Source organism: Lutibacter sp. (assembly GCF_033723435.1).
GTDB lineage: Bacteria > Bacteroidota > Bacteroidia > Flavobacteriales > Flavobacteriaceae > Lutibacter.
The window spans coordinates 1-57,671 of the sequence record NZ_JAWVXC010000004.1 but is presented as its reverse complement, the minus strand read 5'-3'; the positions used below and the strand labels follow the sequence as shown (position 1 = coordinate 57,671).

Annotated in this window: 52 protein-coding genes and 1 tRNA gene (1 of these 53 running past the window's edge); 34 read left to right on the top strand and 19 right to left on the bottom strand. The window is 29.9% G+C overall.

Annotated elements, in window-relative coordinates; translation table 11 throughout:
* Positions 1-534: the 3' portion of a 23S rRNA (adenine(2503)-C(2))-methyltransferase RlmN gene (rlmN, locus tag R3342_RS07520; protein WP_318939411.1), read on the top strand. 504 nt of this gene lie to the left of the window's left edge; 534 of the gene's 1,038 nt are visible here — the last part of the coding sequence; the start codon falls outside the window, past its left edge; its stop codon occupies positions 532-534.
* Between the two features lie 36 nt (positions 535-570).
* Entirely contained in the window at positions 571-1,548 is a 978-nt protein-coding gene (locus R3342_RS07515) for a polyprenyl synthetase family protein (protein ID WP_318939410.1), read from the top strand.
* 1 nt (position 1,549) lies between these two features.
* Here the strand turns inward: R3342_RS07515 and R3342_RS07510 are convergent, their stop codons facing one another.
* On the bottom strand, positions 1,550-3,070 hold the full coding sequence (locus R3342_RS07510) for a GH3 auxin-responsive promoter family protein (RefSeq protein WP_318939409.1): 1,521 nt from the start codon (positions 3,068-3,070) through the stop codon (positions 1,550-1,552).
* A 46-nt stretch (positions 3,071-3,116) separates the two neighbouring features.
* Between R3342_RS07510 and R3342_RS07505 the strand changes: the two genes are divergently transcribed.
* Positions 3,117-3,911, top strand: a complete 795-nt coding sequence (locus R3342_RS07505) for a DUF2797 domain-containing protein (protein WP_318939408.1) — start codon at positions 3,117-3,119, stop codon at positions 3,909-3,911.
* A 72-nt stretch (positions 3,912-3,983) separates the two neighbouring features.
* Positions 3,984-4,859 carry an ACP S-malonyltransferase gene (gene fabD, locus R3342_RS07500; protein WP_318939407.1) on the top strand — a complete coding sequence of 292 codons (876 nt, stop codon included), beginning with the start codon at positions 3,984-3,986 and terminating at the stop codon, positions 4,857-4,859.
* A 4-nt stretch (positions 4,860-4,863) separates the two neighbouring features.
* Here fabD and galE read toward each other — a convergent pair whose 3' ends face one another.
* From galE to R3342_RS07460, 8 genes are all read right to left on the bottom strand, one after another.
* Complete coding sequence (galE, locus tag R3342_RS07495) at positions 4,864-5,871, bottom strand: UDP-glucose 4-epimerase GalE (protein WP_318939406.1); 1,008 nt, start codon at positions 5,869-5,871, stop codon at positions 4,864-4,866.
* Positions 5,864-7,000, bottom strand: coding sequence for a DegT/DnrJ/EryC1/StrS family aminotransferase (locus R3342_RS07490; RefSeq protein ID WP_318939405.1), 1,137 nt, complete (start codon positions 6,998-7,000; stop codon positions 5,864-5,866). Before R3342_RS07490 ends, galE begins: the two co-directional genes overlap by 8 nt.
* A gap of 76 nt (positions 7,001-7,076) precedes the next feature.
* The gene (gene cysM / locus R3342_RS07485; RefSeq protein WP_318939404.1) at positions 7,077-7,964 is read right to left on the bottom strand and encodes a cysteine synthase CysM; all 888 of its coding nucleotides are present in this window, start codon (positions 7,962-7,964) and stop codon (positions 7,077-7,079) included.
* A complete protein-coding gene (gene epsC, locus R3342_RS07480; RefSeq protein WP_318939403.1) occupies positions 7,961-8,755 on the bottom strand; it encodes a serine O-acetyltransferase EpsC in 795 nt (264 codons plus the stop codon). The genes cysM and epsC overlap by 4 nt, the downstream gene beginning before the upstream one ends.
* A 171-nt stretch (positions 8,756-8,926) precedes the next feature.
* The gene (gene leuB, locus R3342_RS07475; protein WP_318939402.1) at positions 8,927-10,042 is read right to left on the bottom strand and encodes a 3-isopropylmalate dehydrogenase; all 1,116 of its coding nucleotides are present in this window, start codon (positions 10,040-10,042) and stop codon (positions 8,927-8,929) included.
* Positions 10,039-10,632, bottom strand: a complete 594-nt coding sequence (gene leuD, locus R3342_RS07470) for a 3-isopropylmalate dehydratase small subunit (RefSeq protein WP_318939401.1) — start codon at positions 10,630-10,632, stop codon at positions 10,039-10,041. Before leuD ends, leuB begins: the two co-directional genes overlap by 4 nt.
* Position 10,633: 1 nt before the next feature.
* The gene (leuC, locus tag R3342_RS07465; protein WP_318939400.1) at positions 10,634-12,013 is read right to left on the bottom strand and encodes a 3-isopropylmalate dehydratase large subunit; all 1,380 of its coding nucleotides are present in this window, start codon (positions 12,011-12,013) and stop codon (positions 10,634-10,636) included.
* A gap of 14 nt (positions 12,014-12,027) precedes the next feature.
* Complete coding sequence (locus R3342_RS07460) at positions 12,028-13,203, bottom strand: 2-isopropylmalate synthase (RefSeq protein WP_318939399.1); 1,176 nt, start codon at positions 13,201-13,203, stop codon at positions 12,028-12,030.
* Between the two features lie 150 nt (positions 13,204-13,353).
* On the opposite strand from R3342_RS07460, the gene R3342_RS07455 reads away from it, so the two are divergent.
* From R3342_RS07455 to argH, 15 genes are all read left to right on the top strand, one after another.
* Complete coding sequence (locus tag R3342_RS07455; protein WP_318939398.1) at positions 13,354-14,898, top strand: hypothetical protein; 1,545 nt, start codon at positions 13,354-13,356, stop codon at positions 14,896-14,898.
* A gap of 496 nt (positions 14,899-15,394) precedes the next feature.
* Complete coding sequence (gene ilvD, locus R3342_RS07450; RefSeq protein ID WP_318939397.1) at positions 15,395-17,077, top strand: dihydroxy-acid dehydratase; 1,683 nt, start codon at positions 15,395-15,397, stop codon at positions 17,075-17,077.
* A 3-nt stretch (positions 17,078-17,080) separates the two neighbouring features.
* Positions 17,081-18,814 (top strand): biosynthetic-type acetolactate synthase large subunit, encoded by a 1,734-nt coding sequence (gene ilvB / locus R3342_RS07445; protein WP_318939396.1) that lies wholly within the window; start codon positions 17,081-17,083, stop codon positions 18,812-18,814.
* A 2-nt stretch (positions 18,815-18,816) separates the two neighbouring features.
* Positions 18,817-19,335: an acetolactate synthase small subunit gene (gene ilvN / locus R3342_RS07440; protein ID WP_318939395.1), complete on the top strand. Its 519-nt coding sequence runs from the start codon at positions 18,817-18,819 to the stop codon at positions 19,333-19,335.
* 15 nt (positions 19,336-19,350) lie between these two features.
* Positions 19,351-20,826 carry a ketol-acid reductoisomerase gene (gene ilvC / locus R3342_RS07435; protein ID WP_318939394.1) on the top strand — a complete coding sequence of 492 codons (1,476 nt, stop codon included), beginning with the start codon at positions 19,351-19,353 and terminating at the stop codon, positions 20,824-20,826.
* Between the two features lie 13 nt (positions 20,827-20,839).
* The gene (gene ilvA / locus R3342_RS07430; RefSeq protein ID WP_318939393.1) at positions 20,840-22,102 is read left to right on the top strand and encodes a threonine ammonia-lyase IlvA; all 1,263 of its coding nucleotides are present in this window, start codon (positions 20,840-20,842) and stop codon (positions 22,100-22,102) included.
* Positions 22,103-22,512: 410 nt separating this feature from the next.
* Positions 22,513-23,130, top strand: coding sequence for a GNAT family N-acetyltransferase (locus R3342_RS07425; protein WP_318939392.1), 618 nt, complete (start codon positions 22,513-22,515; stop codon positions 23,128-23,130).
* 1 nt (position 23,131) lies between these two features.
* Positions 23,132-24,319 (top strand): argininosuccinate synthase, encoded by a 1,188-nt coding sequence (locus R3342_RS07420; RefSeq protein ID WP_318939391.1) that lies wholly within the window; start codon positions 23,132-23,134, stop codon positions 24,317-24,319.
* Complete coding sequence (argC, locus tag R3342_RS07415; protein ID WP_318939390.1) at positions 24,316-25,293, top strand: N-acetyl-gamma-glutamyl-phosphate reductase; 978 nt, start codon at positions 24,316-24,318, stop codon at positions 25,291-25,293. Before R3342_RS07420 ends, argC begins: the two co-directional genes overlap by 4 nt.
* 10 nt (positions 25,294-25,303) lie before the next feature.
* Positions 25,304-26,095 (top strand): pyrroline-5-carboxylate reductase, encoded by a 792-nt coding sequence (gene proC / locus R3342_RS07410; protein WP_318939389.1) that lies wholly within the window; start codon positions 25,304-25,306, stop codon positions 26,093-26,095.
* Between the two features lie 10 nt (positions 26,096-26,105).
* Complete coding sequence (locus tag R3342_RS07405) at positions 26,106-27,236, top strand: aspartate aminotransferase family protein (RefSeq protein WP_318939388.1); 1,131 nt, start codon at positions 26,106-26,108, stop codon at positions 27,234-27,236.
* Complete coding sequence (locus R3342_RS07400) at positions 27,229-28,179, top strand: N-acetylornithine carbamoyltransferase (protein WP_318939387.1); 951 nt, start codon at positions 27,229-27,231, stop codon at positions 28,177-28,179. The genes R3342_RS07405 and R3342_RS07400 overlap by 8 nt, the downstream gene beginning before the upstream one ends.
* Positions 28,172-28,957, top strand: coding sequence for an acetylglutamate kinase (argB, locus tag R3342_RS07395; RefSeq protein ID WP_318939386.1), 786 nt, complete (start codon positions 28,172-28,174; stop codon positions 28,955-28,957). The genes R3342_RS07400 and argB overlap by 8 nt, the downstream gene beginning before the upstream one ends.
* A complete protein-coding gene (locus R3342_RS07390; RefSeq protein WP_318939385.1) occupies positions 28,957-30,015 on the top strand; it encodes a M20 family metallo-hydrolase in 1,059 nt (352 codons plus the stop codon). Before argB ends, R3342_RS07390 begins: the two co-directional genes overlap by 1 nt.
* A 2-nt stretch (positions 30,016-30,017) precedes the next feature.
* Complete coding sequence (gene argH, locus R3342_RS07385; RefSeq protein WP_318939384.1) at positions 30,018-31,298, top strand: argininosuccinate lyase; 1,281 nt, start codon at positions 30,018-30,020, stop codon at positions 31,296-31,298.
* 77 nt (positions 31,299-31,375) lie between these two features.
* Here the strand turns inward: argH and R3342_RS07380 are convergent, their stop codons facing one another.
* The 7 genes from R3342_RS07380 to R3342_RS07350 form a co-directional block, all read right to left on the bottom strand.
* Positions 31,376-32,875: a DUF3570 domain-containing protein gene (locus R3342_RS07380; RefSeq protein WP_318939383.1), complete on the bottom strand. Its 1,500-nt coding sequence runs from the start codon at positions 32,873-32,875 to the stop codon at positions 31,376-31,378.
* Positions 32,876-32,907: 32 nt separating this feature from the next.
* Positions 32,908-33,126 (bottom strand): DUF4266 domain-containing protein, encoded by a 219-nt coding sequence (locus tag R3342_RS07375; protein WP_318939382.1) that lies wholly within the window; start codon positions 33,124-33,126, stop codon positions 32,908-32,910.
* Positions 33,123-34,106, bottom strand: a complete 984-nt coding sequence (locus R3342_RS07370; RefSeq protein ID WP_318939381.1) for an FAD:protein FMN transferase — start codon at positions 34,104-34,106, stop codon at positions 33,123-33,125. The genes R3342_RS07375 and R3342_RS07370 overlap by 4 nt, the downstream gene beginning before the upstream one ends.
* A 5-nt stretch (positions 34,107-34,111) precedes the next feature.
* Complete coding sequence (locus R3342_RS07365; RefSeq protein WP_318939380.1) at positions 34,112-34,543, bottom strand: thioredoxin family protein; 432 nt, start codon at positions 34,541-34,543, stop codon at positions 34,112-34,114.
* 230 nt (positions 34,544-34,773) lie between these two features.
* Complete coding sequence (locus tag R3342_RS07360; RefSeq protein ID WP_318939379.1) at positions 34,774-35,460, bottom strand: RNA pseudouridine synthase; 687 nt, start codon at positions 35,458-35,460, stop codon at positions 34,774-34,776.
* Positions 35,461-35,462: 2 nt separating this feature from the next.
* Entirely contained in the window at positions 35,463-36,074 is a 612-nt protein-coding gene (yihA, locus tag R3342_RS07355; RefSeq protein ID WP_318939378.1) for a ribosome biogenesis GTP-binding protein YihA/YsxC, read from the bottom strand.
* A gap of 3 nt (positions 36,075-36,077) precedes the next feature.
* Positions 36,078-36,842: an alpha/beta hydrolase gene (locus tag R3342_RS07350; protein WP_318939377.1), complete on the bottom strand. Its 765-nt coding sequence runs from the start codon at positions 36,840-36,842 to the stop codon at positions 36,078-36,080.
* A gap of 209 nt (positions 36,843-37,051) precedes the next feature.
* Here R3342_RS07350 and R3342_RS07345 point away from each other — a divergent pair, with 209 nt between their 5' ends.
* From R3342_RS07345 to R3342_RS07275, 15 genes are all read left to right on the top strand, one after another.
* Positions 37,052-37,525, top strand: coding sequence for a division/cell wall cluster transcriptional repressor MraZ (locus R3342_RS07345; RefSeq protein ID WP_318939376.1), 474 nt, complete (start codon positions 37,052-37,054; stop codon positions 37,523-37,525).
* Complete coding sequence (gene rsmH, locus R3342_RS07340) at positions 37,512-38,408, top strand: 16S rRNA (cytosine(1402)-N(4))-methyltransferase RsmH (protein WP_318939375.1); 897 nt, start codon at positions 37,512-37,514, stop codon at positions 38,406-38,408. Before R3342_RS07345 ends, rsmH begins: the two co-directional genes overlap by 14 nt.
* Entirely contained in the window at positions 38,409-38,741 is a 333-nt protein-coding gene (locus R3342_RS07335) for an FtsL-like putative cell division protein (protein WP_318939374.1), read from the top strand.
* A 2-nt stretch (positions 38,742-38,743) separates the two neighbouring features.
* On the top strand, positions 38,744-40,741 hold the full coding sequence (locus tag R3342_RS07330) for a penicillin-binding protein (protein ID WP_318939373.1): 1,998 nt from the start codon (positions 38,744-38,746) through the stop codon (positions 40,739-40,741).
* Positions 40,742-42,205, top strand: a complete 1,464-nt coding sequence (locus R3342_RS07325) for a UDP-N-acetylmuramoyl-L-alanyl-D-glutamate--2,6-diaminopimelate ligase (protein ID WP_318939372.1) — start codon at positions 40,742-40,744, stop codon at positions 42,203-42,205. It begins immediately after the preceding gene.
* A gap of 2 nt (positions 42,206-42,207) precedes the next feature.
* A complete protein-coding gene (gene mraY, locus R3342_RS07320; RefSeq protein WP_318939371.1) occupies positions 42,208-43,434 on the top strand; it encodes a phospho-N-acetylmuramoyl-pentapeptide-transferase in 1,227 nt (408 codons plus the stop codon).
* Positions 43,435-44,769 carry a UDP-N-acetylmuramoyl-L-alanine--D-glutamate ligase gene (murD, locus tag R3342_RS07315; RefSeq protein WP_318939370.1) on the top strand — a complete coding sequence of 445 codons (1,335 nt, stop codon included), beginning with the start codon at positions 43,435-43,437 and terminating at the stop codon, positions 44,767-44,769. It abuts the gene before it with no gap.
* A 3-nt stretch (positions 44,770-44,772) separates the two neighbouring features.
* Positions 44,773-45,963 (top strand): FtsW/RodA/SpoVE family cell cycle protein, encoded by a 1,191-nt coding sequence (locus R3342_RS07310; RefSeq protein ID WP_318939369.1) that lies wholly within the window; start codon positions 44,773-44,775, stop codon positions 45,961-45,963.
* Positions 45,947-47,044 (top strand): undecaprenyldiphospho-muramoylpentapeptide beta-N-acetylglucosaminyltransferase, encoded by a 1,098-nt coding sequence (gene murG / locus R3342_RS07305; RefSeq protein ID WP_318939368.1) that lies wholly within the window; start codon positions 45,947-45,949, stop codon positions 47,042-47,044. Before R3342_RS07310 ends, murG begins: the two co-directional genes overlap by 17 nt.
* On the top strand, positions 47,041-48,387 hold the full coding sequence (gene murC, locus R3342_RS07300) for a UDP-N-acetylmuramate--L-alanine ligase (protein WP_318939367.1): 1,347 nt from the start codon (positions 47,041-47,043) through the stop codon (positions 48,385-48,387). Before murG ends, murC begins: the two co-directional genes overlap by 4 nt.
* A complete protein-coding gene (locus R3342_RS07295) occupies positions 48,377-49,099 on the top strand; it encodes a cell division protein FtsQ (protein ID WP_318939366.1) in 723 nt (240 codons plus the stop codon). The genes murC and R3342_RS07295 overlap by 11 nt, the downstream gene beginning before the upstream one ends.
* 3 nt (positions 49,100-49,102) lie before the next feature.
* Positions 49,103-50,425 carry a cell division protein FtsA gene (gene ftsA, locus R3342_RS07290; RefSeq protein ID WP_318939365.1) on the top strand — a complete coding sequence of 441 codons (1,323 nt, stop codon included), beginning with the start codon at positions 49,103-49,105 and terminating at the stop codon, positions 50,423-50,425.
* A 36-nt stretch (positions 50,426-50,461) separates the two neighbouring features.
* A complete protein-coding gene (gene ftsZ, locus R3342_RS07285; protein WP_318939364.1) occupies positions 50,462-52,366 on the top strand; it encodes a cell division protein FtsZ in 1,905 nt (634 codons plus the stop codon).
* A 123-nt stretch (positions 52,367-52,489) separates the two neighbouring features.
* Positions 52,490-52,939 (top strand): GatB/YqeY domain-containing protein, encoded by a 450-nt coding sequence (locus R3342_RS07280; RefSeq protein ID WP_318939363.1) that lies wholly within the window; start codon positions 52,490-52,492, stop codon positions 52,937-52,939.
* A gap of 6 nt (positions 52,940-52,945) precedes the next feature.
* Positions 52,946-53,019 (top strand) — tRNA-Arg (locus R3342_RS07275).
* Positions 53,020-53,378: 359 nt separating this feature from the next.
* On the opposite strand, the gene R3342_RS07270 is transcribed toward R3342_RS07275, so the two are convergent.
* The 3 genes from R3342_RS07270 to R3342_RS07260 form a co-directional block, all read right to left on the bottom strand.
* The gene (locus R3342_RS07270; RefSeq protein ID WP_318939362.1) at positions 53,379-56,204 is read right to left on the bottom strand and encodes an MSEP-CTERM sorting domain-containing protein; all 2,826 of its coding nucleotides are present in this window, start codon (positions 56,202-56,204) and stop codon (positions 53,379-53,381) included.
* Positions 56,188-56,721: an exosortase K gene (xrtK, locus tag R3342_RS07265; RefSeq protein ID WP_318939361.1), complete on the bottom strand. Its 534-nt coding sequence runs from the start codon at positions 56,719-56,721 to the stop codon at positions 56,188-56,190. The genes R3342_RS07270 and xrtK overlap by 17 nt, the downstream gene beginning before the upstream one ends.
* 150 nt (positions 56,722-56,871) lie before the next feature.
* On the bottom strand, positions 56,872-57,438 hold the full coding sequence (locus R3342_RS07260) for a hypothetical protein (protein WP_318939360.1): 567 nt from the start codon (positions 57,436-57,438) through the stop codon (positions 56,872-56,874).
* Positions 57,439-57,671 lie beyond the last annotated feature (233 nt).

Here is a 57,671-nt window from a genome sequence, read left to right as displayed (position 1 = left end):
AACTACAACAATGTGCTAAAAGCTATTGAAAAAATTACTTCACCAGAAGGATTAGGGATGTCGCCAACTAGAATTACAGTTTCCACTTCTGGAGTTCCAAAAATGATTAGAAAATTAGCCGATGACGAAGTTAAATTTAATTTAGCTGTTTCATTGCATTCTGCAATTGATGAAATTCGTTCTAAAATAATGCCTTTTAATACAACATTCCCTTTAAAAGATTTAAAAGAAGCTTTAGAATACTGGTACGCAAAAACAAATAGAAGAATTACTTATGAATACGTTGTTTGGGATGGAATAAACGATAACAAAGAATCTATTAATGCTTTGGTTAAATTCTGTAAATACGTTCCTTGTAAAGTGAATTTAATAGAATACAACCCAATTGATGACGGAGAATTTCAACAAGCTAAACCCGAAGCTATTAATAATTATATTAGTAATTTAGAAATGAATGATATAATTGTTAATGTAAGAAGAAGCAGAGGAAAAGATATTGATGCAGCTTGTGGCCAATTAGCAAATAAAAGTTAATAGAAGTATCTTTTTTTTAGTATTTTTGGAAACCTAATGAAGCCAATCGAACAAATAAAACAACCCATTTTAACTGAAATGGAACTCTTTGAAAGTAAATTCAGAGAGGCTATGGCTACTAAGGTTCCATTACTTAACAGAATTGCACATTATATAGTTAGGAGAAAAGGAAAACAAATGCGACCAATGTTTGTGTTTTTAATAGCAAAAATGGTTTCAAATGGTAAATTTAATGAACGAACTTACAGAGGAGCTTCTATTATTGAATTAATTCATACAGCTACATTAGTACACGATGATGTGGTTGATGATAGCAATAGACGGAGAGGATTTTTTTCCATAAATGCATTGTGGAAAAATAAGATTGCGGTATTAGTTGGGGATTTTCTATTGTCAAAAGGGTTATTACTTTCTATAGATAATGATGATTTTGATATTTTAAAATTAATATCCGTAGCCGTTAGAGAAATGAGCGAAGGAGAATTATTGCAAATTGAAAAAGCCAGAAAATTAGATATAACTGAAGAAGTTTATTTTGAAATTATTCGTCAAAAAACAGCTACTTTAATTGCAGCTTGTTGTGGAATAGGTGCCGCATCTGTTGGAAGTCCAACCGAAGAGGTTGAAAATATGCGAAAGTTTGGAGAACAAATAGGTATTGCTTTTCAAATTAAAGATGATTTATTTGATTATACTAATGATAAAATAGGTAAACCTACCGGAATTGATATTAAGGAACAAAAAATGACACTTCCATTAATCTATGCCTTAAATAATTGCGAACCAAAAGAGCAAAAATGGTTAATCAATTCAGTTAAAAATCATAATAAGAATAAAAAAAGAGTAAAAGAAGTTATTGCATTTGTGAAAGAAAAAGGAGGAATTGAATATACTACTTCAAAAATGAAAGAATATCAGCATAATGCTTTAGAAATACTTAATTTTTATCCAGATTCACCATATAAAGACTCTTTAATAACTATGGTAAATTACGTTATTGAACGTAAAAAATAGATTAGTTTACATAAGACATTTCTAAAAGTTCTTCTATAAAATCTCGAGTATTTGATAATCTAGGAACTTTATGTTGTCCACCTAATTTTCCGCGTTTTTTTAACCAGCTATAGAATAATCCAGGTTTTGCCACATTTATTTTTGGCATTGCTAAAGTTAGATTATGATATCGTTTTGCTTCGTAATCAGAATTTACAGATTTTAATGCGTTATCTAATAATTCCGTAAAATATTCTATGTTTTCAGGCTGTTTTTTAAACTCAATCATCCATTCATGACCTCCTTTAGAATCTATGTTCATAAAAATAGGAGCAACCGTATAATCTAAAACTAAAGCACCTGTTAATAAACAAGCATGTTGCATCGCTTTTTCTACATTTTCAACCATTAATTCTTCACCAAAAACATTAATAAAATGTTTAGTTCTACCAGTAACTCTAATTCTGTATGGACTTAAGGAAGTAAATTCAACAGTATCTCCAATTAAATAACGCCATAAACCACCATTTGTGGTAATTACCATTGCATAATTTTTGTGTAATTCCACTTTTGAAAGCGGAATTGCAATTGAATTTTCACCATCAAATTTATCCATTGGGATGAATTCATAGAAAATTCCGTAATCTAACATTAGTAATAAATCTAAAGAATTATTAACATCTTGTATGGCAAAAAATCCTTCTGATGCATTATAAATTTCGTAATACTTGAAATCCTTTTTAGGAATAAGTTGTTTAAATTGTTCTCGATATGGATTAAAATTTACACCTCCATGAAAATATACTTCTAAATTTGGCCAAACTTCTAAAATGTTATTTTTTCCTGTTTTTTCTAGTACTTTATTTAACAGCATTAACATCCATGAAGGCACACCAACTAAACTTGTAATATCTTCATTAATAGTTTCATCAATAATTGCTTTAATTTTACTTTCCCATTCACTCATTAAAGCAGTCTCTTGTTTTGGAGCGCTACTATAATCTGCCCAAAAAGGCAAATTTTCAATAATTATTGCAGATAAATCACCAAAATAAGAGTTGTTATCTTGATAAACAGCGCTACTCCCTCCTAATCGCAATCCTTTACCCGTAAATAACTGTGCATCTTCGTTATTATTAAAATACAAGCAAAGCATATCTTTACCGGCATTAAAATGGCAATCTTCAAGCGCTTCAGAACTTACAGGAATAAACTTACTTTTTGAGTTGGTGGTTCCGCTAGATTTTGCAAACCATCGTATTTGTGTTGGCCAAAAAATATTTTGTTCTCCTTTTCTTGATCGTTCAATAAGTGGTTCAATAGATTCATATTGTTGAATTGGAACTTTTTTAGCAAAATCTTTATAAAACTTTATAGATGCAAAATCGTATTTTTTTCCAATTTCTGTATCTTGAGCAAATTCGATTAAATTATATAATAACTCCTTTTGAACATCATTAGGATATTTTAAAAATAATTCCATTTGATGTTTGCGCTTTTTTAAAAACCAAGAAATTATCGAATTAACAATTGGGTATGCCATTTTTTTATTAAGTATCTTTATCACGTTAAATTTAATAAAAACTTTTATGCAATATCCATTGGTCTTAAAAAAAATGATAACTGAATTATCAGAAAAAGTTCAATATTATGAAATCACTGAAAATCACGTTCTAAATATAAATCAATTATTAGATCGTGAAGTTGAAATTAATTTTGAAGGATATCAATGTTTGTGCTGCGGAGAAGAAAAAAAAATATTTAGACAAGGATTTTGTTACGATTGTTTTTATAAAAGCGCACAAGTTGGAGATTGGATTATGAATCCAGAGTTAAGCACCGCACATTTAAATATTGAAGATAGAGATTTAGCTTACGAGAAAGAAGTGCAGTTGCAACCTCATATTGTGTATTTAGCACTATCTAGCAATGTAAAAGTTGGAGTAACCAGAAAAACACAAGTGCCAACAAGATGGATTGATCAAGGTGCTTCAAAAGCAATTGAAATTGTAGAGGTTCCAAATAGATATTTAGCAGGAATAACAGAAGTAGCACTAAAAAATCATGTTGCAGATAAAACTATCTGGCAAAAAATGTTAAAAAACGAAATAGTAGATGCAGATTTATTTGCAGAAAGAGAAAAGTTAAAAAATTATATTCCTGAGGAAGTTAAGCCGTATTTTTTAGATAATGGTCATATTACAGAAATTGATTATCCAGTTTTACAATATCCTACTAAAATAAAATCTTTAAATATTGAAAAAAAAGGCATTTACAAAGGAAAATTGAAAGGAATTAAAGGACAATATTTAATTTTTGAGGATGGTACAGTGTTTAATGTTAGAAATAATGAAGGGTATAAAATTATATTAACCGTTAATTAATTTTATTTTCATCAGATTTACTGTCATAAATTATTTCTATTTTTGCGTTTAAATTAAGATTAAATAAATTACATGAAAGCATATATATTTCCAGGTCAAGGAGCTCAATTTTCAGGAATGGGATTAGATTTATTCGAAAATTCTCCACTAGCACAACAACTTTTTGAGCAAGCTAATAAAATTTTAGGATTTACAATTACGGACATCATGTTTGAAGGTACTGCGGAAGAATTAAAACAAACTAAAGTAACCCAACCTGCAATATTTTTACATTCTGTAATTTTAGCAAAAACATTAGGGTCTGATTTTAAACCAGAAATGGTTGCAGGCCATTCGCTTGGTGAATTTTCGGCTTTAGTAGCAAATGGAGTTTTATCTTATGAAGATGGACTTAGTTTAGTATCAAAAAGGGCTATGGCAATGCAAAAAGCTTGTGAAGTTCAAGAATCTACAATGGCGGCAGTTTTAGGATTAGACGATATTGTTGTAGAAGAAGTTTGTAAAAGTGTTGAAGGAGTTGTAGTTGCTGCAAATTATAATTGTCCTGGACAATTAGTTATTTCTGGAGAAATAAACGCTATAGATAAAGCTTGTGAATTATTAATTCAAAAAGGCGCAAGACGAGCATTAAAGTTACCTGTAGGAGGTGCTTTTCATTCTCCATTAATGGAGCCAGCAAGGGAAGAATTAGCTTCTGCAATTGAAAACACAACATTTAATAATCCAATTTGTCCTATTTATCAAAATGTAGTAGCAAAAGCAGTTACAAATCCTGTTGAAATTAAAGAGAATTTAATAGCTCAATTAACAGCACCTGTACGTTGGACTCAAACTATTCAACAAATGATAGCTGATGGAGGAACTGAATTTATTGAAGTTGGTCCTGGTAAAGTTTTACAAGGTTTAATGCGAAAAATTGATAGAAACGTTGCTGCAAGCGGAGTATAACAAATTATAAAGTTTTTTGCCATTTCCAGGCAGATAGTAAGGCATCTTCTAACGTTAATTTTGCTTTCCATCCTAATTCATTATTAGCAATGGTAGTATCTGCGTATGCAGCAGTTATATCACCTTCTCTTCTGTCTGTAAATTTGTAATTTAATTTTTGACCAGTAACTTTTTCAAAAGATTGAATAACTTCTAAAACAGAATTTCCTTTTCCAGTACCAATATTAAATACTTCAAAAGATTTCTTTTGATTGTTTTTTAATAATCTTTGCATAGCAATAATATGTGCTTTTGCTAAATCAACTACATGAATATAATCTCTAATTGCTGTACCGTCTGGAGTTGGGTAATCACTACCAAAAACAGATAATTCATTTCTTAATCCAGCAGCTGTTTGTGTTACAAAAGGAATTAAATTTTGAGGAACTCCAATTGGTAATTCCCCAATTTTAGCACTCTCGTGCGCTCCAATAGGATTAAAGTAACGTAATGCTATAGCTTTTAGTTCAGAAATTTTGGTGGTATCTTTTATAATTTCTTCTCCAATTTGTTTGGTGTTTCCGTAAGGAGATTCCGCAGGTTTTATAGGCGCATTTTCTGTAATAGGCAATTCATCAGCTTGCCCATAAACTGTACATGAGGAACTAAAAATGAAGTTATTCACGTTTTTAGCGTTCATTTGTTGCAATAAATAAATTAAAGAACCAATATTGTTTTCGTAATATCTTAATGGTTTTTCAACACTTTCACCTACTGCTTTTGAAGCTGCAAAATGAATAACTCCATCTATAGTATTTTCATTAAAAAAATTAGTAACGGCTGTTTTATCTTTTAAATCTATTTTAAAAAAAGATGGCTTTACGTTGGTTATAGCTGTAATTTTATCAAGAACATCTAAGGTAGAATTAGATAGATCATCAATAATAACTACTTCAAATCCTTCATTTTGTAATTCAACAACAGTATGGGAGCCAATAAAACCTAATCCACCAGTTACTAATATTTTATGCATTCTTTTCGATGAAATTTAAAACAGTTTTAATAATAAAATCTTGTTGTTCATGGTCTAATTCTGTATGCATTGGCAAAGATATAACCGTATTTACTAGTTCATTTGTGTTTTTAAAATCCGCTTCATTATAACGTTCATCAGCATAAGCTTTTTGTAAGTGTAAAGGAACAGGATAATAAATTGCATTTGGTATTCCAGCATCCATTAAATGTTGGTTCAATGCGTTTCTGTCTACATTTTTAACTTGTAAGGTATATTGATGAAAAACATGTGTTGTAAAACTACTTGTAATAGGTGTTACAATATTATCGTTTTTGGAAAAACCTTCGGAATAATATGCTGCAGCTTTTCTTCTAGATTCACAATAATCATTTAAATGAGGAAGTTTAATTCTTAATATTGCTGCTTGTAAACTGTCTAATCTAGAATTTACACCAACTACATCATGGTAATAACGTTTGTACATTCCGTGGTTTACCATTCCTCTAATAATGTGAGCTAAATCATCATCATTTGTAAAAATAGCGCCACCATCACCATAACATCCTAAATTTTTTGAAGGGAAAAATGAGGTTGTTCCAACAGTTCCAATAGTTCCTGCTTTTTTAACAGTTCCGTCATTAAAAGTATATTCAGCTCCAATAGCTTGAGCTGTATCTTCAATTACAAATAAATTATGTTGTTTAGCTATTTCTAAAATAGCTTCCATGTTGGCACATTGCCCAAATAAATGAACAGGAACAATTGCTTTTGTTTTTGGAGTAATAGCTTTTTTTAAAGCTTCAATATTCATATTAAATGAATCTTTATCTACATCAACTAAAACAGGAGTTAAATGTAAAAGTCCTATAACTTCTACTGTAGCTGCAAAAGTAAAATCGGCAGTAATTACTTCGTCACCAGGTTTTAGCCCAAGTCCCATCATTGCAATTTGCAATGCGTCTGTACCATTAGCACAAGGAATTACGTGTTTTACTTGTAAGTATTCTTCTAATTCTTTTTGAAAATTTTGAACCTCAGGTCCATTAATATATGCGGTAGATTTAATTACTTCTAATATTTTAGTATCTATCTCATTTTGAATATGATTGTATTGACCTTTTAGGTCTACCATTTGAATTTTTCTCATGATTTTATATAACTAATTTTTAATAAACAAAAGTACGATAAAAGCAATTGTTGTACAATTAATTAAAAACAAATAGTTAATCAAATAGGTCAGAAGAAAGGTACCTATCGCCTCTATCAGGAATAATGACAACAATTACGCCTTTGTTTAGATTTTTAGCTAATTTAATTGCGGATGAAACAGCGCCACCACCACTCATGCCAGAGAAAACTCCTTCTAATTTTGCTAGTTTTTTAGTAGTTAAACGAGCTTCTTGTTCGCTAACTTCAATTATTAAATCTACTTTTTTAGGGTTAAAAATTTTCGGAAGGAATTCTTTAGACCATTTTCTAATCCCCGGAATTCTGGAATTATCGGTGGGTTGCGCTCCAATAATTTGAATATTTGCGTTTTTTTCTTTTAAATAGGTAGATGTTCCCATAATAGTTCCGGTAGTTCCCATTGCAGAAACAAAATGAGTAATTTCTCCATTTGTATTTTCCCAAATTTCAGGTCCAGTGGTTTTATAGTGAGCTTTCCAATTATCCTCATTTGCAAATTGATTAAGCATAAAATACCCTTTTTCTTTTGCTTGTTTTTCTGCGTAATCTCTTGAGCCTTCAATACCTTTTTCAGCAGAAGTCAGGGTTACTTTTGCACCGTAAGCTTTCATAGTTTGAACTCGTTCTTTTGTAGAATTTTTTGGCATTACCAACTCCATTTGCATACCAAATTGTTGTGCAATCATAGCTAGTGCAATTCCAGTATTTCCACTAGTTGCTTCAATTAGGTAATCACCTTTTTTAATTTCGTTTCGTTGTAAAGCACTGTAAATCATATTAAAAGCTGCTCTATCTTTTACGCTTCCAGCAGGATTATTTCCTTCCAATTTTAATAATAATTTTACTTTTTTATTATTTAGAATAGTAGAAGTTTCAATTAAAGGAGTTTTCCCTATGAAATTAAATAATGTAGCGCTTTTCATGAATCAATTTTTGATTTTAATTTTATTTCAGGCGTGTGATAAACCATAGAATTTTTAGGTATAGAAGAAGTTATAAAAACGTTACCTCCAATGGTGCTGTTTTCTCCAATAATAGTTTCCCCTCCTAAAATAGTAGCATTTGCATAAATGGTAACATGATTTTCAACCGTTGGATGTCTTTTTTGATTTTTCATTTCTTTAGAAACTTGGAGTGCGCCTAAAGTTACTCCTTGATAAATTTTTACATGATCTTTTATAGAACAAGTTTCTCCAATAACAATTCCAGTAGCATGGTCTATAAAAAAAGAATTTCCAATAGTTGCGCCAGGATGAATATCAGTACCAGTTTTTGAGTGTGCATATTCACTCATTAATCTAGGGATAATAGGTACATTTAGCAAGTATAATTCATGGCTAAACCGATAAATAGCAATTGCAAAAAAACCGGGATAAGCTAAATAAACTTCTTCAACGCTGTTTGCAGCAGGATCATGGGCATATATTTCTTGTGCATCTACATTTAAGTTTTTTAAAATAGATGGTAGTTTTAGCAAGAAACGATTCCAAATATTTTCCTTTGAATTGGATTTTGTAAAGTTTGCGATTTCATAAATTTCGTTAAAATCGTTTTCTAATTGGGTAATATTGTTTTCAACACAAGCCTTAGCATCAAATAAAGTATAAAATAAATTAGTAGTAAATTTTTCAGTTTTATTTTTTAAAGAAAAATTTAAATGAGGTCTTATTTTATTATTGATTATTTTATCAATAATATATTTTTTTGTTTCCATGTTTTATAATTGTCGGTTATATTTTATAAAAATTACCGTAGCTTTAATTTATAGATTGTAAGAAGTTTAAAGCATCTTCAAAATTTGGATATTTTTTATGAGGTAAAATTACAAAAAATCACCTACACTATTTTTATAGTATAGGTGATAATAACAAATAGATTAATTCAGTTAGATAATAGTAGATTGTCCTAAATCAATATTATTTTTATTATAAAAAGTATTGTCTTCATCTAAAATAAAATCTCTAATAAAACTTCCAACATTTGCTGTTGAAAAATGATTTTCTAGATTTAAATCGGGTGTAGAAATATTAAGTTCTATGGATTTGTCAACAGCTGCTTTTATATCTTCAGCTTCATCGTTTAAATTAAAGTGTTCTAAAAGCATAGCAGCGGATAAAATTGCAGCAACTGGATTAGCGATGTTTTTACCTTTTGCTTGAGGATAAGAACCATGAATTGGTTCAAATAAAGCTGTTTTATCTCCAACAGAAGCAGAAGCCAACAACCCTATAGATCCAGCAATAACACTAGCTTCATCTGATAAAATATCGCCAAACATATTTTCAGTTAAAATAACATCAAATTGTGAAGGATTTAAAATGAGTTGCATAGCTGCATTATCCACAAATAAATATTCTAATTTTACATTGCTGTAGTTTTTAGATAACTCAGTAACTCTTTTTCTCCATAATCTTGAAGATTCTAAAACATTTGCTTTATCTACTAAAGTTAGTTTTTTTCTTCTTTTTTGGGCTGCTTTAAATGCTAAATGAGCAATTCTATCAATTTCATCAATTGAATATGAGCAAACATCAGTAGCCATTTTACCGTCATCACTTAATTTTTTGTCGCCAAAATAAATACCTCCAGTTAGTTCTCTATAAATTACAAAATCAGTTCCTTTTATAACTTCTTCTTTTAAATTAGATTGATGTATTAATCCATTAAAAGTAGTTAAAGGACGGATGTTTGCAAATAAACCAAGCTTTTTTCTAAGCGCTAATAATCCTTGTTCAGGACGAATTTTTGCATTTGGATCTTCATCGTATTTAGGATCGCCAATAGCTCCAAACAAAATTGCATCGGCATTTAAACAAATATCAATGGTTTCTTCAGGAAGAGGATTTCCTGTTTTGTCTATTGCTATTGCTCCAACATCAGCTTTAAGATACTTGAATGTGTGATTATATTTTTCAGCAATTGTATCTAAAATTTTTATGGCTTGTTGGGTAACTTCAGGCCCAATACCATCTCCAGGAAGTACGGCTATATTTAATTTCATGGCACTAATCGGGTTTTTTCAAATTCTTCAATCTTGTTTTTTATGCTTACTAAATAATCGATATCATCAAAACCATTTAATAAACAATGTTTTTTATAGGAATTTATCTCAAAATTTTCAAATTGACCTGTTTTTTTTAACAAAACAGTTTGTTCCTTTAGATTAATTAAAATTAGTGAATTTGGATTACTTAGCGTTGCTTTTAGTAAAATTTGTAAAAAATTTTCTGAAATTTGAATTGGAAGTATACCATTATTAAGCGCATTTCCTTTAAAGATATCTGCAAAAAAACTAGAAATCACTACTTTAAAACCATAATCTGCAATAGCCCAAGCTGCATGTTCACGACTAGAACCGCAACCAAAATTAGTGCCTGCAATTAATATTTTACCGCTATAATTACTGTTGTTTAAAATAAAATTTTCTTTCGGTACATTATTTTGATCAAATCTCCAGTCTCTAAATAAATTTTCACCGAAACCTTTTTTAGAAGTAGCTTTTAAAAAACGTGCAGGAATAATTTGATCGGTGTCAATATTTTCAATAGGTAAAGGTATTGCTGTTGATATAAGTTTTGTAAATTTTTCCATGTTAAATTAATTTTGAGATATCCACAACTTTTCCAGCTATTGCAACACTTGCCGCAATTAATGGGCTTGCTAATAATGTTTTTGAACCTGGACCTTGTCGTCCTTCAAAATTTCTATTTGAAGTGGATACACAATATTCTCCACTAGGAATTTTATCGTCATTCATTGCCAAGCATGCTGAGCATCCAGGTTGTCTAAGTTCAAATCCGGCATTTTCAAAAATAACATCTAAACCTTCATCTTTTAATTGTTTTACAACCATTTGCGAACCAGGAACAAGTAATGCAGTTACATTATTTGCTTTTTGTTTGCCTTTTATAAAACTAGCTGCTACTCTAAAATCTTCAATTCTTGAATTGGTACAGCTTCCTATGAAAACATAATTTATAGGAGTGTTTAAAATAGATTGACCTTCATCAAAATCCATATATTTTAATGAATTTTTAAAGGAAGCATCATTACTTTTTGGAATATTTTCAGAAATTTTTATACCCATTCCTGGATTAGTTCCGAAAGTTATCATTGGTGAAATATCTTCTGCATTAAAAGAAAATTCTGCATCAAAAACAGCATTTTTATCTGTTTTTAAACTTTCCCAATAAGATATTTTCTCTTCTAAATCTTTTCCTTTTGGAGCAAATTTCCTTCCTTTAATATATTCATAAGTAGTTTTATCAGGAGCAATTAATCCTCCTCGGGCTCCCATTTCAATACTCATATTACAAACGGTCATTCTTCCTTCCATACTCATATTTTCAAACACATCTCCAGCATATTCTACAAAATAACCAGTACCAACATTAGTGCCTAATTTTGCAATTATATATAAAATAACATCTTTAGGAAGTACACTTTTTTGTAATTTTCCATGAATAGAAATACGCATGGTTTTAGGTTTTTCAGCAAGAATACATTGACTAGCAAATACTTGAGCAACTTGACTAGTACCAATGCCAAAAGCAATAGTACCAAATGCTCCATGAGTTGATGTATGGCTATCACCACAAACTATAGTCATTCCAGGTTGTGTAATTCCTAATTCAGGAGCTATTACATGAACAATTCCATTGTTTTGGTGACCTAAACCATAAAGTTCAACATTGTTTTCTTTACAATTTACCGTTAATTGTTCTAATTGATTTTTAGATAAAAGATCTTTAACAGGTAAATGTTGGTTTTTTGTTGGTGTATTATGATCTGCTGTAGCTATAATTTGTTTTGGTCTAAAAAGAGGTAAGTTTCTGCTTTTTAACTCTGTAAAAGCTTGAGGGCTTGTAACTTCATGTATTAAATGCTTATCAATATAAAGTATTTGGGGTCCATTTTTAATGGAGGTTACCACATGAGAATCCCAAACTTTATCAAAAAGGGTTTTGGACATTTTAATTAGTAAATTTAAAAATTAACACTCCTTTTAAAGGTGTCTTTTGATGAAATTAATTGATGTAAATCCTGATCATTAACTTCTTTTTGATTGTCGGCATATTTTAAAAATTCAGGATATAAAACATCTAATTGAACTTTAGTTAAATTATATCCTACATTTTTAGCCCGATAAGCCAAAGCTGCTCTTCCACTTCTTGCAGTTAATACAATTGATGAGGTGTTAACGCCAACATCTTCAGGATTGATAATTTCATAAGTTTCTCTATTTTTAATAACTCCATCTTGATGAATTCCTGAGCTGTGAGCAAACGCATTTTCACCAACAATTGCTTTGTTAGGCTGAACAAACATACCCATGCTTTGTTGCACCAATTGACTTGTATGATTTAATAATTTGGTGTTTATATTGGTATCTAAATTTAAATGAGCGTGTTGTTTTAAAATCATTACCACTTCTTCTAAAGCTGTGTTTCCAGCACGTTCACCAATACCGTTAATTGTACATTCAATTTGACGAGCTCCATTTTGTATTCCTGCAATAGCGTTTGCAGTTGCCAAACCTAAATCATTATGACAATGGCAAGAAAGGGTTACGTTTTCAATTCCTTTTACATTTTCTTTTAAATATTTTATCTTTTTACCATACTCATCCGGAAGGCAATATCCTGTGGTATCAGGAATATTTAAAACGGTTGCACCAGCTTTTATAACTTCTTCGCAAACTTTGGCTAAAAAATCATTATCTGTTCTACCAGCATCTTCTGCATAGAATTCTACATCATCTACAAAAGTTTTTGCATAACTAACAGCTTCAATAGCTTTTTCAATTACTTTTTCTCTTGTAGAATTAAATTTGTGGATAATATGGCAATCTGAAGTTCCAATACCAGTATGGATTCTTGGTCTTTTAGCATGTTTTAATGCTTTTGCAGCAACTTCAATATCATTTTTATTAGCTCTTGTTAAAGCGCAAACCGTTGCATTTTCAACTAACTTTGAAATTGCAACTACCGATTCAAAGTCTCCCGGACTCGAAACTGGAAATCCAGCTTCTATTACATCTACACCAAGTAAATCTAGTTGTTTAGCAATACGTAATTTTTGTTCTGTATTAAGTTTACAACCAGGTACTTGCTCTCCATCTCTTAAAGTAGTGTCAAATATTTGAACGCTGTTTTTGCTCATTTGTAGTTTTTTTTTATCACTTTTGAAAATCAAAAATAGTTGTAAAGATTTTTTATTTGGTACAAATAGAAATCAATAATACTACGTTCAATTTTAAAATTGAATTTATAATTACTTTATAATTAGATAGATATAATTAAAATTACTACAATGGCTATAGAAAAAAATGATACTCTTTTTTTATTAGTTAAGTCTCTTTCAAAATCTGAAAAAAGGCAATTTAAAGTTTATGCAGGAAGATTAGGTGGTAATGCAAAAGCTAATTTTATGTTGCTTTTTAATTTATTAGACAAGTTGGATGAATATAATGAACCTCTAATTTTAAAAAAAACAACGATAAAAAAACAGCAAATATCTAATGCGAAAGCACATTTGTATAAACAGATTTTAATAAGCCTTAGATTAAATCCTGTACATCAAAATATTAGAGCTCATATTAGAGAACAATTTGATTTTGCTGCCATTTTATATAGCAAAGGATTATATAAGCAAAGTTTGAAAATATTAGAAAAGGCAAAAGAAATAGCTATTTTAAATAGTGAAAATAATTTAGCTTTTGAAATTGTAGAATTTGAAAAAGTAATTGAATCTCAATATATTACGCGTAGTTTAAGTAATAGAGCTGAAGAACTTTCTAAACAAGCTAAAAAATTAAACATTAAAAATGCCAGAAGTAGTAAATTATCAAATTTGTCATTACAATTATATAGTTTATTGTTAAAGCAAGGCTATGTAAAAAATAACGATGATGTTTTATTTGTTACTAATTATTTTAAAAAACGCCTTCCTTCGTATGAAATTTCAGAACTAAGTTTTAAAGAAAAACTTTTTTTGTATAAAGCTTATTTGTGGTATCATTTAATTTTACAAGATTTTGTAAATAGTTATAAATATTCACAAAAATGGGTAGATTTATTTGATGAAGAGCCTAATATGAAACTTCAAAATCCGGTTTTTTATTTAAAAGGAATAAATTATTTATTAGAATCACTTTATTTAGCGAAACACAAAACAAAATTTATAGAAGTTTTTAATAAGCTAGAATATGAAATTGATAATGAGTTAATTGCAATGAATGAAAACACAAAATCATTGGTGTTTTTATATTATAATCATAATAAACTTAATCAATATTTTTTGGAAGGAAAGTTTACTAAAGGATTACCATTTGTATCTTTTTTAATAAATGAAATTCCAAAATACCATGCTATAATAGATGCACATCATATCATGGTTTTTTACTATAAAATTGCATCCATGTATTTTGGAGCAGGAGATTATAAATTATGTATTTACTATTTAAATAAAATTATTAGCAATAAGGAATTAAAAATGCGTGAAGATTTGCTCTGCTTTTCAAGAATTTTAAATTTAGTTGCTCACTATGATGCAGGAATCGATTTTAATATTGAAGCCTTAATAGTGTCTACCTATAAATTTTTACTTAAAATGAATAATTTGCAACAAGTGCAACGTAAAATGATTTCGTTTTTAAAAAAATTAAGCAAAATATATCCGCAGGATTTAAAAAAGGCATTTATAGAATTAAATGAAGAGTTAAAAACATTAGAAAATCATCCATACGAAAAAAGAGCATTTTTATATCTAGATATCATTTCGTGGCTTGAAAGTAAAATTGAAAATAAAACGGTTGAACAAATAATTAGACAAAAAGCAAAATTTTTAAATAAGTAAAAAATTATTTTTATTTTCAAAAAAATAGTTCATATTTGTCGTATAAATATATGAGAACACAAATTATAAATATTATTTCTATTCAAATTTCTGTGATTATTTCACACGGAAAGTAGGAACAATATTTAAAAAAATACAATTTTTAAAAACCTTCCTACAATTTTTAGGAAGGTTTTTTTATTTCAAAAAAATGCGAAATAGAATAGTAGAAAATATCATTTTAATTAAAGTCATTATTATTAATGTAATAAGTTGATGCAAGTTTTTAATACCATAAAAAAAGCCTGTATCTAATTAAATACAGGCTTTTTTATTGCGGTTATCATAGTAAAAATAATAGTTATAAATATTTAATATACAGTATAATAAATAAAAAATAAGCAAAGTGGATGTTGTAGAAAAATAAATTAATAAATATAAAAGGCATAGCTAGAAGTTAAATTTGCTGCTTGCCAAATAATTGATAAAGACAATACATATAAATTCAAAATTAATAATGCAATTAAATAAATATAGTAAAAGAGTAACTCAAGATGAAACCCAACCTGCTGCACAAGCAATGTTATACGGTGTAGGGTTATCAGATGCGGATATGAAAAAACCTCAAATAGGTATTGCAAGTACAGGTTATGAAGGTAATACATGCAATATGCACTTAAATAAGTTGGCAGATGAAATTAAACAGCAAGTAAATCAAAAAGATCAAGTTGGATTAGTTTTTAATACTATTGGAGTAAGTGATGGAATTTCTATGGGAACTTCAGGAATGAACTATTCTTTACCTTCTCGTGATATTATTGCCGATTCTATTGAAATTGTTATGAATGCTCAAAGTTATGATGGATTAGTAACCGTAGTTGGCTGCGATAAAAATATGCCAGGAGCTATAATGGCTATGCTTAGACTAAACAGACCATCATTAATGGTTTATGGAGGAACTATAGCTTCAGGAAATTATAAAGGTCAAAAGTTAAATATTGTTTCTGCATTTGAAGCATTAGGGAAAAAAATAGCAGGAGAAATTTCAGAAGAAGAATATAAACAAATTATAAAAAATGCTATTCCAGGAGCAGGAGCTTGTGGCGGAATGTATACCGCAAATACTATGGCTTCATCTATAGAAGCTTTAGGTTTTTCGTTGCCCTATAATTCTTCAATTCCAGCAGAAAACCCTTCAAAAGAATCAGAAAGTGAACGAGTAGCATCTGCGATTAGAAATTTATTAGAATTAGATTTAAAACCGTTAGATATCATCACAAAAAAATCATTAGAAAACGCTGTGGCTCTAGTCAACGCTTTGGGTGGATCTACTAACGCAGTACTTCATTATTTAGCTATTGCCCATGCTGCAAACATAGAATTTACTTTAGATGATTTTCAGAGAGTAAGTGATAGAACTCCATTAATAGCAGATTTAAAACCTAGTGGAGAATACTTAATGGAAGATGTGCACAGTATAGGTGGAACTCCGGCTGTAATGAAATATTTATTAGATAAAGGATTTTTACATGGCGATTGTTTAACAGTAACAGGAAAAACATTAGCTGAAAATTTAGAAAATGTAAAACCACTAACATTTGAAGAAGACCAACAAGTTATTCATCCAACTACTAATCCATTAAAACCTTCAGGAAATATTCAAATTCTATTTGGCAATTTGGCAACAGAAGGTGCTGTAGCAAAAATTAGTGGTAAAGAAGGAAGTACTTATAAAGGTAAAGCAGTTGTTTTTAATAGCGAACAAGAAGCAAATGACGGTATTAAAGCAGGAAAAGTACAAAAAGGAAATGTGATTGTAATTAGATATGTAGGTCCAAAAGGTGCTCCTGGAATGCCAGAAATGTTAAAACCTACTTCAATGATTATGGGAGCTGGTTTAGGTAAATCGGTTGCTTTAATAACCGATGGTAGATTTTCTGGTGGAACACACGGTTTTGTTGTGGGGCATATTACTCCTGAAGCTCAAAATGGAGGGGTAATAGCTTTAATTAAAGATGGAGATATAATTGAAATTGATGCCATAAAAAGAACTATAAATGTATTGCTTTCTACCAATGAATTAGCTGCAAGAAGAGTACAATGGAAGATGCCAGAATTAAAACATAAAAAAGGAATTCTTTATAAATATGCCAGAACAGTTTCTTCTGCTTCTGAAGGTTGTGTAACCGATAAATTTTAATGTATGGAGACTTTAAAAAAAGAAATTAAAACGGAAAAGTTGATAAAAAAAACTAAAATATCAGGAGCTGAGGCAGTTATAAAATGCTTGTTAGAAGAAGGGGTAAACTTAGTTTATGGATATCCAGGAGGCGCAATTATGCCAGTTTATGACGAGCTGTTTAAATATAAAAACCAATTACATCATGTATTAACTCGTCATGAACAAGGCGCAACTCATGCAGCTCAAGGTTTTGCTCGTGTAACAGGAAAAACTGGAGTAGTTTTTGCAACTTCAGGACCTGGAGCCACTAATATAGTTACAGGTATTGCCGATGCGCAAATAGATTCTACACCTTTGGTTTGTATAACGGGTCAAGTAGCATCTCATTTATTAGGCTCAGATGCTTTTCAAGAAACGGATATTGTGGGTATTTCAACTCCAGTTACCAAATGGAATTATCAAATTACTAAAGCAAGTGAAATACCAGAAATACTTGCTAAAGCATTTTATATAGCAAAATCTGGTCGTCCAGGTCCAGTTTTAGTGGATATTACTAAAGATGCACAATTTGAAGAAGTTGATTTTTCGTATAAAAAGTGTGAAAAAATTAGAAGCTATAAAGCAGTTCCAAAATTAAATATTGAAAAAATACAAGAAGCGGCTAATTTAATTAATAATGCAAAAAAACCTTTTATTGTTTGGGGTCAAGGAGTAATTTTAGGAAAATCGGAAAAAGAATTTAAAGACTTTATTGAAAAAACGGATATTCCTTCTGCTTCCACAGTGCTTGGATTATCGGCATTAGAAACCAAGCACAGATTAAATGTTGGTATGGTTGGGATGCATGGTAACTATGCTCCCAATGTTTTAACCAATGAGTGTGATGTTTTAATAGCTATTGGGATGCGCTTTGATGATAGAGTTACAGGAAATTTAAATACGTATGCTAAACAAGCTAAAATTATTCACTTTGAAATTGATCCTTCGGAAATAGACAAAAATGTGAAAACAGATGTTGCGGTCATAGGAAACGTTAAAGAAACTCTTACTGAAATTTTGAAATTTGTAGATAAAGGAAATCATAAAAATTGGTTGAATGAATTTACTAAATTATACCAAATAGAATACGAAACTATTATCAAAAATCAGTTTAATCCAACCAAAAATGGATTGACTATGGGAGAAGTAGTTAATAAAATCAATAAAGAAACTAAAGGAGATGCAATTATAGTTTCTGATGTTGGCCAACATCAAATGTTTGCATGCCGTTATGCCGATTTTATAACTACCAGAAGTAATGTTACTTCAGGTGGCTTAGGTACAATGGGTTTTGCCTTACCGGCAGCTATAGGCGCAAAAATGGGACAACCAAATAGAGAAGTAATTGCAGTAATTGGTGATGGAGGTTACCAAATGACAATTCAAGAGTTAGGAACTATTTTGCAAACCAATGTTGCGGTTAAAATTGTAGTATTAAATAATAGTTTTTTAGGAATGGTACGTCAATGGCAAGAGTTATTTTTTGATAAACGATATGCATCAACTATTATGACAAATCCTGATTTTGTAAAAATTGCAGAAGGATACGGAATTGAGGCAAATAGGGTGGAAAGCAGAGGAGATTTGAATTCTGCAATTCAAAAAATGATAGCTTCAAAATCTTCTTACTTTTTAGAAGTTGTTATAGAAAAAGAAGATAATATTTTCCCTATGATACCAACAGGAGCAAGCGTTTCAGATATAAGATTAAGTTAATTATGGAAGAAAATAAAAAATTTACAGTATCGGTTTATACCGAAAATAATATTGGAATATTAAATCGTCTTTCAGCAATATTTTTGAAAAGACATATTAATATTGAAAGTATGACGGTAAGTAAATCTGAAATTGAGCATGTACATCGGTTTACGTTTGTGGTTATTGTAACAGAAATACAAATAAAAAAAGTTGTTGGTCAACTAGAAAAACAAATTGAGGTAATAGGTGCATTTTATCATACAGAAGATGAAATTATTTATCAAGAAACAGCAATGTTTAAATTATCAAATGAATATTTATACGATGAAAATATTCAGAATAAATTAAAATTTAGAAGAGCACAAATAGTTACCATAACAGAACGTTGGTTTGTAATTGAAGCTTCAGGTTTAAAAGAAGATATTGATAATATGTATGAAAAATTAAAACCATATGGGTTGTTACAATTTGTACGGTCGGGAAGAATAGCAATTACCCGTCCAAAAATGGCTATATCAGAATTATTAATAGAAAATTAGAAATTAAGAAATAAAATGAAAAATTATTTTAATACGCTTCCACTTCGTTTAAAACTTGAACAATTAGGGACTTGTGAATTTATGGAAGCTTCTGAATTTGAAGATGGAGTTCAAAAATTAAAAGGTAAAAAAATTGTAATTGTAGGTTGTGGTGCGCAAGGATTAAATCAAGGATTAAATATGCGCGATTCAGGTTTAGATATTTCCTATGCTTTACGAGATTCTGCAATTAATGAAAAACGAGATTCTTATAAAAACGCTTCTAAAAATGGATTTAAAGTAGGGAATTACAACGAAATGATTCCAACAGCTGATTTAGTAATTAATTTAACACCCGACAAACAACATACACCTGTAATTAATGCGGTAATGCCTTTAATGAAAAAAGGAGCAACACTTTCGTATTCACACGGATTTAATATTGTTGAGGAAGGTATGCAAATACGGGAAGATATTACTGTTATTATGGTTGCGCCAAAGTCGCCAGGATCGGAAGTTAGAGAAGAATATAAAAGAGGGTTTGGAGTTCCAACCTTAATTGCTGTACATCCTGAAAATGACCCAAATGGAGATGGATTTGATATTGCAAAAGCATATGCTGTAGCAACTGGAGGAGATAAAGCAGGTGTATTACACTCCTCGTTTGTAGCAGAAGTGAAATCAGATTTAATGGGAGAACAAACCATTTTATGTGGCGTATTACAAACAGCATCTATTTTAATGTTTGATAAAATGTTACAGAAAAATGTTGAAGCTGGTTTTGCCTCTAAATTAATTCAAAATGGATGGGAAACGGTAACTGAAGCATTAAAACATGGAGGAATAACCAATATGATGGATCGTTTATCTAATCCTGCTAAAATAAAAGCTTTCCAATTATCTGAAGAATTAAAACAAATTATGCGTCCACTTTTTCAAAAGCATATGGATGATATTATGAGTGGAGAGTTTTCCAAAACTATGATGGAAGATTGGAATAATAATGATAAAAATTTATTGAAATGGAGAGCGGAAACAGGAGAAACAGCTTTTGAAAAAACGCCTTCAACTTCTGATGAAATTAAAGAGCAAACGTATTTTGATAATGCAACTTTAATGATTGCTTTTGTAAAGTCTGGCGTTGAATTAGCATTTGAAACAATGACGGAAGCTGGTATTAAAGAAGAATCTGCTTATTATGAATCTTTGCATGAAGTGCCTTTAATTGCCAATACAATTGCCCGTAAAAAATTGTATGAAATGAATAGAATTATTTCAGACACAGCAGAATATGGTTGTTATTTATTTGACCATGCTTGTAAACCGCTTTTAAGTGATTTTATGAATAAAATTGACTCTAACGTAATTGGTGAAAATTACAATAATAGCACTGATAACCAGGTAGATAATGAAGAGTTGATTGCGGTAAATGAAGCAATTAGATTTCATGAAATTGAAATTGTTGGTTACGATTTAAGAGCCTCTATGACGGCAATGAAGAAACTAAATTAATTTAACTTTTTGTATGCAAACAGTAAAAAAAAATAGTATTTCTTTAGAAAAAATTTATAAAGCAAAACAAAATATTAAAGGAGTTGTAACCCAAACTCCTTTACTATTTATGAAAAATTTTTCAGAACAATATCAAGCTAATATTTTCTTTAAACGAGAAGATTTACAACAGGTTCGTTCGTATAAAATTAGAGGTGCTTTTAATAAAATTCAAGGTTTAAAAAAAGAAGAGTTAACAAATGGAATTGTTTGTGCTAGCGCAGGAAATCACGCACAAGGAGTAGCTTTTGCTTGTAAAGAACTAAAAGTTAAAGGAACTATTTTTATGCCAGTTACTACACCGCATCAAAAGATAGATCAGGTAAAAATGTTTGGTGAAAATTATGTAGATATTAGATTAACTGGTGATAGCTTTGATGATAGTCAGCAAGCTGCAGATGATTTTTGCAAACAAAACGATAGCACTTTTGTACATCCGTTTAATGATGTAGATGTTATTGCTGGTCAAGGTACAGTAGGTTTAGAAATTTTAAATGATAGCAAATCTAAAATTGATTATTTGTTTTTACCTGTTGGCGGCGGTGGATTAGCATCGGGAGTTTCTAGTGTTTTTAAGTCTTTAAGTCCAAACACTAAAATAATTGGAGTAGAGCCAAAAGGAGCTCCATCATTAACAACTTCTTTAAAAAATAATAAAAATACTGCATTGCAAAGAATTGATAAATTTGTGGATGGCGCAGCTGTAAAAAAAATGGGTGATATCACTTTTGATTTTTGTAAAAATTTATTAGATGATGCAAAAACTATTAGTGAAGGTTTAATTTGCAGTACTATTTTAAAAGTATATAATGAAAATGCTTTAGTTATTGAACCTGCTGGAGCTTTGTCTATTGCTGCACTTGAAAAATATAAAGAAGAAATAAAAAATAAAACTATTGTTTGTGTAGTAAGTGGTGGAAATAATGATATTACACGAATGGAAGAAATGAAAGAACGAGCGTTATTATATCAAGGATTAAAGCATTATTTTATAATCAAATTTCCTCAAAGAGCAGGTGCGTTAAAAGAATTTGTAGTTGATGTTTTAGGGGAAAAAGATGATATTTCGTACTTTGAATATACTAAAAAACACAATAGAGATAAAGGTCCTGCGGTGGTTGGAATTGAGCTAGAATCTCCTTCAGATTTTAAACCTTTAGTGGCAAGAATGGAAGAAAAAGGGTTTTTAGGAGAATATTTAAACGATAAGCCTTCACTTTTTCAATTTTTGGTTTAGAGCAAAGTCTAAAAGTTATTTATATAACAAAATACTAAACATTTGTTAATTATTTAACATCTGAACTCGTATATTAAATTTTTAATGTACTATTGCGGTAATGAAAATAAATAATACACATATAACTGTTAATACTCCCAGCCATTTTTTTAGGCTTTATCGCTGTGTGCGCTAACACAATCGATTAAAAAAAACAGTTTATTAATTTTCATTTTACCATTTTTATTTTGCAACAATCCTTTAACAAATTATCTTTTTTAAAACTGAATTTATTTAGTTCTGATAGTATTGTTGTGCGCTTTTTTACTCGCCGTCGCCCCGTAAGGGCGTAATATTTTATCGAAAACGATGCGTTCGTTTTCCAATCTAAAAAAATCAATAAAAATTTTATTTAATATAAAAACTAAGCAATGAAAGTTGTTATAGCTAACAAATCACATATAAAATTTGCACAACAAATTTGCGATACTATTGAAGAATCAGCAAAAGTTCGTGGAACTGGAATTGCGCAAAGAACACCAGAATACATCACTAAAAAAATTATAAATGGCGATGCAGTTATTGCGTTGTATGAAAATGTTTTTGCAGGATTTTGTTATATAGAAGTTTGGGATAATAAATCGTTTGTAGTTAATTCCGGACTTATAGTTCATCCAGATTTTAGAAATCAAGGATTGGCTAAAAAGATAAAAACCAAAATATTAGAATATTCTAAAGAAAAATATCCTGAAGCTAAAATTTTTGGAATTACAACAGGTTTGGCAGTATTAAAAATTAATTACGAATTAGGATATCAACCAGTTACTTTTTCAGAACTAACTGCAGATGAAGCTTTTTGGAACGGTTGTAAAACTTGTAAAAATTACGACGTTTTAATGCGTACTAATAAAAAAATGTGTTTATGCACAGGAATGCTATACGATCCAAAACACGAAAAAAACATCAAAAAACATAAATATAACTCAAAAGTTTTAAGCAGACTTAAAAAAATAAAACAAGCATTATTTCTTAATAAAAAGAAAAAATAAAATGGAAAAAGTAGTAGTAGCATATAGCGGAGGTTTAGATACTTCCTATTGCGTTAAATATTTACAAAACGAATTAAACTTAGAAGTGCACAGCGCTTTAGTAAACACAGGTGGTTTTACAGCCAATGAATTGAAAGCAGTAGAAGAGAAAGCATATAAAATGGGAGTTACTTCTCATATAAATAAAAATATTTTGGAAACATATTATCAAAAAGCTATTAAATATATGGTTTTTGGAAATGTGTTAAAAAATAATACGTATCCACTTTCTGTAAGTGCCGAAAGGGTTTTTCAAGCTATTGAAGTTGTAAAATATGCAAAAGAAATTGGAGCGAAATTTATAGCTCATGGTAGTACAGGAGCAGGAAACGATCAAGTACGATTTGATATGATTTTTCAAACTATTGCTCCTGAAATTGAAATTATAACCCCAATTAGAGATTTAAAATTATCTCGACAAGAAGAAATAACGTATTTAAAAAAGTGTGGTGTAGATTACTCTTGGGAAAAAGCAAAATATTCAATTAATAAAGGAATTTGGGGAACTAGTGTTGGAGGTGTAGAAACTTTAACTTCTCATCAGGCTTTACCAGAAGAAGCATATCCAAGTCAGTTAGAAAAAACGAAACCAACAGATATTAAACTTCACTTTAAAAAAGGAGAGCTTATTGGTTTAAATGATGAATTTGATGCTTCGGTAAATATTATTTTAAAGTTAGAAGAAATTGCTTCAAAATACGCAATTGGTAGAGATATTCATGTAGGAGACACTATTGTTGGTATAAAAGGAAGGGTTGGTTTTGAAGCTGCAGCAGCTGTTTTAACTATAAAAGCTCATCATTTATTAGAAAAACATGTATTGTCTAAATGGCAACAGAACTTAAAAGAGCAACTAGCAAGTTGGTATGGAATGTTATTACATGAAGGTCAATATTTTGAACCTGTAATGCGAAATATAGAAGCTTTTTTAGAAGATTCTCAAAAAACAGTTACAGGTGAAGTTTATATAACCCTAAAGCCATATCACTTTAGTTTAAATGGAATAGCATCTAAACACGATTTAATGAAATCTAAATTTGGAGAATATGGCGAAACTAATAAATCATGGACTGCAGATGATGCAAAAGGTTTTATTAAAATTATGGGTACAGCAAATAAAATTTATCACAGTGTAAATTCAGAGTTATGATTAAAGTTGGAATAGTTGGCGGAGCAGGTTATACCGCTGGAGAATTAATTAGATTGTTGGTGCATCACTCAAAAGTTGAGTTAGATTTTGTGTATAGTACGTCAAATGCTGGAAATAATATTTATGAGGTGCATCAAGATTTATTGGGTTTAATTAATTTGAAATTTACAGATTCTATCAATTCAAAAGTAGATGTACTTTTTTTATGTTTAGGTCATGGAAATTCTAAAAAGTTTTTAGAAGAATATAAGTTTTCAGAAAACACTAAAATTATTGATTTAAGTAATGATTTTAGGCTGAAAAAGGATGCTTTTTTTCAAGAGAAAAACTTTGTTTACGGCTTACCTGAATTGAAAAAAGAAACCATAAAAAGCGCCAATAATATTGCAAATCCAGGTTGTTTTGCTACAGCAATTCAATTGGCATTATTACCACTTGCTGCTGATAATTTATTAAAAAACACTATTCATATTAATGCAACAACTGGTTCTACCGGAGCAGGAGTTTCGCCAAGTGAAACAACACATTTTAGTTGGAGGGATAATAATTTTTCAGTGTATAAAGCATTTACACATCAGCATTTAGGCGAAATAGAGGAAAGTATAGAATCACTTCAAAAAAGTTTTTCAAAAGAATTATTTTTTATACCAAATAGAGGAAATTTTAGTAGAGGAATTTTTGCTTCAGTGTATTTAGAATTTGATAAAGATATAGAGGTTGCTTATAAACTTTTTGATGATTTTTATAAAGAAGCTCCATTTACGCATATTTCTAAAACTCCAATTCATTTAAAACAAGTGGTAAATACAAATAATTGTTTTCTTCATTTAGAAAAATATAAAAATACATTATTAATTACCTCTGTAATAGATAATTTATTAAAAGGGGCTTCAGGACAAGCAATTCAAAATATGAATTTAATGTTTGGATTTAATGAAACGGAAGGGTTACAATTAAAAGCATCTTCATTTTAAAAAATCACTTATGAAAATAGCAATAATAGGAACAGGAAATTTAGGAAAATCAATAGCTAGTGGAATTGTAAATAACAATGTAAAATTACAATCATTATATTTAACAAAACGAAAAATAGCAGAACTTTCTATTTGGGAAAACACTCCGAAAGTTAAAATAACTGTAAGCAATATTGACGCAGTAAAACATTCAGAAATAATTTTACTTGCCGTTCAACCTAAACAATTAAATACAGTTTTAAAAGAAATTAAAACGTATTTAAATCCTACAAAACATACCGTAGTTTCAGTAATAACAGGAAGAGAAATTAAAGAAATTGAAAAAGTTATTGGGAGTGATATTGCCATTGTAAGAAGCATGCCAAATACAGCTATTGCAGTATCCGAATCTATGACTTGTTTGTGTGCTAATCAAAAAGGACAGTTAAAATTTAATGAGGTAACCTCTATTTTTAATGCTTTAGGGAAAACGTTACTTATTGAAGAAAAATTAATGCAAGCAGCTACAGTAATTTGTGCTAGCGGTATTGCTTTTTGGATGCGTTTGATTAGAGCAACTACACAAGGCGCAATTCAATTGGGTTTTGATACAAAAGAAGCTCAAAAGTTAGCAGTACAAACTTGTTTGGGCGCAGCTAGTTTACTAACTGAATCAGGAAATCATCCTGAAGAAGAAATTGATAAAGTTACTACACCAAGTGGTTGTACTATTTCAGGGTTAAATGAAATGGAACATCAAGGTTTAAGTTCTTCTTTAATAAAAGGATTAGTAACTTCTTTCGAAAAAATTAATCAGATTTAAATTAATCAATATGGAATTATTTAAAGTGTATCCTTTGTATAATGTAACTCCTGTAAAAGCAGTAGGAGCTTATGTTTGGGATGAAAATAATACAAAATATTTGGATTTATATGGTGGTCATGGTGTTATTTCAATTGGACATGCACATCCACATTACGTAAAAATGTTATCTAATCAGTTAAGTAAAATTGGGTTTTATTCTAACTCTATTCAAAATCCATTACAAGTAGAATTAGCTCATAAATTAGGTGAATTATCAAGTTGTGAAAATTATAATTTATTTCTGTGTAATTCAGGTGCTGAAGCTAATGAAAATGCATTAAAATTAGCATCATTTACAACTGGAAAAAGTAGAATAATCTCGTTTAACAATGCTTTTCATGGACGAACTTCTGCTGCTGTGGCTGTTACGGATAATTACTCAATAAATGCACCAATTAATTTACAACAAGAAGTTACTTTTTTACCATTGAATGATATAAAATTAGTAACTCAAGAACTTCAGAAAGACGATGTGGCAGCTGTAATTATTGAAGGAATTCAAGGTGTTGGAGGCTTAGACGAAGGAACTACAGAATTTTTTAAAAATTTGGAAAAAGTGTGTAACCAAAATGGAGTGCTTTTGATATTAGATGAAATTCAGTCAGGTTATGGAAGAAGCGGACAGTTTTTTGCTTTTCAGCATCATAATATCCAACCAGATATTATTACTACAGCTAAAGGAATGGCTAATGGTTTTCCAATTGGAGGTGTGTTAATTTCTGATAAATACAAAGCTAAATTCGGAATGTTGGGAACTACTTTTGGAGGAAATCATTTAGCTTGTTCAGCGGCAATTTCAGTATTGGATATTTTGGAAAAAGAAAATTTACTTACTAACGTAAAAGAAGTTTCAAACTATTTTTTAGAGGCAATAAAAAATGTTCCAAAAGTTAAAAAAGTTAAAGGTAAAGGATTAATGTTAGGAATTGAATTCGATTTTGAAGTTAGAGAATTAAGGGAAAAACTAATTTTTGACAAACACATTTTTACTGGAGGTTCAAACAACAAAAAGTTATTGAGAATTTTACCTCCATTGTCTATTACAAAAACGCAAATAAATCAATTTATAAATGCTTTAAAAGAGTTGTTAAATGAATAATTTTTTAAAAATATCGGATATAGATAATCTTAAATCTACTATAAAAGAGGCTATCGATTTAAAAGATAATCCTAGAAAATTTAAAAAACTCGGAGAGAATAAAACGATAGTGTTATTGTTTTTTAATGCTAGTTTAAGAACTAGGTTAAGTACACAAAAGGCAGCAATAAATTTAGGAATGGATGTAGTAGTAATGAACTTTACAAATGAAGGCTGGCAGTTAGAGTTTGAAGATGGAATTGTAATGAATAAAAATAAATCGGAACACGTAAAAGAAGCTGCAAAAGTTATTTCTCAATATTGCGATATTGTTGCAATTAGAGCGTTTGCATCGTTAACGGATAAAGAAAAAGATGAAGCAGAAGTTGTGTTGAATAATTTTAAAAAGTACGCAAATATTCCGGTTGTAAATATGGAAAGTGCTACTGGTCATCCTTTACAGGCATTGGCAGATGCAATAACCATTGAAGAATTTAAAAGCACAAAAAAACCTAAAGTTGTATTGTCTTGGGCGCCACATCCAAAAGCGTTACCACATGCAGTTGCAAATTCTTTTGTTGAAATGATGCAGCTACAAGATGTCAATTTTGTAATTACACATCCAAAAGGGTATGAGTTGAATCCAAAAATCACAAAAAATTCAGCAATAGAATACAATCAAGAAAAAGCTTTTGAAAATGCAGATTTTGTGTACGTAAAAAACTGGAGTTCGTATAAAAATTACGGAAAGGTTTTAAATACAGATTCAAAATGGATGATAACAGCAGACAAAATGAAATTGACAAACAAAGGCAAATTTATGCATTGTTTGCCGGTTAGAAGAAATGTGATAGTTACCGATGAAGTTATGGATTCAGAAAATTCAATAGTTATTGAGCAAGCAAATAATAGAACTTATGCAGCACAAATTGTATTGAAAAAAATATTAGAGCAAAATGACTAAACAGAAATTACATATTGTTAAAATCGGAGGGAATGTTATTAATGATGATGGAGCTTTACGGTCGTTTTTAAAAGATTTTTCGGTTTTGGAAGGGTTTAAAATTTTGATTCATGGAGGCGGAAATAAAGCAACAGAAATTGCTTCTGAAATGGGGTTAAAACCAAAAATGATTAACGGCAGAAGAGTAACGGATAAAGCTAATTTAGAAGTTGTAACTATGGTTTATGCAGGTTTGTTAAATAAAAAAGTTACAGCAATCTTACAGCAAAATAATTGTAATGCTATTGGATTATCAGGTGCAGATGCTAATTGTATTTTGGCGAACAAACGAATTGTAAAAGATGTTGATTATGGTTTTGCAGGCGATATTGATGTAGTAAATTCTGAAACAATAAATATGTTTTTACAGCATAATATTGTTCCAGTTTTTTGCGCAATTACACATGATAAAAAAGGTCAATTATTAAATACAAATGCAGATACCATTGCTTCAGAGGTTGCAATTGCTATGAGTAATTTATTTAATGTAGAATTAAGTTATGTGTTTGAATTGAAAGGTGTTTTATCAAGTATTGAAGATGAAAATTCTGTAATTAAAGAGATTAATCTACAAAAATATAAACAGTTAATAGAGCAAAATATTATTTCAGATGGAATGCTTCCAAAAATGGATAATTGTTTTAATGCATTAAAAAAAGGAGTGCAAAAAGTTAAAATAGGTAATTCATCACTTATTAAAAAAACAACAGATTTATATACAACATTAAGTTTAAGATAATGATACAACAATTAACAAACGAAGCCATTGAATTGCTTAAGAAATTAATTTCAAAGCAATCTTTTTCTGGAGAAGAAAATGAAACAGCATTATTAATAATGCAATGGTTTTCAAGTCATAATATAAAATTTGAAAGTGATAAACATAATATTTGGGCAAAAAATTTATTTTTTGATACATCTAAAAAAACAATTTTATTAAACTCACATCACGATACGGTAAAACCAAATAAAGGATATACAAAAGATCCTTTTAATCCTGAAATTATGGATGGAAAATTGTACGGTTTAGGAAGTAATGATGCAGGTGGTTGTTTGGTTTCGTTATTAGCAACCTTTACGTATTTTTATAGTAGAAGTGATTTAAACTATAATTTTGTTATAGTTGCTTCCGCAGAAGAAGAAAGCTCAGGTCAAAATGGCTTAAACAGTATGTTAAAAATTATTCCTGAAATTAATTTCGCAATTATTGGAGAGCCAACTTTAATGCAATTGGCAATTGCCGAAAAAGGTTTATTGGTTTTGGATTGTGAAGCTAAAGGAACATCTGGTCATGCGGCTCACGGATTTGTAGATAATGCAATATATAATGCAATTGAAGATATACATTGGTTTCAAACTTTTGAATTTCCAAAGATTTCGGAAACATTAGGAAAAGTAAAAATGACGGTTACTCAAATTAATGCTGGAAATCAACATAATGTAATTCCAGCAAATTGTAAATATGTTGTTGACGTTAGGGTTACAGATGCTTATAGTAATCAAGAAACTTTAGAAATTATACAAGCTAATGTAAAATCTGAAGTAGTTGCAAGATCCCTTCGATTAAACTCATCATCCATACCAAAAGAACATCCAATAGTTAGAGCAGGAATAAAACTAGGAAGAGAAACATACGGTTCGCCAACGCTATCGGATCAGGCTGTGCTAAGTTGTCCTTCTTTAAAGTTAGGACCTGGAAACAGTTTGCGTTCACACACTGCTGACGAGTTTATTTATGTAAACGAAATTGAAGAAGGAATAGATTTATACATCAAAATATTAAATGAAATTTTATAATTATGAAACTTTGGGAAAAAGGATTTTCAACCGATAAAAAAATAGATTTATTTACTGTTGGTAACGACAGAGAGTTAGATTTAGTTTTAGCCAAATACGATGTTATTGGTAATATTGCACACGCAAAAATGTTGCATAGTATAGGGTTATTAACTTCGAAAGAATTAGAATTATTAGAAATAGAATTAGCTTCAATTTTAAAAGATATTGAAAATAATAATTTTAGTATTGAAGATACCTTTGAAGATGTACATTCTAAGGTAGAGTTCTTATTGACAGAAAATTTAGGAGATACTGGAAAAAAAATTCATACAGCACGTTCAAGAAATGATCAGGTTTTGGTTGATGTTCATTTGTATTTAAAAGATGCTTTAGATGAAATTAACGATGAGGTTGATGAACTTTTCGACTTATTAATTTCGTTAGCAGATAAGTATAAATCGGTTTTAATGCCTGGTTATACACATTTCCAAATTGCTATGCCATCTTCATTTGGTTTATGGTTTTCAGCGTATGCAGAAACTTTAATTGATGATATTTACTTTTTAAAAGCCGCGTATAAAGTGGCTGACCAAAACCCATTAGGTTCTGCCGCAGGTTATGGAAGCTCTTTTCCAATTGATAGAGATTTTACAACTAAAGCATTGAATTTTGAAACCTTAAAATTTAATTCTGTAGCGGCTCAAATGGGAAGAGGTAAATTAGAAAAATCAATAGCATTTGCTATAAGTTCAGTAGCAAGCACTTTATCAAAAATGAGTATGGATATTTGTTTGTATATGAGTCAGAATTTTAATTTTATTTCTTTTCCTGATGAATTAACAACAGGATCAAGTATAATGCCGCACAAAAAAAATCCTGATGTTTTTGAATTAATTAGAGGAAAATGCAACAAATTACAAGCATTACCATATGAATTTACTTTGATAACAAACAATCTTCCAAGTGGTTATCATAGAGATTTACAACTGTTAAAAGAAGGCTTAATTCCATCATTTTCAACTTTAAAAGCTTGTTTAGAAATGCTAACTTATTCTTTAAAAAATATTCAGGTAAAAGAAGATATTTTGGAAGATGAAAAATATTTGTATTTATTTAGTGTTGAGGAGGTTAATAATTTAGTTCAAGAAGGTATTCCTTTTAGAGATGCATATAAAATTGTAGGTAAAAACATACAAGAAGGTAGCTTTAAGCCAAATAGAAAAGTTAAACACACTCATAAAGGAAGTATAAGTAATTTATGCTTAGATGAAATAGTGAAAAAAAAGAATTTAGTCAAATAAAAATATTAAGAAGTTGCTTGGAAAAATGTGCACTTAATTAACCAAAAGGCACAAATTCCAAGCAACACTTATGCGCTTTAATTCATTACAAATTTAAAACCTAGAGAAACAATTCCAGCACTTAAACCAGTGTTTCTATGGTAATTACTATATTTTAAATCTATAGTTTTTAACCCTAATTTCCATATTTTTCGTTCTGTAAAAATATCGGTATAGGTAATTCCAAAACCAATTTGACTAGCGTTATATTTTGATAAATCATAATCTGAAGTATAAAATTTCTCTGTGGATAGATGTTGCTCATATGGAGCAAAATATTTTGCTGCCGTTTGCGTGTAAAATCTATAAGATGGATATAAAGTAAAATTATCACTTATTTTAAAAGGTAATTCTATACTTGCTGTATGCGAATTTATTCCCCAATCATCAGAATAATAACGATAGTAAGTTCTTAAGACAAGTTTCTCATTTATAAAATAATTGAAACGAGCTCCAAACGGCACTTTGAGTCTTGTATGTGGTAAACGTTCAATATCATCAGCTAATTGAAAAACATCGGTATTACTTTTAGAAGTGTAATTGTCAATACTGCTTGCATTTCCAATATAAAAATTCGGTCGATCTCCAAAATAAACACGTTGCATAGGATTTGACAGCCATCCTTTTTGTTGAACTACATCTAAAAACAATGATAGTTGTGCTTTTTTACTAATAATTTGAGAAAATGAAAGGGAAGCCGAATATGAATTTCGTTTTTTGTCCGTAACCAGTGTTGTGTTTATTGGTTTCCAAGCATCTGGACTATTTTTATCCATAACTAATCTATTTTGATCGTATATGGTAACACCTCTAAAAAAGCCACTGTTTAAATCTTCATTTGCAACTATATAGGAATGAATTTCTGTTGGATATCTAGGATTCCAAGTGTCTAGATAAACATTTCCTTTTAAATCAATCTCTGTATTTTTTTGATTAAATAACTTAGCTAATTTACCGCCAAAACCAAAGGAATAGTAATCAAACTCATGAGAAGCACTTATATTTCCTCCAACAATAGTATTTCTACTTTTAGAAGAGTGGCTATAATCAAAAGTTCCGTTTACCCAAATATCGGAACGAGATGCTCCTGTAGATTCTAACCAAGGAGTTGGTCCTCGGTTTACTAAAGGATTATTTGTAATTGATTGCGATGCTCCAGAGTTTGCATTCCATCCTCCTTTGTTTTCAGCTGAATTTTTAGATATGTTTTTGTTAGAAGTGTTAAAGGAATTGGTTTTATAATCAAACGGATTAAGATTACTGGATGATGCAGAAGTATAAGCCGAAATTGTAGTGTTTATAGAGAAAACATCGTTATTGTTTAATGGTATTGATACAATAATGTTGGATGCTATATCTGATAATTTTTCACTTCCAATACCTCCTGTTACTGCAGCATTATCTCCTTTTTGTCCGTATAAACTTGAAATTAAATCTACTTCTGTGTTTTCTAATACTTTTTTTTGATATTCATTTGAAGTTTGAGAATAACCGTAAACCGAAATAAGTATTATGATCAAAAATGATATATTTTTCATTTAAATTATTTTAAAAATGGATATTAAATTTATTAGTTGCAACCACAACCACCACCTGATTTTCCGCCATTTGCACCTGAGGCACCTTCTCTATACACTTGAAAACTGGTTTCAAAATGATTAATACTCCGTGCCGATAAACTCATATCAGGATCATTAAGATCTATTTTATCATATTCCTTTACTGCAACACATGAATTTAATGTTGTAAGCAGCATAACGGCTATGCATAAGTAAAATAATTGTTTCATATTTTTTTTAGTTTAATATTTTTTGAAGTAGTAATTTTTCCTTTTTCATTGACAATAATACATTCAATATTAGGTAATTGATTAATTATATTTATACCCACATCAGATCCCATTACAAAAATTGAAGTAGCCAAAGCATCTGCTAATTCAGCTTTTGGAGCGAAAACTGTAGCGCTAATAATACCACTTGCAGGATAACCAGTTTTAGGGTTTATAATATGTGTGTATCTAACATTATTAAATATGACAAATTTTTCATAATCGCCTGAAGTAACTACGGCTCTGTTGCTAATTGGGAAAATACCAAAGGATACATTTTTATTTAACGGGTTTGTAATGGCAACTTCCCAATCTTTTCCGTTAGGTTGTTTTCCCCAAGTATTCATATCTCCAGATGCATTTATTATACCAGCTTTTACACCTTTTGAAATTAATAATGCTTTTGCCATATCAGCCGAATATCCTTTGCCAATAGCACCAAAACCAATTTTCATCCCTTTTAATTTTAAAAAAACGGTTTGATTTTTTTTATCAACTACAATGTTTTGATATCCTACTTTAGAAACAGAAGCTTTAATTTTTTCTTTGGAAGGCATTTCTTTCATGCTTCCATCAAATTTCCATATTTTATCCATGGATGCATAACTAATGTCAAAAGCACCTTCTGTTAATTTTGATAGAGCTAAAGAACGTTCAATTAAATTAATTAATTCTAAATCGACTTTAACGGGTTTTATTCCTGCGTTTTTATTAATAAGAGAAGTTTGTGAATTTTTGTCCCAAGAAGAAATTAATTTTTCAATTCTTTTAATTTCATTTACAGCTATATTTATATAGTTTTCACCTTGTTCCTTATTTGCAGCAACTACGGTTATATCATACCTGCTACCCATTAATTTTAAGGTTCTTCTATGAATTTCTTGGCCATAAAAAACACAAGAAAATAGAATAAAACCTAATGCTATAATTTTTTTATTCATTTTAATTAAAATGAATTTAACAATTTAATATAGTTTTCAGGGGTTGTGTTTTTATAGCCTGTACTTCCTAAAAATTTGGCATTTTTATCTAAAACAACCACATAAGGAAAGTAGCCTTTTTTATCATAGGTTTCCATTAAATGATTATTGTAATCTTGTTGCTCTTTAGTGAGTTTGTTTTTTTTCTTTCTAGGAAAATTTACTTTAACCATAACAAAATGATTTTTAGCATAATTTATAAACTGATCTGAACTCCAAATCTGTTTATCTAACTTTATACATGGACCGCACCAATCAGATCCTTGAAAAACCATTACAATACGTTCATTTTTTTGAGAAGCTATTTTTTCTGCTTCGTTTAAATTGGTATGCCAGACTTGTGCACTTAATTGATGGATAGAGAATAATAAACAAAACAGAATGCTAATTTTTTTCATTGATTTTAAATTTAAATTTAGTTTTTAAAAGATCGCCTAAATTTAATTTAGGCGAATCTTTCCATTAAATAAATCGGGGTAAAGCCGATTTTAGTCATTGAATTAATGTTGTAATTAATAAATATAAAACAGCTAAATTATAGTTTACCCTCCTTTATAAATGTTAAAAATTGTTAAAATAAAAAGGAGATAAAATAAGTTGTTTAAAAAGAATTAAGTAAGTAGTAAATTTAATTACAAGCGTCCCAAATAACATCATTTGGAGTAGGAGCAATTAGGCTAATATTTTCTTTGGAAACGGGATGAGTAAATTCAATTTTACGAGCATGTAAATGTATGCTGGCATTTTTGTTGCTTCTGTCAAAACCATATTTTAAATCACCTTTAATTGGGCTGCCAATAGCGGATAACTGACATCTAATTTGATGATGTCTGCCTGTTTCTAAATCAACTTCTAATAAGTGATAATTATTTAAAGATTTTATTAATTTATAATGAAGAATTGCTTTTTTACTTCCTTCAATTTCAGAGGAATAAGATGTAGATTTGTTGTTTTTAGGATTCTTTTTTAGATAACCTGTAAGTGTATCTGCTTCTTTCGCTGGTTTGTTTTTAACTACAGCCCAATAGGTTTTGCTAACAGTTTTATTGCGTAACATTTTGTTGAAACGTTCTAAAGCTTTTGAAGTTTTTGCAAAAACTACAATACCTGTTGTAGGTCTATCCAATCTGTGTACAACTCCTAAAAAAACATTGCCAGGTTTATGGTATTTTTCTTTAATATATTCTTTTACAATTTCACTTAAAGGAGTGTCTCCAGTTTTATCTCCCTGAACAATATCTCCATATCTTTTGTTAACAATAATTAGGTGATTATCTTCAAAAAGTATTTGTAAATTGTTTTTTGTTGAAGCCATTTTTATAAATTATTGGCAACTTTAAGGTTTAAATCATCTATAAATTGAAGTAATTCTTCTTTTCCACTTTTATCTGTTGCAGAAGTAACAAAATGTTGCGGCATTTCCTCCCAAATAGTTTGAGTCATTTTTTTATTATAGACTTTAATATTTCTGTTTAATTGAGATAATTTTAATTTATCAGATTTTGTAAAAACTATACAAAATGGAATACTGTTTTCACCTAAAAACTGCATAAATTCTAAATCTACTTTTTGAGGTTCATGTCTAGAATCTACTAACACAAAAGTACAAATTAATTGTTCTCGTTGTAAAAAATAATCTTTTATAAAAGTTTGAAAAGTTTGTCGTTTAGATTTTGAAACTTGTGCATAACCATAGCCAGGTAAATCGACTAAAAACCAATTATTATTAATTTTAAAATGATTAATGAGTTGTGTTTTTCCTGGTTTTCCTGATGTTTTTGCAAGTTTACTATTATTAGTAATCATGTTTATTAACGATGATTTCCCAACATTTGATCTACCTATAAAAGCATATTCTGGTAGTTGCTCTTTTGGGCATTTGGATACATCTGTATTACTAATTACAAAATCAGCAGTATTAATTTTCATAGGTTATAAGTTTCTTTCCTTTAACCAGCTTTCCAAAATTTTGTTAAACTCTTCTGGATGTTCCATCATTGGAGCATGACCACATTTATCAATCCAATATAAATTAGCATCAGGTAATAATTTAGCAAAATCTTCGGCAACTTGTGGAGGCGTAACACTATCTTGTTTTCCCCAAATTATACAAGAAGGAACGTTTAAACTTGGCAAATCTTTAGCCATATTATGTCGGATAGCACTTTTAGCAATAGCAAGTGTTTTTATAACTCTACTTCTGTCGTTTACAGATGCATAAACCTCATCAACAACCTCTTTTGTGGCTACTTCAGGATTATAAAAAACTTCTTGTGTTTTATTTTGGATATACTCGTAATTTCCTCTTTTAGGATAGGTGTCACCCATAGATTTTTCATATAATCCAGAGCTTCCAGCTAAAACTAAACCGGTTACATTTTTAAGATTTAATTTACTGAAATATAGCGCAATATGTCCTCCTAATGAATTGCCAATAAGTATCGCCTTTTCAATCTTTTTATGCTCCATGAAATCTTTTAAAAATTTCGATAAATTTTTAACATTCGTTTTTAAAAGAGGTAAGTTATATATTGGTAATACCGGAATAATTACTTTATAACCTTTATTTGAAAAATAGTTAAAAACACCATCAAAATTACTTAAAGCCCCCATTAAGCCATGTAATATTATAATAGGTCGACCTTCACCTGCCTCTACGTAACTAAATTTACCTTCTTTAATAAGATTATTTTCCATTAAAATAAAATTTTTAATCAAACACAAAGGTAACTTTTTTTTCTGTATTACTAAGTTTTTGTAATTGCTTAAATTTTAAATTTCAACTAGTTGTTGCTCAATTTTTTAGCGAAAAAACCTGTGAAAAAACCAAAAGTTATTAACAAAGTGGAGAAAAGTGGGAAAAAGTGGGAAATAATTTATATTTTTGAATATATCCAAAATGAACTATGGTTAATTTAATAGGTACATATGAATGTAAGGCAGATGCTAAGGGAAGACTTACTTTATCCTCTAGTTTAAAGAAACAACTTTCGCCAATGTTGCAGGAAGGGTTTGTGTTAAAACGTTCCGTTTTTCAACCTTGTTTGGAGTTGTACCCAATGTCAGAATGGACTTTATTGATGGCAAAGGTCAATAAACTTAATCGTTTTGTAAAGAAAAATAACGACTTTATTAGAAGGTTTACTGCAGGTGTTAAAACTGTAGAATTGGATGGTTCGGGTAGATTGTTAATTCCTAAAGATTTACAAAATTTTGCAGGAATATCTAAAAACGTAGTATTATCATCGGCTTTAAATATTATTGAAATCTGGGATAAAGATAAGTATGAGAAAGCTATTGATGATGCAACTGTTGATTTTGCAGATTTAGCAGAAGATGTTATGGGTAATGTAACAGATGCCGACGATGAGTTATCATAACCCCGTTCTTTTAAAAGAAAGTATCGCTGGTTTAGCAATTAAACCAAATGGTATTTATGTAGATGTAACCTTTGGTGGAGGTGGGCATTCCAAAGAAATTTTGAAATTTTTGAATGAAGAAGGAAAATTATTTGCCTTTGATCAGGATGAAGATGCTAAACAGAATAGTATTGAGGATAATCGATTTGTATTAATTCCTCAGAATTTTAGATATATAAAAAGGTATTTAAGGTTTTACAATATAAAAAAGGTAGATGGAATTTTAGCCGATTTAGGTGTTTCATCTCATCAATTTGATGAAGCAGAAAGAGGGTTTTCAACTAGGTTTAATGCTGATTTAGATATGAGAATGAACCAAACAGATGCTTTAACAGCTTTTGAGGTTATTAATAAATACGAAGAAAGTAAGTTAAGTGATGTTCTTTTTCAATATGGAGAATTAAGAAATGCTCGATCTCTGGCAAAGAAAATAGTTGAATCCAGAACGGAAAAACCTATAAAAACAAGTTTCGATTTAAAAGAGGTTTTAAATGATTTTATTCCAAAATCAAAAGAGCATAAAGTATTGGCTCAAATTTTTCAAGGAATTAGAATTGAGGTAAATCAAGAGATGGAAGCTTTAAAAGATTTTTTATTACAAGTTCCAGAATTGTTAAAGCCAGAAGGGCGATTAAGCGTAATTTCTTATCACTCGTTAGAAGATAGATTAGTGAAACGATTTATTAAAAATGGAATGTTTGAAGGAGAACCTGAAAAAGATTTTTTTGGAAATGTGAACGTTCCAATGCAGAAAGTTGGGAAATTAATTGTTCCAAGCAAAGATGAAATTAAATTAAATAACAGAGCCAGAAGTGCAAAACTTAGAATAGCAACTTTAAAGTAAATGTCTAAAATTAAAAAAAACATATACGATATTTTAAAAGGTAATTTTTTAATTAGTAAAAACTCATTAAAAAATTGGCGGTTTTTGGTTTTTATAGTAATTCTAATGTTGCTTATGATTTCAAGTGCACATTATGCAGATAGACAAGTTTTAGAAATCGCAAAATTGAATAAAGAAATTAAAGAGCTAAAAGCTGAATTTGTAGATACTCGTTCAGTTGCAATGAAAATAAAATTAGAATCTAACATTAAAAATAAAGTTAAAGAATTAGGATTAGAGCCAAGTGAAAATCCACCAGAAATTATAAAAGTAACCTCAAAATCTATTAAATAATAGTGTCAACAACCAAAAAAGGCATATTAAATAAATTGTATATAGTATTTGCATTTGTAGTGTTTTTTATGCTAGCTATACTTATTAAGTTAACCAACATACAATACGTTAACGGTGAAAAGTATAGAAATTTATCACAACAACTTACCTTAAAAAATGACACCATTTTTGCCAATAGAGGAAATGTGTTTTCTGATGATGGAAGTTTGTTAGCAACTTCAAAATCGGAATATGAAATTCGGATGGATGCAGTTACTGTTGACGGAGAAGTATTTGAAAAAAATATTCGAAGCTTGTCTAAATCATTATCTAATTTGTTAGGTAATTCAGCTTCTCATTGGGAAACTAAAATTAGAAAAGCTCGAACCAATAGAAATAGATATTTATTTATAGCTAAAGGTCTTGGGTATATTAATTACATGAAGATTAAACATTTTCCAATTTTTAAACTGGGAATGTATAAAGGAGGATTTATAGCAGAACAATCTACTGTTCGTGCACATCCTTTAGGAAAAGTTGCTGAACGAACTATTGGTTATGACGATTATAGGGGCGGACCAGGAATAGAAGGTGCTTATAGAAATTATTTGCGTGGCAAATTTGGATGGAGAATGAAGCAAAAAATAGCTAAAGGGCAATGGCGACCAATTAGCGATTCTAATGAAAAAGATCCTATCGATGGTAAAGATGTGTTAACTACTATTAATGTTAATATACAAGATATTGCACATCATTCTCTTTTAAGACAATTGGAGTATTACCATGCAGAACATGGTTGTGTGGTAGTTATGGAAACCAAAACAGGAGAAATAAAAGCCATTTCAAATTTAGGGATTAATGCAGAAGGAAACTATTATGAAAAACGAAATTATGCTGTTTATGAATCTATTGAGCCTGGTTCAGCATTTAAATTAATGTCTTTAGTTGCCGCCTTAAAATTAAAGGCAATTGACACAAGTACTATAGTGGATACAAAAGATGGAAAGTATAAAATGTACGGTAGATATATTCATGATTCTAAAAGAGGCGGGCATGGTGTAATTTCTGCTGCAAAAGCATTTGAAGTTTCTTCAAATATTGGTTTTGCACGTTTAATTAACGATAATTTTAAAGATAGACCAGCTGATTTTATTAATGCTCTTAAAGGGATGCATCTTGATAAAAAACTTGGTTTAAAAATTAAAGGAGAAGGCAAACCAGAAATACCTTCTCCAGGTGATAAAATATGGAGTAAAAATGCTTTGCCTTCTATTGCTTATGGATATAATTTAAGAATGACACCTTTGCAAATTTTAACCTTTTATAATGCTATTGCTAATAATGGTGAAATGGTAAAACCAAGGTTTGTAAAGGAAATTAGATCTAGAAATAGACATCATAATTTCTTTGATAAAGAAGTTATAGACGCTTCAATTTGTTCTAAAAAAACAATTGCAGAGGTTCAGGAATTACTTAAAAATGTAGTTAAGCTAGGAACAGCAAAAAAACTATATAGTAAAAATTTCTCTATGGCAGGGAAAACAGGAACAGCACGAACTGAATATGGTAATTATGAAGAATGGATTAAAGATAAAAGATATGTTTCTTCTTTTACAGGGTATTTTCCTGCAAAAAATCCAAAATACTCTTGTATTGTGGTTATCCATAAACCAAAGGTTCAAAAAGGATATTATGGCGCAGATGTTTCAGGTCCTGTATTTAAAGATATAGCTCAAAAAATTTATACTTCAAACCCAGATGTGAAAACTATAAATGCAAATGATACACGAAATTTTGCAAGTATAAACGAAAAATATAATTCTTACTACACCATCTCAAATAAGGCAATTCGGACAATGCCTGATTTAAAAGGAATGGCAGAAATGGACGCCATTCCTTTTCTCGAAAATTTAGGGCTAAAAGTTCTATGTGAAGGGAGAGGTAAAGTAGTAAAACAATCTATAAAAGTAGGTGAAGATATACGTAAAGGTGAAACAGTGATTTTAAAATTATCAACTTAATTGAAAGTAGTTAAAAACATATTGCATAAAGTAGCTATAAATTCCGTTGTGGGGAATGTTGAAGTAGCGGTTACAAATGTTGTTTTTGATTCGCGTAAAGCAATCAAAAACAGCATGTTTGTAGCTCAAAAAGGTTTGGTTTATGATGGACATAAATTTATAAATAAAGCTATTGAGTTAGGTGCTACAGCAATAGTTTGTGAAGATCTTCCTAAAAAATTAATATCGGATGTTGTTTATGTTCAAGTAGCAGATAGTAATTTGGCTTTGGCCATTATTGCAGCTAATTTTTATAATAACCCTTCTTCTAAATTAAAATTAGTAGGTGTTACTGGAACAAATGGAAAAACAACCATTGCAACATTACTATATAAATTATTCAAAAAAGCAGGTTTTAAAGTAGGTTTACTTTCAACAGTAAAAATTTTGGTGAATGATAAAGAATTTAAGGCAACTCATACAACACCAGATTCTGTTAGTATAAATTACTATTTAAACGAAATGGTAGGTGAAGAGGTTGATTTTTGTTTTATGGAAGTTAGCTCACATGGAATTCATCAAAAAAGAACAGAAGGATTAGAATTTGATGCAGGTGTTTTTACAAATCTAACTCATGATCATTTAGATTATCACGCCACATTTAAAGAATATCGTGATGTAAAAAAATCATTTTTTGATTCCTTGCCAAAATCAGCTTTTGCTTTGGTTAATGTAGATGATAAAAATGGAGAAGTGATGTTGCAAAACACAATTGCAACCAAATATACTTACGCTTTAAAAACTATGGCAGATTTTAAAGCTAAAATAATAGAAAACCAATTTTCAGGGTTGTTATTATCTATTGATAATCAAGAAGTTTGGACGCGTTTAGTTGGAGAGTTTAATGCCTATAATCTAACAGCAATTTATGGTGTAGCTAAATTATTTGGTTTAGAAACCACTAAAATACTTACAATTATAAGTCAATTAAATAGTGTTGAAGGACGATTTCAGTACGTAACCTCTGAAAATGGTGTGGTTGCAGTAATTGATTATGCACATACGCCAGATGCTTTAAAAAATGTACTGCAAACTATTCAAAATGTAAAAAATGATAGCAAGAAAATAATTACCGTTGTGGGATGCGGAGGTAACAGAGATAAGGCTAAACGTCCTGTTATGGGGCGTATAGCTTCTCAGTTAAGTTCACAAGTCATTTTTACATCGGACAATCCAAGAAATGAAGATCCGCAAATTATAATTGATGAAATGGAAGCAGGAGTAGAAAAGGAAAATTTAAGTAAAGTGGTACATATTTTAGAACGTTCACAAGCCATAAAAATGGCCACTAAACTTGCATCAAAAGGAGATATTATTCTGATTGCAGGAAAAGGACATGAAAATTATCAGGAAATAAATGGAGTGAGAAATCATTTTGATGATTATGAAGAAATAACTAAAAATTTTAAAGCAATAGTAAGTTAAATATGTTGTATTATTTATTTGAATATTTAGAAAAGCATTACAGTTTAGCTGGAGCAGGATTGTTTCAGTACATTACATTTAGATCAGCCGTTGCTTTTATAATTTCATTATTGTTTTCAACCATTTATGGTAAACGAATTATTAATTTTTTACAACAAAAACAAGTTGGAGAATCTGTTAGAGACTTAGGTTTAACTGGACAAGTTGAAAAAGCAGGCACACCAACTATGGGTGGAATAATTATCATTTTAGCTACATTAATTCCAGTATTGCTATTTGCCAAGCTCGAAAATATTTACATCATTATTTTAATTGTTACTACGCTTTGGATGGGAGCAATTGGTTTTTTAGATGATTATATTAAAATTTTTAAAAAGAACAAAGAAGGTTTAAAAGGAAGATTTAAAATATTAGGACAAGTTTCTTTAGGGATTTTTGTTGGAGCGATGCTATACTTTAATCCGCAGGTAACTATTAAGCAAAAACTACCAGTTAAATTTCAATATGTTGCAGAAAACGGAATCCCTGTTTTATTTGGTAAGGCCGAAAAATCTACCAAAACAACAATTCCATTTTTAAAAAATAATGAACTTAATTACGCAGAAGCACTTACATTATTTGGAGACGGGTTAAAAGATTATGCTTGGTTAATTTTTATTCCTATTGTAATTTTTATCATAACTGCTGTATCTAATGGTGCAAACTTAACGGACGGAATTGATGGATTAGCAGCTGGTTCTTCGGCAATAATAGTGCTTACTTTAGGGATTTTTGCTTGGGTATCCGGTAATATAATTTTCGCCAATTATTTAAATGTAATGTATATTCCAAGTTCAGGTGAAATGACTGTCTTTATTTCCGCTTTTGTAGGTGCATTAATAGGTTTCTTATGGTATAACACATATCCAGCTCAAGTTTTTATGGGAGATACAGGAAGTTTAACCATTGGAGCTGTAATTGCGGTATTAGCAATTGCCGTTCGAAAAGAATTGCTTATTCCAATATTAGCAGGAGTGTTTTTAGTCGAAAATTTATCTGTAATTCTACAAGTGAGTTACTTTAAATATACAAAGAAAAAATATGGTGTAGGAAAGCGAATTTTTAAAATGTCGCCATTACATCATCATTATCAAAAAACAGGTTATCATGAAAGTAAAATTGTAACCCGTTTTTGGATTATTGGAATATTATTAGCCGTATTTACTATTGTAACCTTAAAATTACGATAAATGAAATTGGTGGTTTTAGGCGCAGGCGAAAGCGGTGTTGGAGCTGCTATTTTAGGCAAGCAAAAAAAATATGAAGTTTTTGTTTCTGATGCAGGAAACATAGCTGAAAAATATAAAAACGTTCTTTTAAATAATGAAATTTCTTTTGAAGAAGGAAAACATAGTAAATCTATAATTTTTGAAGGAGATATTGTGGTTAAAAGCCCTGGAATTCCAGACACAATTCAAATTATTAAGGAAATTAAGGAAAAGGAAATTCCTGTAATTTCTGAAATAGAATTTGCTTCTATTTTTTGTGAAGCTAAAATTGTTGGTATTACAGGATCAAATGGTAAAACAACTACCACCATGTTAGTACATCATATTTTAAAAAAGGAGTACTTAAATGTTGGGATGGGAGGAAATATTGGAAAGAGTTTTGCCCAGCAAGTTGCAGAAAATAATCTGGATTATGAGGTGTTAGAATTAAGTAGTTTTCAATTAGATGGTATTAAAAGTTTTAAACCAAATATTGCAATAATTACAAATATAACTCCTGATCATTTAGATAGGTATAATTACAAATTTGAGAACTATATAAATTCAAAATTTAGAATAACTAAAAATCAAAATGAAGAGGATTATTTAATATATGATAATGAAGATAAGGTAATTTCAAATTGGTTAAAAAATAATAAGATCAAATCTAAATTACTTCCTTTTTCAACAGAAAAAGAATTAGAAGAAGGAGTTTTTATAAGAGATAACAACATAATAATAAAATATAATAATATAGAAAATTCAATAATGAGTATTTCAACACTAGCATTAAAAGGAAAACACAATACTAAAAACGCTATGGCTGCAGCTATGGCTGCTTCCTTGTTAAAAGTAAGGCTAAACACAATTAGAGAAAGTTTAGAAGATTTTGAAGGAGCAGAGCATCGTTTAGAATCTGTATTGAAAATTAATGGAGTACAATATATAAATGATTCTAAAGCTACCAATGTAAATGCAACTTTTTATGCTTTAGATAGTATGCAAACCCCAACAGTTTGGATTGTAGGAGGAATAGATAAAGGAAATGATTATTTAGAATTAATGCCTTTAGTTCGTGAAAAAGTAAAAGCAATTATTTGTTTAGGGCTTGATAACCAAAAAATTGTACAAACATTTGGAAATGTTATTGATTTAATTGTAGAAACGGCAGGCGCAGAAGAAGCAGTTAAAGTAGCATATAAAATTGCTGAAAAAGGAGATACGGTATTGTTATCACCCGCTTGTGCAAGTTTTGATTTGTTTAATAATTATGAAGATAGAGGTAATCAATTTAAGCAAGCTGTAAAACAATTATAATTAGTGAGAAGAATCTTAAAAAATATTGAAGGAGATAAAGCCATTTGGGCAATAGTTGCATTTTTAGCGCTATTATCCTTTATGCCAGTATATAGTGCAAGCACTAATTTAGTGTATGTTGCAAACTCTGGAACTCCAACGTATTATTTAATTAAACATGGTATTTTATTGTTTTTAGGATTTTTAATTATTTATGGAGTTCATAAAATTCCTTTTAAATATTTTAGTGGAATTTCAGTAATAAGCCTTCCGTTTGTTGTATTATTATTGATTTATACTTTAACTCAAGGTCATACTATAAATGGCGCTAATGCAAGTAGATGGATTCAAATTCCATTTATTGGTGTTGGGTTTCAAACCTCAGCGTTAGCGAGCATTGTTTTAATGGTTTATGTTGCAAGATATTTAGCGAAAAATAAAGAAAAAAAGATATCGTTTAAAGAAAGTTTACTACAATTGTGGTTGCCAGTTGGCTTAATTTTAGCTTTAATTTTACCAGCAAATTTTTCAACTACAGCAATCATTTTTACTTTGGTTTTAATACTCACTTTTGTAGGTGGATATCCAATAAAATACTTAATGTATATTATTGGGGTTGGTATAGTTTCATTAGCCTTTTTTATCCTTGTAGCAAAAGCTTTTCCAACCTTAATGCCAAATAGAGTAGATACTTGGATAAGTAGAGTAGAAAATTTTTCAAATAAAAATGCAGTAGAAGGATATCAGGTTGAAAAAGCAAAAATAGCAATAGCAACAGGTAGTTTATTTGGAAAAGGAGCAGGTAAAAGCGTTCAAAAAAACTTTTTACCTCAATCTTCTTCCGACTTTATTTTTGCCATTATTGTTGAAGAATACGGCCTTGTATTAGGCGCGTTAACGGTGATGTTAATGTACTTTTTATTGCTTTTTAGAATTGTTATGGCCGCAAAAAAAGCAAAAAGTGTTTTTGCAACATTACTCATTATTGGAGTAGGATTACCTATAATATTTCAAGCAATAATAAATATGGCTGTTGCAGTAAACTTGTTTCCTGTAACAGGGCAAAACTTGCCATTAATAAGTAGTGGAGGAACTTCTATTTGGATGACCTGTATTGCCATTGGAATTATTTTAAGTGTAACAGCAGAAAAAGAAATAGTGTTTAACGAAACAGATGAAAACCCATTAGATATTTTACATGAAGCAATCCATTAACATATTAATTAGTGGAGGTGGCACAGGAGGTCACATTTATCCAGCAATTTCTATAGCAAATGAGCTAAAGAAAAAGTATAGTAATGCTAATTTTTTATTTGTAGGCGCAAAAGATAGAATGGAAATGCAAAAAGTTCCTCAAGCAGGCTATGAAATTAAAGGATTGTGGATTTCAGGATTGCAAAGAAAATTAACAATTAAAAATTTAGCATTTCCAGTTAAATTATTTAGTAGTTTTTTGAAAGCTTACAAAATAATTAAAAAATTTGAGCCAACTATTGTTATTGGCACTGGTGGATTCGCAAGTGGACCAACTTTATATGTAGCAAATATTAAAGGTATTAAAACGTTAATTCAAGAGCAAAATTCGTACCCAGGAATTACTAATAAATTATTAAGTAAAAAAGCAGCTAAAATTTGTGTGGCTTATGATGGTTTAGAACGATTTTTTCCTGCCGATAAAATTGTAAAAACAGGTAATCCGGTTCGTCAAGATTTGCTTAATATTCAAAATAAAAGGGATGAGGCAATTTCTTTTTTTAAGCTTGATCAAACTAAAAAAACGCTACTGATTTTAGGAGGAAGTTTAGGAGCAAGAGCAATTAATAATTTAATTCAAAATAATATTAATTGGTTGGTTTCTAAAAATATTCAGGTTATCTGGCAAACAGGAAATCTATATTATAATGAATTTAAAAAATATGATGATTTAGAAGGTGTAAAAACATATGCTTTTTTAAATAGAATGGATTTAACCTTTGCAGCGGCAGATTTTGTAATTAGTAGAGCAGGAGCTAGTTCAATTTCCGAATTATGTATTGTGGGTAAACCTGTATTATTTATCCCTTCTCCTAATGTAGCTGAAGATCACCAAACTAAAAATGCTTTAGCAGTTGTACATAAAAATGCGGCATTATTATTAAAAGAAAATGAGTTAGAAAGGTTTCAGTCTGTTTTTAATGAGTTAATTACTGATGAAAATTTGCAACATAAACTTAGTGATAATATAAAAAATTTAGCGTTGCCAGATGCGACAAAAAATATAATTAACGAAATAGAAAAATTAATAACAAATAATTGAATCTAAGCGATATACATAGGGTTTATTTTATAGGTATTGGCGGAATTGGAATGAGCGCTTTAGCAAACTATTTTAATAGCACAGGTAAAATAGTAGCTGGTTATGACAGAGTGGAAACGGCTATAACCAAATCGCTTTTAGAAAAGAATATTGCTATCCATTTTAAAGATTCAGTAGAACTAATACCTGAACAATTTAGAGATAGCGAGAAAACAGTTGTTGTTTATACACCAGCAATTCCAAATAATCATAATGAATTAAATTTCTTTATAAAAAATGGATTTAAAGTTTTAAAACGTTCTGAAATTTTAGGCGAGATAACAAAAAACTCGTTTTGTTTAGCAGTTGCAGGAACACATGGAAAAACAACAACTTCTACAATATTAGGACATATTTTAGAAGTTAATAATGTAAATGCTACGTCATTTTTAGGAGGAATTGCAGAAAATTATAATTCAAATTTAATTTTAGGAGGAAATAAAATTACAGTAGTTGAGGCAGATGAATTCGATAGATCTTTCTTAAAACTTTCACCAAACATTGCTTGTATAACTTCAATGGATGCGGATCATTTAGATATTTACAAAAATAAAACCGCATTAGAAGATGCTTTCAAAGAATTTTCAGAAAAAGTTTCAGACACCATTTTTGTTAAAAAAGGATTGCCAATACCTGGAAAAACTTTTGCAGTTAATGAAACAGCCGATTACACGGCAAGCAATTTAAAAGTTAACAAAGGTTGCTATGTTTTTGATATTAAAACACCTACTGAAATTGTAAAAAACATTCAAATTAATTTACCCGGAAAACATAATGTGCTAAATACGGTGGCAGCTTTGGCAATGGCAAATAGTTTTGGGATTTCAATTCCAGCCATTGCTAAGGCTTTACTAACATTTAAAGGGGTAAAAAGACGTTTTTCTTATAAAATTCAAACAGAAAATTTAGTATTAATTGATGATTATGCACATCATCCAACCGAAATTAATGCTATTGTAGATTCTGTAAATGAAATGTATCCAGACAAAAAAAATGTTGGAGTTTTTCAGCCTCATTTATTTAGTAGAACTAAAGATTTTTCAGATGAATTTGCTAAAAGTTTAAGTAAGTTCAATGAAATAATTTTGTTAGATATATATCCTGCTCGAGAAAAACCTATAAAAGGTATTACCTCAAGCTGGCTTTTAGATAAAATAGATAATAAAAATAAGTTGCTTTCTAGTAAAGAAAATTTAGTAGAAAATATAAAAAAATCAAAGGCTACAGTAGTGGTTATGATTGGCGCTGGCGATATTGGTGAATTAGTAGATGTAGTAACTAAAAAATTGAAAATTGAAAATTAACTGGATATACATAAAAGGCCTTGCTTTACTTGCATTAGTTACATTTTTATATGGTTTTTCAAATTATAAAAATGAACAAATAAAAGTAAAAAAAATTGTAGTTCAATTTGAGAAAGGAACTAACCTTTTTATGAATTACCAAATGGTTAATAAATTGTTAATACAAAATAACGAAAGCCCTAAAAAGTTGTCAAAATCTGTTATAGATTTACACAAATTAGAGTCAAAAGTGCTTTCTCATCCTATGGTTGAGGATGCCGCTGTTTTTTTAACTGTTGATGGTTTGTTAAAAGCAACGATTAAACAGCGTACACCTATAGCTAGAGTTATAACGGATAACAGGAGTTATTACCTTGACAAACAAGGTGAAACAATGCCTTTATCACCTAATTACTCAGAAAGAGTTATGTTGATTTTTGGAGATGTAAATAAAAAAGACGATGCTAAAATCCACAAACTTGTAACTGCTATTTTAAGGGATGAAATTTTAAAAAAATTGTGCATAAGCATTCAAAAGAGTGATGAAAATGAATTTGTTTTAAATACTAGAATAGGATCCCAAAAAATTTTAGTTGGAAATCTGAGAGATTTAAATCAAAAATTAAAGAATTTAAAATCGTTTTTGAACAAAACAATTGGAGATAAAACTATTAATAATTACGCGTTAATAAATTTAAAATACAACAATCAGGTTGTTTGCACAAAAAAGTAAATTATGGAACACAATGATATTTCAGTAGGATTGGATATAGGAACAACAAAAATTGTTGCTATGATTGGTCGTAGAAATGAATACGGAAAAATTGAGTTACTTGGTACCGGAAAAGCTAAAAGCTTAGGAGTGCACAGAGGTGTTGTAAATAATATAACGCAAACCATACAATCTATACAAATGGCTGTAGATGAAGCTATTGCAGTTTCAGGAATTAAAATCCATGAAGCTGTAGTAGGTATTGCAGGTCAGCATATTAGAAGTTTACAACATAGTGATTACATAACTAGACCGAATTCTGAGGAAGTTATTAACGATGATGATTTAGATAAATTAGAAAAACAAGTTTATAAATTAGTAATGCTTCCTGGCGAAGAAATAATTCATGTACTTCCACAGGAATTTAAAGTAGATGGACAGTCTGAAATTACAGAACCTGTAGGAATGTATGGAGGTAGATTAGAAGCTAATTTTCATGTAGTTGTTGGGCAAGTTTCTTCTATTAGAAATATAGGACGTTGTATTAAAAGTGCAGGTTTAGATTTAGCAGGTATTACTTTAGAACCATTAGCATCGGCTGAAGCAGTTTTAAGTAATGAAGAAAAAGAAGCAGGAGTTGCACTAATTGATATAGGAGGTGGAACAACGGATTTAGCAATTTTCAAAAACGGTATTATCCGTCATACTGCAGTTGTCCCTTTTGGAGGAAATGTTATCACTGAAGATATTAAAGAAGGTTGTTCTATTATTGAAAAACAAGCAGAGTTATTAAAAACAAAATTTGGTTCAGCTTGGCCAGGAGAAAATAAGGAAAATGAAATTGTATCTATTCCTGGTTTGAGAGGAAGAGATCCGAAGGAAATTACTCTTAAAAATTTATCTAAAATAATTCATGCAAGAGTAGTTGAAATTATTGAGCAGGTTTTTATGGAAATCAAAAATTATGGACATGAAGAACCTAAGAAAAAACTAATTGCAGGTATTGTTTTAACAGGAGGAGGAGCACAATTAAAGCACTTAAAACAATTAGTAGAATATATTACAGGTATGGATACCAGAATAGGATATCCAAATGAAAATTTAGCAGGAGATTCTGATGAGAGCTTGTCAAGTCCACAATACGCAACGGCAGTTGGTTTGTTAATGAATGGATTAAACAAACTTGAGAAAAATAAAAATAAAGAAAGTAAAGTAATAACAGATATTTCTAAAGAACAAGGAGCTGAAATTACTGAAGAAAAAGAAGCACAAGAAAAGCAACCTAAAAAATCCATATTTGAAAAATGGGCAGATAAGTTTAGAGATTTTTTAGATAATGCAGAATAATAAAAAAATAAGAAAACAATTACCAATACATATATTATGAGCAATTCAGATTTTAATAACATTTCATTCGATTTACCAAAAAATCAGTCTAACGTTATAAAAGTTATCGGCGTAGGAGGTGGAGGTAGTAATGCTGTAAACCATATGTTCTCGCAAGGAATAAATGGCGTTGACTTTGTAATTTGTAATACCGATGCTCAAGCATTACAAAACAGTCCAATACCAACAAAAATTCAGTTAGGCGTTTCTTTAACTGAAGGTTTAGGTGCAGGAGCAAATCCTGAAGTTGGTGAAGAAGCAGCTATGGAAAGCATTCAGGAAATTAGAGGAATGCTATCTACTCACTCAAAAATGGTATTTATTACTGTTGGAATGGGTGGTGGTACAGGTACAGGAGCTGCTCCAGTTATAGCTAAAGTTGCCCGTGAGTTAGATTTGTTAACTATTGGTATTGTAACAACTCCTTTTTCTTTTGAGGGGAAAATGAGAAATGAACAAGCACAAAAAGGAATTGATAAATTACGTGAATATGTAGATTCGTTAGTGGTTATCAATAATAATAAATTGCGTGAAGTATATGGTAATTTAGGTTTTAAAGCAGGATTTTCAAAAGCAGATGAAGTTTTATCAACTGCCGCAAGAGGTATTGCAGAAGTAATTACACATCACTACACACAAAATATAGATTTAAAAGATGCTAAAACCGTATTATCAAATAGTGGTACTGCAATTATGGGATCAGCATCAGCAACAGGTGTCAATCGTTCAGAAGAAGCTATAACAAAAGCATTAGATTCTCCTTTATTAAATGATAATAAAATAACTGGAGCTAAAAATGTATTGTTATTAATTGTTTCAGGCGCCGAAGAAATTACTATTGATGAAATAGGTGAGATTAATGATTATATTCAGTCAGAAGCAAAATCGAATGTAAATATTATTATGGGAGTTGGTGAGGATCAAGATCTTGGTGACGCCATTTCAGTTACCGTAATTGCAACTGGTTTTAATAAGGACCAACAATATGAAATTGCAAATACGGATCCTAAAATAATTATGCACACTTTAGATGATGAGCAAGAAGCAACTTTTGATTTTAAAGAAAAAACTATACAAAATACTGTTAAGGAAGAAATTGAAAATAAAATAGAAGAGCCTTCTAAAGATGAAGATAAAATTGTATATGATTTAGGAGAAGAATTGGAAGAAGAAGATAACCTAATTCCTACTACAGAGTTTATAAAAAATTTAGATGTAGTTTATGATGAAGTTTTATCAAACAATGTGGATGAATTTGAAATTACCGAAGTTAAATCTGAAACTGTTGAAGAAGTAGAAGAAAATATAGAAGAAGAAAATCAAATTTCATTTACTTTTGATTTACCAATTAATGAAACTAAAAAAACTTTACCTGAAAACAATGATAATGTTCAAAAAATAGATGTTTCAGATATTGAAGTACATAATCATGAAGAGATTAAACCAGTTAAAGAAGTTGAAAAAGAAGTTTATTTTTCACTAGAAGATTATACTGAGTTAGAAGAAAATTTAGCCAAAGCAACTAAGCCGAAGGCTAAAATAGAAACTGCTGTTGAAGAAGAATTGAAATTTACGCTTCGTGCAGAAGAAGATATTAATAATCATGAAGTTGTAGATTACAAAGAAGTATCTCCTTTAGATTTAACCATTGAAGAACTGCAAAAAAGAGCAGCAGATAGACGACAAAAATTAAAAACTTTGAACTATAAATTTGTAAATAAAGTTTCTAAAAATATAGAAGAAATTGAAAAAGAACCTGCATATAAACGAATGGGAGTAGAATTAAATGAAACCGCTCATTCCTCTGAAATTAATCAATCTAGAACTTCTTTAGAAATTGACGAGAATGACGATATTCAATTTAGATCTAACAACTCATTTTTGCATGATAATGTAGATTAAAATATTGCCCAAGGACGAAGACCCTTAGAACTGTTTTCTAAGTTTTGACTCGAAAATCTTCTTTATTATATAAGATTTTCGAGTTCTTTTTTTTTATCTTCGCAAAACTAAAATTAGTTTACCATGAGTTTACAAAATAAAGTAATGAGTAAAATAAAAGATGCCATGAAATCTAAAGATACTTTGGCATTAGAATCCTTACGAGCAATAAAATCTGAAATATTACTTGCTCAAACAAAAGGAGGAGCTTCTGAAAGTTTAACGGAAGAAGAAGAACTAAAAATTGTACAAAAATTAGTAAAACAACGAAAAGATAGTGCTACTCTTTATAAAGAGCAAGGTAGAAATGATTTAGCAGAACCTGAATTAGCACAAGTAGAAATTATTTCACAATTTTTACCAGAACAATTGGGAGAAGAAGAACTTGTAGCAGTGATTTCTGAAATTGTAGAAAACGTTGGAGCAACTTCTATGAAAGATATGGGAAAAGTAATGGGAATGGCCTCAAAACAATTAGCCGGTAAAGCAGATGGAAAGGCTATTTCAATGGTTGTAAAAAAACTACTTTCTTAATAAACTGGCCTCGTGGCGCAACTGAATAGCGCACTGGATTTCGGCTCCAGCGGTTGCAGGTTTGAATCCTGCCGGGGTCACTAAAGATAAAAACTCCAACATTTTGTTGGAGTTTTTTTTATTTATTTTGTGAATAAGTACGTTAATAACTCTTTAAGTATTGATAATTAAATAGTTAGGTTATTATTAAATTCGCATATCAAATAAGGGCGTTAAATTTTTAGTAAGAAATAAATAAAACCCCAAAAAAGGGATGCTAATTGAAGTGTCCCTTTTTAATTTATAAAATCACTATACTGGTACGTTTAGTGTATGATTTCGTAAGGGATTTCGGACTTAAAACCTATCAAGTTACTCCCAAAAATTAATGCGGGAGAAAACGCAAAAAAACATCTGAAACCCTTATGAATTATACACATTGTTACCAAACGTACTTTTTCTATTCTTTCCATTGTCGTTTTCTTTTTTCTCTGAACCATAATATTAGTCCAAGAAGAATTGTCAGCAAAATCAAACTTGGTTCGCTCATTCTTTGAGTGTCTTCGCCAAGGTCTAATGATTTATTGCCTGATAAAGCTTGTTCTTGTTTCTTTTTTAACATTGCTTTTTGAGCTTCGTTCTCTACCACCAAATATGATGTTACTGGTGTCATTACCTTAGAAATGAAACTGCATTTTACCATATTCAGCCATTCCTTGTCTGAGTTTTCAGGATGCAGGATTTGTGAAGTCCATTGTCCCTGCAATGTCAAGGCTGATTGCCAATTCTTTTCTTTAATATCTTTTTCAGTGACGTCAAAAATATCCTTTTTTAGAATGATGCTTGGTTCATTATTGTTGGGTAAATATGCAATTGAATTGTCCGACAACTTATATTCCAAAACAGTTTCACAAAACATACATTCTCTATTTATTTCAGGAAGTTCTTTGATTGGATTCTCAGTTAAAGAATGTTCTTTTAAAATTCCATTTTTGTCAAGTATGAAAAATAAATTGCTTTCTGGAAATGTAAATTTGAAATCTGTAAAATCTTTATCCAAAACAGCATTTTGAATACTGTCAGTTACGACCACAATTACAGGATATGTTTTTGATTTGTCTTTGTAGGCATTGAATAGCGTTTTTCTTATTGCTCTATCTAAGTTAAAACCGCCTTCAAAGGTTTGATTCTTATATTTTACTTTCCAATCATTATCCAATGAAGTAGTATTTACATAGCTGCTTATAAAGCTAATTTGTGCGTTTTCTGAAAGCGGTTTATTGTTTTCTAAAATATTTTCTATCCTTTTGATGAAATCCACTGAATAGCCGTCTTTATCTTTCGATACGTCAACCAGAAAATGAAAATAAGGTTTACGTTTAGTAAATTTCAATTTTTGTTTTTGTTCGGCTGAAACGTAAACGATGTTTTCGGTTTCAATATTTTGGCAAACTGTTTCTTCTTGGTTTCCTAACTCAACTATATTATTGTCAATATTTAGCTTTATTGGTTCTTTGTGTAAGAACTCTATTCCTGTTTTTCTTACTTCATCTTTTGAGAAAGGAAATACTCTGAAAGCAACTTTATTTCCTGTCAAATAATAAAGAATACCTGGGTCTCGGTTTGTATTACGGATTTGTGAAAATATCCACATTGCCGATTTCTTTTCGGCTAAAATGCCTGATTCTTTTTTGTCACCAACATATAAATAATAATCGCTAATCCAACAACCTTCGGGTAAATCAATAGTTGTGGCATATTCAGAGAACCACGTGTTTCCGCTTTTATTGGTTATTTCCAAATTAACCCAACTTATCCAAGCATTTTGAGTTTTGTCGTAGGTACTGTTTGTTGATATATTACTTATTTGAACATTGTCGTTTTGAATATTCTCAGGTCGCAACTCAAAAGTAGTATTATCGAAAAATATTTTTTCTATTGTGTTGATTTTTGTATCAGACAAAGTGAGGTTGTCCATTACTAACCAATTGAAATAAGATGACAAATAGGGAATTCCATTACCAAAAATCCCACCTCCGCTACCTCTATGATCTTTATGACTTTTAATAACATTAAGCGTTTTTTGAAGCGAACTTTTATCAATGTCATATTGCTTTGAGTAATCAGGGCTGTATAAATAAGAAAGTGTTTCATTTAAAACGCTTTTGTCTTTTAGGTAAGTTGTTGTTATAAAAGCTGGAATAGTGAAAAAACCCAACACTGAAATTCCGACAATAATTTTTTTTGAGAAATGTGTTTTCAAGTAGGTGAAACCCTTTGAAAGCTCATTGATATGAATAACGAAAAGTAGTAAAGGTGTTAGCATTAAAAAGCCTGTGCCGATTGCAATAATAGCTATGACTGATAAAGGCAAAAATGGCAAGAACACTAAAAAGAAATAGAATGTGTAAGCTAATGTTATACTTCTTCCAATAAATAAAAGTAAGCGGTATACTTTATTTTCAATGTTAGGCAAACAAACCAAGATTCCATTAGTAACAGCAAGTATGTAAAACCAAGTATTATTGAAATCGCCGAAAATTCCCGAATTACTGGTTCCAAAATTATTAAATAAATGTCCGTTGTTTACTGATAAACCCAATAATGGCAGGACAATAGCAATAGGGATTTTCCAAGCTAATTGATACTTCAGCCAAATATCAGCTTTTTTAGTTGTAAGAATATAAACACCCCTAATTAAGAAAAAGAGAAAAACTAAGGTAGCAGCGATAATAATCACAACTAAAATGTGAGTATAAAATTCACTTTCAACTCGTTGCCATAATGGAAGAATTATTTGCGAAAATAAGTAGCCTGCTACTGGAATTCCAATTGCAATAAGAAAATTTACCCAAGCTTTGTGTTCTTTGTTTTCAGATGTAAAATGAGAAACAAGAATAAACAATGAATAGGCAAGTGTTGGCATTAGAAATGTCCCAACATATAAAAAGATGTTTCCCGAAACCATCCATTGTGGAACAGAAAAAGGAATGATTTTATCTAAATGATAACCGTAGAGGTAAATAAAAGGAATGTAGCAAAGCAGCGCGAGTAAACCATACCAAACAGGCACATTCTTCTTTTTAAGAGTCAAATAAACCGCAAAAACAAAATTCAGTAATCCAAGTACTCCTAACGAAAAACCAAAAGATTTCCAAAGCTGGATACTGTTCTCCTCCAATAAGGTTTTAATAATATTGAACTGTCCAAAGAAAAGGAAAAACAGCACCACTAATGGTAGCGTGTTTATAATAAAAAGCCATTTCGGGTTAAGCAAATTTCGCATTGTGATGTCTATTTATTAAAATTTTTTCAATTAGTATGTAAGCCAAAATCATGAATGACAAGTTTGTGATTATTCCTATAGCTTCGTGTATTATATGTTGCTGGTTCAGAAAAATATTTTTTGTCTGAGTCTGCACAACGATTGAAGCAAAAATTCGCGATGTATTTACAAATATAGTCAGTAAATAAGCTCCAATTAAAGCACTCGGAATAGTCAGAATTTTGCTTAAAGTCTTGTCAGAATGTTTTACTGTTAAATAAGCAAATATCAGAAAGCATAAAATCCAAAAGTTAAATCCTGAACAGGATTTGTCAATAATTATATTTAGGTGTTCGTGGAAATATCCACTTTCTGAAAGATAAACAGAATGCGAACCTGTCAAAAGTCCAACAAGTTTGTCGGTCGGTTTAATAAGAAAGGTCAAATCGTTATTATCAGCAAGTGTAAAACCGAATTTCAGTAAGATGAAAAGTCCTACTGCTGTCAAATAATATGGTATATTCTTGTTTATCTGCACTGTCTTTTTAGTATGTGTGGTAACGATTTTTTATAAGATTTGTGCGTTTGGAAAATCGGAGATTTTTCGAACGTAGCAAATCGGTTTGTTAGAATTATTGTCGTTTTGTACTAAATCAAATTTAAGCATAAATTTTATGAGTTGTTGTGCTCAGTATTTATTCTTTATTATAAATTTTTCTCCTAATTTTTCTCTCATTAAATCTGAAAGTTCTTTAATTTCAGAATCCTTTAGTGTAAATGAATGATTTTCTTGGTTTCTTATTATTTCTATCTTGTTCTGCCATAATACAATCTGATCAATTTTTTCAAACTCCCATTTATTAATAATAAATATTGATGCATCTTGAAATATAATAGCCCTTTTTGTTAGATGTATTAAATGCTTGTTTACACCAAAAATACTTAACAATATAATATACATTCCAAGAAACACTTTAGAGTCAATTCCTCTAAAAGAAAAAGAAGATTGATTAACTAATAAACCCCATACTAGAATTAAAAATCCTAGAATTATCCCAATAAATAAGTTTAATCTCCATTTTTTATTAATTCCAAATGAGAAATATTTTTTCATCTTCATTCTTTGTCTTTTGGTAATATAATTGATGATAAGCGATAAATATAAGACACTTGCTAAAATTGGTATCAGTAAATCACTATCCCATAATATAATTATCAAAATAATATAAAAGATTATCCAAATTATTCTTTTCATTTTTTTATTGAGCACAACGGTTTAGTACAAGGAAAGTTGCGATTGGTAAATCGTAATTTTCCGTTGTTTGTTCTTTAGTTTATATGTTTTTCGGATTGTTCTAATCATTAATATTTAGCAATTTTTTTTGTGCATTGTTGTGCGGTGTATTTTTTAAATCGGTTTAAATCGTACTTCTACATTAGGTAGTCCGGGTGGATCGTTTTTTCCAGAAACTAAACCCATAATCAGTT

Excerpts from the sequence above, each read along its gene's own strand:
- R3342_RS07510 (WP_318939409.1), bottom strand. The coding sequence starts at position 3,070 with ATGGCATACCCAATTGTTAATTCGATAATTTCTTGGTTTTTAAAAAAG.
- R3342_RS07370 (WP_318939381.1), bottom strand. The coding sequence starts at position 34,106 with ATGAATAAAAAAATTATAGCATTAGGTTTTATTCTATTTTCTTGTGTT.
- leuC (WP_318939400.1), bottom strand. The coding sequence starts at position 12,013 with ATGTCCAAAACCCTTTTTGATAAAGTTTGGGATTCTCATGTGGTAACC.
- R3342_RS07350 (WP_318939377.1), bottom strand. The coding sequence starts at position 36,842 with ATGGAAAATAATCTTATTAAAGAAGGTAAATTTAGTTACGTAGAGGCA.
- R3342_RS07360 (WP_318939379.1), bottom strand. The coding sequence starts at position 35,460 with ATGGCTTCAACAAAAAACAATTTACAAATACTTTTTGAAGATAATCAC.
- argB (WP_318939386.1), top strand. The coding sequence starts at position 28,172 with ATGACTAAACAGAAATTACATATTGTTAAAATCGGAGGGAATGTTATT.
- galE (WP_318939406.1), bottom strand. The coding sequence starts at position 5,871 with ATGCATAAAATATTAGTAACTGGTGGATTAGGTTTTATTGGCTCCCAT.
- R3342_RS07270 (WP_318939362.1), bottom strand. The coding sequence starts at position 56,204 with ATGCGAAATTTGCTTAACCCGAAATGGCTTTTTATTATAAACACGCTA.
- cysM (WP_318939404.1), bottom strand. The coding sequence starts at position 7,964 with ATGAAAAGCGCTACATTATTTAATTTCATAGGGAAAACTCCTTTAATT.
- murD (WP_318939370.1), top strand. The coding sequence starts at position 43,435 with ATGAAATTGGTGGTTTTAGGCGCAGGCGAAAGCGGTGTTGGAGCTGCT.
- R3342_RS07515 (WP_318939410.1), top strand. The coding sequence starts at position 571 with ATGAAGCCAATCGAACAAATAAAACAACCCATTTTAACTGAAATGGAA.
- leuD (WP_318939401.1), bottom strand. The coding sequence starts at position 10,632 with ATGGAAAAATTTACAAAACTTATATCAACAGCAATACCTTTACCTATT.
- R3342_RS07375 (WP_318939382.1), bottom strand. The coding sequence starts at position 33,126 with ATGAAACAATTATTTTACTTATGCATAGCCGTTATGCTGCTTACAACA.
- R3342_RS07455 (WP_318939398.1), top strand. The coding sequence starts at position 13,354 with ATGGCTATAGAAAAAAATGATACTCTTTTTTTATTAGTTAAGTCTCTT.
- rsmH (WP_318939375.1), top strand. The coding sequence starts at position 37,512 with ATGAGTTATCATAACCCCGTTCTTTTAAAAGAAAGTATCGCTGGTTTA.
- R3342_RS07400 (WP_318939387.1), top strand. The coding sequence starts at position 27,229 with ATGAATAATTTTTTAAAAATATCGGATATAGATAATCTTAAATCTACT.
- R3342_RS07345 (WP_318939376.1), top strand. The coding sequence starts at position 37,052 with ATGGTTAATTTAATAGGTACATATGAATGTAAGGCAGATGCTAAGGGA.
- yihA (WP_318939378.1), bottom strand. The coding sequence starts at position 36,074 with ATGAAAATTAATACTGCTGATTTTGTAATTAGTAATACAGATGTATCC.
- R3342_RS07365 (WP_318939380.1), bottom strand. The coding sequence starts at position 34,543 with ATGAAAAAAATTAGCATTCTGTTTTGTTTATTATTCTCTATCCATCAA.
- ilvD (WP_318939397.1), top strand. The coding sequence starts at position 15,395 with ATGCAATTAAATAAATATAGTAAAAGAGTAACTCAAGATGAAACCCAA.
- ftsZ (WP_318939364.1), top strand. The coding sequence starts at position 50,462 with ATGAGCAATTCAGATTTTAATAACATTTCATTCGATTTACCAAAAAAT.
- ilvA (WP_318939393.1), top strand. The coding sequence starts at position 20,840 with ATGCAAACAGTAAAAAAAAATAGTATTTCTTTAGAAAAAATTTATAAA.
- R3342_RS07460 (WP_318939399.1), bottom strand. The coding sequence starts at position 13,203 with ATGAGCAAAAACAGCGTTCAAATATTTGACACTACTTTAAGAGATGGA.
- R3342_RS07420 (WP_318939391.1), top strand. The coding sequence starts at position 23,132 with ATGGAAAAAGTAGTAGTAGCATATAGCGGAGGTTTAGATACTTCCTAT.
- mraY (WP_318939371.1), top strand. The coding sequence starts at position 42,208 with ATGTTGTATTATTTATTTGAATATTTAGAAAAGCATTACAGTTTAGCT.
- argH (WP_318939384.1), top strand. The coding sequence starts at position 30,018 with ATGAAACTTTGGGAAAAAGGATTTTCAACCGATAAAAAAATAGATTTA.
- R3342_RS07505 (WP_318939408.1), top strand. The coding sequence starts at position 3,117 with ATGCAATATCCATTGGTCTTAAAAAAAATGATAACTGAATTATCAGAA.
- R3342_RS07335 (WP_318939374.1), top strand. The coding sequence starts at position 38,409 with ATGTCTAAAATTAAAAAAAACATATACGATATTTTAAAAGGTAATTTT.
- ilvB (WP_318939396.1), top strand. The coding sequence starts at position 17,081 with ATGGAGACTTTAAAAAAAGAAATTAAAACGGAAAAGTTGATAAAAAAA.
- ilvN (WP_318939395.1), top strand. The coding sequence starts at position 18,817 with ATGGAAGAAAATAAAAAATTTACAGTATCGGTTTATACCGAAAATAAT.
- R3342_RS07425 (WP_318939392.1), top strand. The coding sequence starts at position 22,513 with ATGAAAGTTGTTATAGCTAACAAATCACATATAAAATTTGCACAACAA.
- R3342_RS07390 (WP_318939385.1), top strand. The coding sequence starts at position 28,957 with ATGATACAACAATTAACAAACGAAGCCATTGAATTGCTTAAGAAATTA.
- R3342_RS07380 (WP_318939383.1), bottom strand. The coding sequence starts at position 32,875 with ATGAAAAATATATCATTTTTGATCATAATACTTATTTCGGTTTACGGT.
- leuB (WP_318939402.1), bottom strand. The coding sequence starts at position 10,042 with ATGAAATTAAATATAGCCGTACTTCCTGGAGATGGTATTGGGCCTGAA.
- R3342_RS07490 (WP_318939405.1), bottom strand. The coding sequence starts at position 7,000 with ATGAGAAAAATTCAAATGGTAGACCTAAAAGGTCAATACAATCATATT.
- fabD (WP_318939407.1), top strand. The coding sequence starts at position 3,984 with ATGAAAGCATATATATTTCCAGGTCAAGGAGCTCAATTTTCAGGAATG.
- proC (WP_318939389.1), top strand. The coding sequence starts at position 25,304 with ATGAAAATAGCAATAATAGGAACAGGAAATTTAGGAAAATCAATAGCT.
- argC (WP_318939390.1), top strand. The coding sequence starts at position 24,316 with ATGATTAAAGTTGGAATAGTTGGCGGAGCAGGTTATACCGCTGGAGAA.
- ilvC (WP_318939394.1), top strand. The coding sequence starts at position 19,351 with ATGAAAAATTATTTTAATACGCTTCCACTTCGTTTAAAACTTGAACAA.
- ftsA (WP_318939365.1), top strand. The coding sequence starts at position 49,103 with ATGGAACACAATGATATTTCAGTAGGATTGGATATAGGAACAACAAAA.
- R3342_RS07405 (WP_318939388.1), top strand. The coding sequence starts at position 26,106 with ATGGAATTATTTAAAGTGTATCCTTTGTATAATGTAACTCCTGTAAAA.
- R3342_RS07280 (WP_318939363.1), top strand. The coding sequence starts at position 52,490 with ATGAGTTTACAAAATAAAGTAATGAGTAAAATAAAAGATGCCATGAAA.
- R3342_RS07260 (WP_318939360.1), bottom strand. The coding sequence starts at position 57,438 with ATGAAAAGAATAATTTGGATAATCTTTTATATTATTTTGATAATTATA.
- murG (WP_318939368.1), top strand. The coding sequence starts at position 45,947 with ATGAAGCAATCCATTAACATATTAATTAGTGGAGGTGGCACAGGAGGT.
- epsC (WP_318939403.1), bottom strand. The coding sequence starts at position 8,755 with ATGGAAACAAAAAAATATATTATTGATAAAATAATCAATAATAAAATA.